Raw genomic sequence first — 55,761 nt, forward strand, 5'->3', positions numbered from 1 at the left:
GGTTTCCATCGCGCGCCGGATCACCACCATCAACTGGTCAATGTTGAATGGCTTTTCGATAAAGTCATAAGCGCCCTGCTTGATGGCTGCCACGGCAATCTCGATATTCCCGTGACCGGAAATAATCACAACGGGCACGTCCGGGTTGTCGCGCTTTACCGCTTTCAGGATGTCGATCCCGTCCATTCGGCTGTCCTTGAGCCAGATGTCGAGGATCAAAAGACCCGGAGGTTCAGCGTTGATCGACGCCATGCAATCGTCCGAATTGCCGGCAAGTCGGGTTGAATAGCCTTCGTCCTCCAGAATGTCGGACACCAGCTCGCGAATATCGCGTTCGTCATCTACGATCAGAATGTCGCTCATCTTTGGCCTGCTTTCAGTTTGTTGGTTTTAATAGCCTGCTTCTGTGGCGCGACTGACGGGGAAACACTGCCCCCGGGTAACCGGATCACGGCCATTGCGCCAAAATGGTCCTGTCCGTCAAATACGGGCGCGTCTTCCAAAGTCAGCGCTCCGCCATGTTCTTCGATGATCTTCTTCACGATGGGCAGGCCAAGGCCGGTGCCCTCGTCGCGGGTGGTCACATAGGGTTCAAACAGACGCGCCCGGTCTTCCGGCAACCCGATCCCGTTGTCCGCGATGGTGATCTGCGTTCCTGCATCATCCGTCGACACCTTAACCTTGATCTGCGGCTTCAGGTTTTCAGGTGCACCTTTTTCCTTCAAGGTTCCAATGGCTTCGCCGGCGTTCTTGATAAGGTTGGTCAGGGCCTGATTCAACATCGTCGCATCCACATCCGCCGGAATCGCGCGGTTGGGCAGATCTGCATCGATCTGCACATCCGGCTGCCCGGCCTGCTGGAGCAGAACAGCCTCGCGCACCAGATCAACGATGTTTTCCTCGCACCGTTCCGGTTCAGGCATGCGAGCGAACTTCGAGAATTCGTCAACAATGCGCCGCAGGTCGTTCGTCTGCCGGACAATGACATCCGTCATCGATTCCAGGCTGCTGCTGTCCTCCTCGTCCAGCTTGCGCGAGAACTTTCGCTTGATCCTCTCGGCGCTCAACTGAATCGGGGTCAGAGGGTTTTTGATCTCATGCGCGATCCGGCGCGCCACGTCGCCCCAGGCTGCCATCCGCTGCGCGCTGACCAGGTCGGTCACGTCGTCAAAGGCAACCACATAACCTTCCAACCCGCCATCCTCACCGCGCCGAGTAGCCATGCGGACCAGAAGGTTCTCCAACTGGCCCTTGCGGGTGACTTTTATCTCTTCCTGAACAGCCTCTTGCCCGCTTTCCTTAAGGTTCTCGAACAAAGGCAGGAACTCGGGTACCGCGATACCGATCGCCAAAAGTTCTTCGCCCCGCGACCAGTCCAGCAGACGCTGGGCGGATCGGTTCACAAATGTAACGCACCCGTCAGGATCAACTCCGACGACCCCTGAGGTTACAGAACTGAGCACTGAATCGAATAGGCGCCGACGGTGTTCGATATGGCGAGTGTTTTCCAACAGCGTGTCCCGCTGGCCTTTCAACTGGCGGGTCATCTGGTTGAAATACCGACCCAGCATCGCGATCTCGTCATCGCTGGCCTCTTCAATAACCTGAACGCTCAGGTCACCCGCGCCAACACGCTGCGCTGCTGTGGTCAGGCGGCCCACCGGGCGAGACAAGCGTTCAGCAAACCACATGCCCAACGACATCGCCGCCAGGATCAGGATCACCGCGAAACCCAGATACAACAAGCCGAATTCAAACAGCACCCTGCCCCGTTCGCTTTCAAGCTGCTGATAGAACTGCGCTGTTTCCTTGGTGTCATCCAAAAGGGTCAGCAATTGCCCGTCCACGTCACGGCTGACATAAAGGTAACGGTCCAGATACGCCCGCAGAGGGACCAGCGCCCTGAATTCGCTGTTTTGCCAGTCCGCGATGATCAGCAGGCCCCGGTGGGTCGCGTTCGCCAGTTGCTCAGCCGTGGGTTCTTCGTAGTTGAACAGGTAAGACCTGTCGCCCCGGGCCCGGATATCGCCGCTACCGTCAATGACATAAGCTTCACGCAGTCCACGCTGAATCTGCGACTGGCCCTGGGCCAGAACCTCGCGCAACTCAGCGTCAGAAATATAATAATCCAGAGACCGAGCATTATCCAAAAACCGGGCCAAAACGGTCGCGTCCTGTGTCAGGCCCTGACGGTGTTCCTGTTCATAGGCTTCGGCCGCACTGAGCGACGACCCGACAACTTCGCGCACACGATCCGAAAACCAACCCTCCAGACCGATATTCACGGTCAGTCCGGCAAAAATCGCCACGGTCACAGTCGGCACCAGCGCCAGCAGCGTGAACGCGCCGATCAGGCGCAAATGCAAACGGGAACCTGCTGACTTGGCGCGTCGGGCCGCGATCAGACTGCCGACCTGACTCAGTACAAGTGCGGCCACGACCAGCACATAGACAAGGTCGGCCAACAGGATCAGGCGCAATGTCGGCGCGGCCGAACCCAGATCGAACGGACCAATGACAAGATAGGTGGCAAGCGCCAGTGCTGGCCCCAGAAGAACCAGCCCCAAGGTGCCGAAATTGCGCAGTTTTCGGGATTTTCGCCATCGATTAATCGATGGTATTGGCCCGCTCTGTGCCCGGGTTGCCACCGCCTGCCCTCATCCTGATGTGCCGCTTGCGCGGCTTACCGCCAAATGTCGTGGTCCTTGTCAGGTAGAAACCCGAATGCCACGGTTTGTGTGGCGATATTACATCAGTTTTCGACGGCGTGTCACCTCAATATCGAGGTCGATGATCTTTTTTCGCAGCGTATTTCGGTTAATCCCTAGTAAATCCGAACATTTTGCCTGATTTCCGCCGGTTGCGTCCAACGCGATTTCGATCAACGGCGCCTCAACTTCGCGCAGGATACGCTGGTACAGTCCCGGAGGTGGCAACATGTTGCCATGAAGGTCGAAATACCGCCGCAGATGCCGCGCGACCGAGGCCGACAGTTTCTCACGCTCTCCGCCCCCCAGAACCGGTTCCGCCTCGGGCTGGCTGCCCAGAACCATTTCGACTTCGGTTTTGGATATCTCGTCCGCCTGACTGGTCAATCCAAGGCGGCGCACCGCGTTTTCCAGTTGCCGCACATTCCCGGGCCACGAATAACGGCGCACCAGTTCAACCGCTTCGGCGCTGAGCCAGCGTTTCGTGCCGGTCTCACGCTCTTCCCGTGCCAGAAAATGATCGGCCAGCAAAGTAATGTCGTCCATTCTTTCGCGCAGGGCCGGAACGTGGATCGTCGCGCCACACAGACGATAATACAAATCCTGGCGCACGCGTCCGCTTTCCATTGCTTCGGTCAGGTCCGACTGGCTGGTTGCCATGAAGCGCGGCAGATGATCGCCCGGGCTGTCCATCATCCGCACGATCCGGGCCTGAATGTCGTCTTCGATATCTGCGATTTCGTCGATCAGCAGGGTGCCACCCCGAACCCGCGCCATGACGCGGGCAGGTCCTTCCAGATCCCGCAACTCAGACGCGGTGACGGAAACAAAAGGCAATGTCCGACGATCCGAGAAGTCATGTATTGCTTTCGCAATCAGAGACTTGCCGGTTCCACTTTCACCGGAAATCATAACCGGCAGATCGGTGTTCATGACCCGCGCCACCAGCCGGTACAGCGCCTGCATAACCGGCGTACGCCCGACCAGAGGCAATTCCTCCGGGCGATCCCGAACCAATTCCGGCGCACCAGACTGCGGGCGTTGCTTCTGATCCAGCGCCCGGGCCGTTCTTTTCATCAGATCGGGCAGATCAAAGGGTTTCGGCAGATAGTCATAAGCGTCGGCCTCAGCCGCCTGAATTGCCGTCATGATCGTGTTCTGGGCCGAGATCACGATAACCGGCAATCCCGGCCTGTCCTGCGCGATCTTCGGCAGCATCTCAAGCCCATTGCCGTCAGGCATGACCACGTCCGAGATGACCACATCGCCTTTGCCCTCTCCGACCCAGCGCATCAGCGTCGTCAAAGAAGAAGTTGCGTGCACCTTGCATCCCGCACGGGTCAGTGCCTGCGTCAGAACCGTCCGGATCGTGCGGTCGTCATCTGCGACCAGAACTGTGCCATCCATCTGCTGTTCTCCTTGCTATGCCATTTGCCGCCGGTTTCAATTTCGTTGCGCGTCCCGTGGCGCCCGCCTGAGTGACAGGCGAAAAACCGTCCGACCCGGAACCGACTCGGCCGAAACCCAGCCGTCGTGGTCGGAGACGATCTTGCTGACCAGCGCCAGACCAAGACCCGTGCCGTTTTCCCTGCCAGAGACAAAGGGATCGAAAATGTCGCTCAGGATGTCTTCGGGCAAGCCGGGGCCGTCATCGATGATTTCGATCTGCAGCGGCAGGGAATGGCCGGACCCATCGTTGCGCCGCAGACGAAATGAATGTTCGAAATAGGTGCGCAGGCGAATGGTCCCGCCTTCCGGTCCGGCCGCCTCGGATGCGTTTTTCAGAAGGTTCAGAATGACCTGCAGGATCTGGTCCTGATCGCCATAAGCCAGCGGCAGCGACGGATCATAATCCTCGACAATCTTCATATGTGCGCCGAACCCCAGCAGCGCCGAACGCCGCGCACGGTCCAGCACGTCATGCAGGTTGACCGGCTGGAAGTCCGGCTGCGACAGGTTTCCGAACTGCTCCACCTGCTCCAACAGCTTTACGATCCTACGGCTTTCTTCGACAATTAAGTCTGTTAACTCAATATCTTGTTGAGAGATATTCATGCTAAGCAACTGGGCAGCTCCAGTGATGCCAGCCAGCGGGTTTTTGATCTCATGCGCCAGCATTTCGGCCATTCCGATAGCCGATTGCGCGGCGGATTTCACCGTGTTCCCGCGAGTCATCCGACCGGCCAGTTCGCGCGGAGAAAGGATCATGATCATTGATCCCGGATGACCCATCAACGGCGCGATCTGTAGCGCACATTGCAGCGGAGCACGGCTGCCCGATCCAACATCCACATCATTGACGAACAACGGCGAACCATTCTGCCGTGCTCTCAGAAACGCCTCCTCCAGGGGGGCGTCGACGGCTATCTGATCCCACACCGGATGCCCGACAACCGAACGGCGCGAGGCGTTCAGGAACCCCTCACCCGCCGAATTGACATCAGCGATCCGATCGTCACCGTCGATGATGAATGCGGGAACCGGCAATGAGGCCCAAATGCTCTGGTCCGAGGTCATGCCGCCGCTTCCCCCTGATGCGGGATTGCATCCGCGATCAAACGCAGAACTTCGGATGTATCACGCGATGTCAGTATCGCGCGGCGCAAGCCGACGGGCGTTCCTGCTTCGTCCATGTACCACCCAAGATGCTTGCGCGCGACGCGCAGACCAAGGTCGGGTCCATAGAAATCCAGCATGGCCTGATAGTGCTCCTGCACCATCGCGCTCAGATCATGCCCTGTCGGAACGTCCGGCGCGTCGGCACCAAACAGGTCGTGACATAACTGCGCCAGCAACCAGGGCTTTCCTTGCGCCCCACGTCCGACCATCACGCCGTCGGCACCCGAGTGATCCAAGGCGGTCCGTGCGGTTTGCGTGTCGACGATGTCGCCGTTTGCTATGACCGGAATGGTCACTGCCTCTTTCACCGCACGGATGGCCTGCCAGTTTGCGTGTCCCTTGTAGAACTGACACCGTGTTCGACCGTGGATCGTGACCATCCGAATACCGGCATCCTGCGCCCTGCGCGCCACATCCGGCGCATTCAGCAGGCTGTCGTCCCAACCCAGCCGGGTCTTCAGCGTCACCGGGACATCCACCGCCTCCACCACCGCCTCGATCAGTGTCAGAGCGTGGTCGGGCGTTTTCAGCAGGGCTGAACCCGAATACCCGTTGGTCACCTTCTTGGCCGGGCAGCCCATGTTGATGTCGATCACCCGCGCGCCGCGATCAGCGACCTGCCGCGCGGCTTCCGCCATCCAGCGTGCTTCACGCCCGGCAAGCTGAACGGCGGTGTTTTCGACATCCGCCGAAAGCTCGGCCCGTTCGCGCACGCCCGGTTTTGCCTGCACCATTTCCTGGCTGGCAACCATTTCGCTGACAACCATGCCCGCGCCAAAGCGCATCACCAGATCGCGATACGGGCGATCGGTGATTCCGGCCATCGGCGCCAGCAAAACCGGCGGGTACAAAGGCTTGTCAGCAAGATGCAGGGTCAAAGTGCTTATTCCTTGGGCAGTTGCGCATTTAATATCGAATTCTGCGCATATGACCAAGAAATCCGCATGTCACAAGCCTGCAAAATCATCACATGCCTAATTTTTTGGCAGATTGACGCGGGCGATTGCCTCTGCATTCACCGCATCCTAAACAATGACCCAACGCAGGAGAGCAGACCTCATGACCACCGCCGCCATTATTGTCGCCGCCGGACGCGGAATGCGCGCGGGTGGCGGGACGCCTAAACAATGGCGCACTCTGTCCGGACGTCGCGTGGCCGACTGGACAATCGACAGGTTCCGGGGACTGGTTGACCATATCGTTCTGGTCCTTTCCCCCGACGACCACGCCGCACGGGCTGAATTTGACGGTACCGATCTGATTTTGGCGACAGGAGGGGCAGACCGCGCCGGGTCTGTCCGCAATGGCCTGCAGGCGCTGGCGGACAAGACCGTGGCGCGCGTCCTCATCCACGATGTCGCCCGGCCTTGTGTCAGCCGCGCCACCATCCTCGACGTACTGGCGGCACTGAACGACAACATCGCCGCGGCACCGGGGGTGGCGGTGACCGACGCGCTCTGGACGGGGGACGGCTTCGCTGTCACGGGCACACAGGATCGCACTGGATTGTATGCGGCCCAGACCCCTCAGGGATTTCACTATGACGCCATCGTTGCAGCCCATGCCGCACACCCCGGCGGTGCCATGGACGACGTTGAAGTCGCCCGCGCGGCAGGTATAGGCGTGGCTATCGTGCCCGGCGACGCAGACAACATCAAAATCACCCGACCCGAGGATTTTGCCCGGGCGGAACGTATCATGGGAACGAACATGGAAGTAAGGCTGGGCAACGGGTACGACGTTCACCGATTTGGCGATGGAGATCATGTGATCCTGTGCGGTGTAAAAGTGCCGCATGATCGCGGGCTTCAGGGACATTCAGATGCCGATGTCGGGATGCACGCCGTAACCGACGCAATCTATGGCGCGCTGGCGCAGGGAGATATCGGTCAGCATTTCCCACCATCGGATCCGCAATGGAAAGGGGCCGCCAGCGCGATATTTCTGCGGCACGCGGTCGAACTGGCCGAACAGATGGGCTACCGCATCTCGAATGTCGACTGCACACTTGTTTGCGAATATCCCAAGATCGGCCCTCACGCGCCCGCGATGCGCGAAGAAATGTCGAACATCATGGGATTGCGGGCCGATCAGGTCTCGGTCAAGGCGACCACGTCCGAACGTCTGGGCTTTACCGGCCGCAGTGAGGGCATCGCGTCACTGGCCACGGCCTGTCTGGTGAAGTCATGAACGCGGCGCGTCTGATTGGAACCGTTGGCGGCGTAGGCTATCTGCGCCCCGCCCCCGGCACCTGGGGGTCACTGGCCGCGCTGCCGATGGTCTGGGTATTGCACACGCTGGGTGGCTTCCCCTTGCTGGCCCTGGCTACTCTGATCGTCTTTGTCGCAGGGCTCTGGGCCACAAAGGTCATGACCGCAGGTCAGGATGACCACGATCCGTCGGAAATCGTGATTGACGAGGTTGCAGGGCAGTTCATCGCCCTCTGGGCAATTTCCTACCCGGCCTGGGCGCACGGGCTGGAAATCACCGCGCTCTGGCCCGGTTGGGTGGCGGGTTTCGTGCTGTTTCGCCTGTTCGACATCACCAAGCCCGGCCCTGTCGGCTGGGCCGACCAGCGTGGCGACCCAATGGGCGTGATGCTGGATGACGTGATCGCCGGTGTGTTTTCAGCCATCTGCGTCGCGCTGCTGGCCGGCTTTTCGCATGGGGTATTGGGCCTGTGAGCGTCACCGACATCCTGAATCGGGCCAAGGCAAAGGGGGTGATGATCGCCACAGCCGAAAGCTGCACTGGCGGCCTTGTTGCCGCCGCGCTGACAGATATTCCCGGCAGTTCTGCCGTGGTGGAACGCGGCTTTGTCACCTACACCAATACCGCCAAACAGCAGATGCTTGGCGTACAGGCTGACACGCTGGAAGCCCACGGAGCGGTATCAGAGCAGGTCGCCCGGGAAATGGCCGAGGGCGCGCTGAAGCATTCGGGCGCTCAGCTGACTGTTTCTGTCACCGGAATTGCCGGTCCGGGTGGGTCTGAATTCAAGCCGGAAGGTCGTGTGTGCTTCGGTCTGGCGGCCGAAGGCCAGGACACCATAACCGAAACCGTCGAGTTTGGTGCCCTGGGCCGGGACAAGGTGCGCATTGCCGCACGGGACCACGCCCTTGATCTGTTGTACCGGCACCTCCAGAAAGGCGCCAAAGCTCAGGGCCTGTGACCTAAGACCACTCAACGCACAATCACGTGATGCCAAGTAACATCATCCGCGGCGCAGGCAGCCGATTCCCCCCTTTTTCTTCTGCCACATTGCTCACAAAGTGCTGAGCTGTAACGTGTTTCCTCAGGTCGGCCCACTTGGCTGCGGGCATACTGTTTCGGCTATCGCACAGGCATGACTGACACTATGCGGTCGGCAATTTGCCGGTTGCACAGCGAAGTCCCTTTCGCGTAAATGCCCTGATCCGGGCAGGCCTAGCCCACCTAGGCCCGTCCAGCAGCCCGCAAGGGCAAAAGCGGACCTTATTCAGGGTCCGCTTTTCTTTTGGGCCAACCCCTCTCGACAGCGCCCCTTTGGACGGGCTATCAGCCCGCAACGTCATTTCAGCCCCGAGGTTCCGCCATGATCCCCAGTTCATTTCCCGACAGCACCGAAATCGCCCGCCTGACCGCGCGGATGCTGCTGGAGATCAAGGCCGTGCATTTCAACGCACGCGAGCCGTTCACTCTAGCCAGCGGCTTGCCCAGCCCGACCTATATCGATTGCCGCAAGCTTATCTCGTACCCTCGCATCCGTTCGACCTTGATGGATTTCCTGACCGTCACCGTGATGCGCGATGCGGGCTTTGAAGCATTCGACAACATTGCCGGCGGCGAGACCGCGGGTATTCCTTTTGCCGCAATGGTGGCCGAGCGTATGGCTCTGCCGATGACCTATGTGCGCAAGAAACCCAAAGGCTATGGCCGCAACGCCCGGATCGAAGGCGCCATGAGCGAAGGCGAACGCGTTCTGTTGGTCGAAGACCTTACCACCGATGGCGGCTCGAAACTGTCCTTCGTCGACGCGATCCGCGAAACCGGCGCGACCTGCGGGCATACTGCCGTTATCTTCTACTACGGCATCTTCCCCGAAACCGAAAAAACCCTGGGTGATCATGGGGTGCGACTGCACAGCCTGTGTACCTGGTGGGATGTTCTGGCCGAGGCCAAGGCGCAAAAAGCGTTTGATCAGGAAACACTTGATGGGGTCGAGGCATTCCTGAACGACCCGCGCGGCTGGCAGGAAGCGAATAAGGGCTGACGTGACGCAAACCGTTTCTCAATCGGAAACATTGCCGAATACGCCCGACACTCCATCCACAACATGTTGACGGATGCCCGCCCCATCCTGCAATATGATGGGGCGGGAAGATATGCACAGGCTATCCCCAGAAAACATACAATTTGCGCCGACTCAGGGCGCTGCGTTATGGCCTCTGTCCAAGGGGCAAGAGAACAGCAATGAACGAGATCAGCAGTATCGAGCAGGCAGCGGCGCAAATTCAGAACGCCGAAACAATGCCGCACTCCATCGAGGCCGAGCAGCAGCTTCTGGGCGCGATCCTGACAAATAACGACCTTTATGACCGGGTAGCCTCGATCATCGGAGCCGAGCATTTCTATGATCCGGTCCACGCCCGCATCTACGAAGTCGCGGCCGCGCGCATCGCCAAGAATGCGCTGGCCTCGCCTGTGACGCTGAAATCTTTCATGGCCGAGGATGAAGGCCTGAAGGAACTTGGCGGGCCGGCCTATCTGGTCAAACTGGCCGGCGCCTCGATCAGCGCCTTCGCGGTGCATGACTACGCGCAGATGATCTATGACCTCGCCATCCGGCGCGAACTGATCCGTCTGGGCCGGGACATCTCGGACAAGGCGGCGCGGGTCGATGTGTCAAGCGAGCCGAAAGAACAGATCGTAGAGGCCGAGCAGCAGCTTTACCAGTTGTCCGAGCAGGGCCAGACCGAACAGGGTTTTCAATCCTTCCTCAAGGCGGTCACAGAAGCCGTCAATGTCACCAACGAGGCGTACCAGCGCGGTGGCGGCATGGCAGGGATTTCCACCGGTCTGGCCGATCTGGACAAGCAACTGGGGGGCCTGCACCCATCGGACCTGATCATTTTGGCGGGCCGCCCGTCGATGGGAAAAACATCGCTGGCGACCAACGTGGCCTTCAATGTGGCCAAAGCGTACAAGCGTGGCTTGAAGTCGGACGGCAGCGAGGGCGCGGTTGACGGTGGAGTGGTCGGCTTCTTCTCTTTGGAGATGAGCGCCGAGCAGCTTGCGGGTCGGGTTCTGGCCGAAGCGTCCGAGATTTCCTCGCACAAGATCCGCCAAGGTGACATGACCGAAGCCGAGTTCCGCCGCTTCGTCGATGCCGCCAAGGAGCTTGAGGCTTGCCCCCTGTTCATCGACGACACGCCCGCCCTGCCGATTTCACAGCTGGCCGCCCGCGCACGGCGGCTGAAACGGACCCATGGGCTGGACCTGCTGGTGATCGACTATCTGCAACTTTGCCGCGGCATGTCCGACAACCGCGTCAACGAGATCGCCGAGATTTCGATGGGCATGAAAGCCATCGCAAAGGAACTGAACATCCCGGTGATCGCGCTGTCTCAGCTTTCCCGTCAGGTCGAAAACCGCGACGACAAGCGCCCGCAACTGTCCGACCTGCGGGAATCGGGATCGATCGAACAGGATGCGGACGTGGTGATGTTCGTGTTCCGCGAGGAATACTACAAGGAACGCGAAAAGCCCGGCGATCACGAGTTGGAAAAGATGGAAGAGTGGAAGCAGGCCATGGAACGCCTGCACGGCAAGGCCGAAGTCATCGTCGGCAAGCAGCGTCACGGCCCCATCGGCACGGTCGAGCTGTCCTTCGAGGCCCAGTTCACCCGTTTCGGAAATCTGGTCAAACCCTGGCAACAGGGCGGACAGATCGAAGGGTATTGATCCCTTGACCCTGGCAAACTGATATGCACGGATCGGGCCATGCTGTTTTGTCTTGTTCATAAACCCCGTCGCGTGGTGCTTGAACGCCACTTCGGGTACCGCCGCAAACGCTTTGCCGGATAGATCGGGGGCATTTTCTGCCCCTGCAATCTTCCTCAACAAAGCGAAAGAACAATGACAGAATTCACTGAAATCCCCGTCATCCGTCTGGGCGTGCGCGCCGAGGATGAAATCGCAGCCGATTTTCGGGCTGCTTATGGAACAACAGGCTTCGGCTATATCGAAGATCACGGCATAGACGCCGATCTGATCAGCGATGTCTTCGAAGCCTCAAGACAGTTTCACGCGCTTCCGCTTGACGAAAAACTTGCGATCGCCGTTGACCGAACCCACCGCGGCTATATCGCCATCGATACGTCAACGGATGTAAACTCGACTCTGGCCGATGTGACCAAACCCAATCAGTCGGCAAGCTTCATGATGATGCGCGAAGACCCGAAGGCCGATCCCGGTATCTACCTGTCAGGCCCGAACCGGTGGCCGGATCTGCCGGGTTTTCGGACCACGCTGGAGGCCTATGTCCGCGTCATGTCCGATCTGGGGCGCAGGTTGATGAGAATTGCCCTAAAGGCCAGTGGCGCCACCGATTTCTCTGCTCTTTCGGCCTTCGACACTCCGACCATCTGGCTGCGGTTGCTGCACTATCCACCGCAATCCAAAGCCAGCCCTGGTGATCTGTTCGGCTCGGCACCCCATACCGATTTTGGTTGCCTGACCTTGCTGGCGCAGGATCAGGTGGGTGGATTGCAGGTCAGAACGCCTGCCGGAAACTGGGTCGATGTCCCCACACGCCCCGGGGCATTTGTCGTCAATGTCGGGGATATGCTGCATCGGATGTCGAATGGCCGCCTGTTGTCCACACCGCATCGCGTTATCAACCGTTCGGGTCGTGAACGATACAGCGTCCCGTTCTTCTTTGACCCGCATGTGAGCACAATTGTCGAACCTCTGCCCGGCACCGGTGCCCCCGGGTTCAAGCCTTTGTTGTTTGCCGATTTCCTGCGATCTGAGCTTGAAGCTGCTTATGAGGCCCATAAACCCGAGGGGAATTGAAGCATTCCCTCTTGACCTGCCGCGATCCAATGTCATGAACAGTTCCATGAGTACTGCACGTTTGACGATCAATCTTCAGGCGCTCGCCAGCAATTGGCGGGCGCTCGACGCAAAAACGGATGTCGAAACCGGCGCCGTGGTCAAGGCGGATGCCTATGGCCTGGGTGCCGGGCCTGTCTCGGCGACTCTGGCCGAAGAAGGCGTCCGGAAGTTCTTTGTCGCCGTCGCCGAAGAAGGCGCCGTTGTCCGGCAGGCGGTCGGCCCCGGTCCGATGATTGGTGTGTTCTCCGGCCATATGGAAGGCGACGCCGATCTGCTGCGGGATCACGATCTGACACCATTGATCAACTCACCCCAGCAGTTTCAGCGCCATCGCGAGGCACTGCCGGATCACGGCTTTGGTATTCAGCTCGACAGCGGCATGAACCGCCTGGGATTGGAACCTTCCGACTGGGCCGCACTGCGCCCGCAGGCTGAAGCCCTGAACCCGGTCGTGGTGATGTCACATCTGGCTTGTTCGGACGAGCCGGATCACCCGATGAACCAACAACAGTTGCGCACCTTCCGCGAGATGACAGACGGCGTTGCCGCTCCCAGATCATTGGCGGCCACCGGCGGCATCTTGCTGGGACCCGAATTCCATTTCGACTTCTGTCGTCCGGGCGTCGGACTATATGGCGGTCTGCCGTTCGCTGCCGCAAAACCCGTCGTGACAGCCGATCTGCCTGTTGTGCAGATCAGGGATCTGGCCGTGGGTGAAACCGTTGGCTATGGCAACAGCTGGACCGCGCGCCGAACGTCACGGATTGCAACCGTCGCGGCTGGCTATGCCGACGGGCTGCACCGCGCCATCGGTGGCGGCATAGACATGTTCTCTGGCAATCAGCCATGCCCCGTGGTCGGCCGCATCTCGATGGATCTCATCACCGTCGATGTCACCGACCTGCCGCATGCGCCCGAGCGTCTGCGCATTCTGAACGGACATCAAACCGTGGATGATCTGGCCGAGGCCGCGGGTACCATTGGCTATGAAATTCTGACCTCACTGGGCAACCGATACTCCAAGGGCTACGTGGAATGAACCCCCTTTCCCTTCTGGGTGGTCTTGGACGCGTCGTCCTGACCATGCTGGCGGCATTCGGCCGTGTCGGACTGTTCGCGTTGGATGCAGTCTCTCATATCTTTCGCCCGCCGTTTTACCCGCGCGAATTCGGCATCGCGCTGCTGAATATCGGCTGGCTGTCGCTGCCCGTTGTCGGCCTGACCGCAATTTTCACCGGCGGCGCGCTGGCGCTGCAGATCTACGCGGGCGGCGCGCGTTTCAATGCCGAAGCCGTCGTGCCCCAGATCGTTGCGATCGGCATGGTGCGCGAGCTTGGTCCGGTGCTGGTTGGCCTGATGATCGCCGCGCGCGTAACTTCGTCCATCGCGGCCGAGATCGCGACGATGAAAGTGACCGAGCAGATCGACGCGCTGGTCACGCTGTCCACGCACCCGATGAAATACCTCACCGCCCCGCGGGTGCTGGCGGCGCTGATCACCGTGCCTGCTCTGGTCGCGGTTGGCGACGTAATCGGCATCATGGGCGGCTATACGGTCGCCACGCAAAACCTGGGCTTCAACCCGGCGGCCTATCTGAAAAACACCGTGGATTTCCTTGAAACCCGCGACATCGTCTCGTCGCTGGTCAAAGGTGCAGCCTTCGGGATGATCGCAGCCATCATGGGATGTTACTACGGCATGAATTCGGGCCGTGGCGCGCAGGGCGTGGGACGCGCCACCAAAGGCTCGGTCGAGGCCGCCGCTGTGCTGATCCTCGCCGCAAATTTCGTTCTGACAGGGGTGTTCTTCTCGCTATGATACGGATGGAGAACGTACAAAAAGCCTTTGGCGACAATCAAGTGCTGCAGGGCATGAACCTTGAGATCCCCAAGGGCACCTCGATGGTCATCATCGGCGGTTCGGGCACCGGCAAGTCCGTGGCGCTGAAGTGCATCCTCGGCCTGATCAAGCCCGACAGCGGCATGATCTATGTCGATGGCAAAGACGCCACTAAAGGTGACCGAGATGCGTTTCTGGCGCGCTTTGGGATGCTGTTTCAGGGGGCTGCTCTGTTCGACTCCCTGCCCGTCTGGCAAAACGTCGCCTTCCGCCTTCTGCGCGGTTCGCTGAAACGCCCGGCGGATGAGGCGCGCGAAATCGCCATCGAGAAACTGCGCCGCGTCGGCTTGAAATCCAACGTCGCCGACCGCTTTCCGGCCGAACTGTCGGGCGGCATGCAAAAACGCGTCGGCCTTGCCCGCGCCATCGCCGCCGAACCCGAGATCATTTTCTTCGACGAGCCCACCACGGGATTGGACCCGATCATGTCCGGCGTCATCAACGACCTGATCCGCGAGATCGTGACCGAGATGGGCGCTACCGCGATGACCATCACCCACGACATGAGCTCCGTCCGCGCAATTGCTGACAACGTGGCCATGCTGCACGGCGGCGTGATCCAGTGGACCGGCCCGGTCGGCCAAATGGACGCCTCGGGAGATCCTTATGTGGAGCAGTTCATAAGTGGCAGTGCCGAGGGGCCGATTGAGGCGGTGCGGTGACAAAGTTCTTAGACGAACGGGAGTCAATGAACCCCCACTTGTTCGCTCAAATTTCTGAGAAATACTTACAAGCAGCGAAGATTATTTGGGAAGCAGAGTTCGCAAATCGGCATCGCTTCTATTGGGACAAACTACTAATTCTACGCCCCCTTTCGTAATTAGTGGGCGTTTCTCTCGAAACTAGCCTCAAGGGGTTGATAGCGTGTCGCGGCATCGATAACAGCAAAACACACAGTATATCTAAGCTCTTTGAAATCCTTGACGACCCTAACCTTGAGGCCGAGATTTCAGCTCTTCTTCAAAACGTCGAACTGCCGGAAGAGCTAGTTGAGGTAAACGAGCACCTAGAAGCGGATGAACTTGCCAAATTGTACCGGACACTGGGAATACACGTAGATCTGCTTGATCGGGTGTACGACCGCCCATACGTTTCTCGGTATCCATACCTCGGAAGCCATGCCGCACCCGACATTGAGGCACTTATGATCGTTATCCAAGCCCTTCAGCTCAGGTTGCGTGAAGAAAAAAAAACGTGGCATCGCGACTAGTGCGATGACCCTCCGCCTCGCCACCCTATCCCTCCTGATCCTCTACCCCATCGCATGGTTCGCCCCGCTGATGCGAGCCGGTCTACTGCCGATCTTCGGCCTCAGCGAAATCAGCGTCATCACCGGCCTGCAATCCCTCTGGAGATCCGACGTCTTCCTCGCTCTGATCGTCACCGTCTTCGCCCTCTTCGCGCCCTACGTCAAAACCATCGGCACCGCGCTGGTCCAATGGGACCTGCTGGATGCCCGCGTTCAGCCCGCGCTCAATATCCTCGGCAAGCTGGCCATGGCCGACATTTTCCTCATCGCGCTTTACATCACGCTGACCAAGGGTATCTCCTACGCGACCATCGAAACGGCGTGGGGTCTTTATCTGTTCACGGGCTGTATTCTGGCGTCAATCGCCGTGGGCCACGTTACGGAAATGACATGCAGTTCACGAAATCCTCAGGTCTAATTGATTGAAATCATTATACTGAGTATCATCTTCCTAATTCGAGCAGTTTTGTTTTTGTACCTTGCCGGTCCATTGCGGATCACGTTGTGTGTTTGACGAACCCCGCCGCCAGGACCCGGCCAGTGCCGGTTTGCGAGAAGGAGTTGGGACGTCATGGACGCCATCCATACTATCACATTGCAATGTCAGAATGCCTTTCTACGACTGACTTTTTTCCTGATCTGCGCGTCGGCCCTCGCAGCGGTTTTGGCCACCACTCTATCGGCCGCCGGTGTCTGGCCCTGGTTGTCGGTGCAGGCCGGAATTGCCGGATCGGGCACAATAGATGCGGGCATGTTTGTCCAGCTCGGCCTGACTACACTGATTCTCATGCTGGCCTTCTACCTGCCCTCAAACGCCAGAATGATGGCGCTGGAAAAGACGCATCGAAAGTTTTCCCTGAACATGCAGGATGTGGTCGATGCCTATCAGGTGGCCCATGCCGCCGACCGCAGCGGAGCCTTCGCGCTTGCCTCCGAGTTCGACGCGGTTAAGGAACGCCTGGCCTTTCTGCGCGATCACCCGGACCTTCAGTCGCTCGAACCCGAGGTTCTGGAACTGGCCGCACAGATGAGCCAGGTCAGCCACGAACTGGCACAGACCTATGGCGCGGACAAAGTGGCCCGCGCCCGCACCTTCCTGAAACAACGTCAGGAAGAGATCGAGCTGTTCCGTCAACGAATCGAAGATGCCCAGACCGTCCAGCACGAGCTGCGCCAGTGGACCCGCGATATCGAGATCGAGGAATCCATCGCCAAATCCCAGCTTGCGCGCCTTCGCGATGAACTGTTCGAGCTTCTGCCTGAACTTTCGACCCAATTGCAAACACCGCCCGACGGAAGTGACCCCAGCGCCGCAAGCGTCATTGCCATGTCACCGCCCCGGGCCGCCGAATAAGCCACCCACCCGGCGCGCCAGCGCCCGCCATGGCCGACGGCCCGCAGGGCCCGAGGTCGTGGCCGCCACCGGCGGTGAAGAAAGCCCCGCAAGGGCTTGAAGAACCGTCCCGGCTCGGGCACGAATTGCGCCATGGCTAAAACGACTTCTTTCTCCTGCAACGCCTGCGGCGCGTCGCATTCCCGCTGGTCCGGACGATGTGACGCCTGCGGTGAATGGAACACCATCACTCAGGAAGCGCCCCTTTCCGCCGGCCCGGCGAAGAAATCGCTGGGCGGCAAGCGTGGACAGGCCGTAGCGCTTTCCGACCTGTCGACCGAGGAAACACCCCCGCCGCGCACCCTGTGCGGCGTCGAGGAACTGGACCGGGTGTTGGGCGGCGGTCTTGTGCCTGCCTCGGCCCTGTTGGTCGGCGGCGACCCCGGCATCGGCAAATCCACCCTGCTGTTGCAGGCAGCGGCCAGATTTGCCCGGGCAGGCGTTAAGACGATCTATGTCTCGGGCGAAGAAGCCAGCGCGCAGGTCCGCATGCGCGCGCGCCGTCTGGGGCTGGAAGACGCCCCCGTGCAACTCGCCGCTGAAACCAACCTGCGCGACATCCTGACGACGCTGGAAACAGAAAAGCCGGGCCTCGCCATCATCGACTCGATCCAGACCATGTGGGCCGACAATGTCGACAGCGCCCCCGGTTCAGTGTCACAGGTCCGCGCCGCGGCCCACGAGCTGACGACCTTTGCAAAGCGCCACGGGGTCTCGATCATCATGGTTGGCCATGTCACCAAGGAAGGCCAGATCGCCGGTCCCCGCGTGGTCGAGCATATGGTCGACACGGTGCTGTATTTCGAAGGCGAGCGTGGCCATCAGTTCCGCATCCTGCGCGCGGTCAAGAACCGCTTTGGCCCCGCCGACGAAATCGGAGTGTTCGAAATGACCGGCAAAGGGCTGGCACAGGTCACGAACCCCTCGGCCCTGTTCCTGTCGGAACGTGGCACACCCAGCCCAGGCTCGGCCGTCTTTGCCGGGATCGAAGGCACCCGGCCCGTGCTGGTGGAATTGCAGGCCCTCGTCGCGCCCTCGCCGCATTCCCAGCCCCGCCGCACTGTCGTCGGGTGGGACAGCGGAAGGCTTGCGATGATCCTCGCCGTGCTTGAAGCCCGATGTGGTATCCCCTTTGCCGGTCTCGATGTTTACCTGAACGTGGCAGGCGGGCTGAAAGTCAGCGAACCCGCCGCCGATCTGGCCGTGGCCGCAGCACTGCTCAGCGCGCGTGAGGACACGGCCCTGCCCGCCGACACGGTCGTTTTCGGAGAAATCTCGCTTTCCGGGGCACTTAGACCGGCCCCGCAGACCGAAAACAGGTTGAAAGAAGCGCAAAAACTTGGTTTCACGGCGGCAATTGCTCCGGCAGGTGGCAAAACCGGCACTGTGGCAGGTCTGACACTCACCCGACCCTCTGATTTGGTCGGGTTTGTTGGCGAAACCTTCGGAGCAGGTTAAAGTCGCGCCCCGAGGGGCAGAAAACGAACAGGCGAGGGCCATGGAAGGTTTTACAATAATTGACGGGGTAGTCGCCCTGATCGTCGTGCTGTCGGGCATACTGGCCTATTCGCGCGGCTTCATGCGCGAGGTTATGGCCATCGCCGGTTGGGTCGCCGCCGCAGTTCTGGCCTTTATCTTCGCACCACAGGCCGTTCCGCTGGTCAAGGAAATCCCGGTCGTCGGAGACTTCCTGCGCGACAGCTGCGAATTGTCAGTGATCACCGGCTTTGCGGGTGTCTTTGCCATCGCACTGATCGTGGTCAGCATCTTCACGCCGCTGTTTTCATCGCTGGTCCAGCGCTCGGCGCTTGGCGGCCTGGATCAGGCGCTCGGTTTTTTCTTCGGCATCGCGCGCGGCATTCTGCTGGTGGCCATCGCCTTCTTTGTCTACGACACGGTGATGACCGGCCAAAGCTATACCATCGTTGACGAAAGCCGCTCGGCCAAAGTCTTCGAACAGTTCAGTGGCAAGATCGAAGAGCAAAACCCCGAGGCGGCCTTAGGTTGGGTTACGACCCAGTATGAAGAACTGGTCGCCAGCTGCACCGCGGGCAACTCGGAAGGTTGATACGCCTTATCAGTTGAGTTTGCAGACAGGCCCGGCAATGCCCGGGCCTTTTTTGTTTGCGGGTCTCAGACAAACCCCTCGCCGCCGCAGACCGTGCATCGGATCGTTTTTAGCCCAAAACATCCGTCGCATCTGCTTGAGATCGGTTTGCCAAGGATATCGCGGCTTTTGACCACTTCTCCGGCACCGTTGCAGATCTGGCATGGCGCGCGTCCCATGCCCCGGCATCGGTGACATCGGCGCTTTGCTGGGGCCGCTTCCTTGGCCTTTGGCTTATGCTGCCACATAGGTAACATCCAGTCCGGTAACAAACCGCCTTAACGGTCGGCATTGTTCGCATGACAGCATAAGTCGGAAAAAATGTCATCTTCCGCGTGAATTCAGACAAATATTGGCCTGCGGCAAATCGCGATTGTGATCGTTAGATGACACACGCGCCGTTAGGTATTATGTGGAACCCAAACCGACATGGAATCGGAGCTGCCGGTCTTGCTGTATCTGTTTTCTTTCGCGCTTGCCCTTTTTGCGATGGCGCGACTTTGCCGTTCTATAAACTGGCGACAACGGGTACAAATACCATCCGGCAAATACTCCGGTTCCGGCCATTGAGAACACTCACCACAAGAACGTCATAGGAATTGGAGCCCGTACATGTGTGGGATTTTGGGGATCGCAAGCAGGACACATGATGTCTTTGCGGAAATCTATGACGGGCTGCTGATGCTGCAGCACCGGGGTCAGGACGCCTCGGGCATCGTCACATATAACGGTGAGTACTTTCGTGAAAAGAAGGCGAACGGGCTGGTCAAGGACGTCTTCAACGCGCAAGACGCCGAAACCCTTCTGGGGAAAACCGGTATTGGTCATGTCCGCTATCCCACGGCAGGTTCGCTCAGCGCGGCCGAGGCGCAACCGTTCTTCGTGAACGCGCCTTACGGCATCTATCTTGTTCATAACGGCAACATCACCAACACCGCAGAACAGCGCGAGAAGGTCACCGGCAAATACAGCCGCCACCTGCGCACCACATCCGACTCGGAAATCCTGCTGAATGTTCTGGCCGACAAGGTGGCCGATGCCATCAAGGTCAACGGCAATGCCGAGCCCATTCGCAATATCTTTGCCGGCGTAAAGATGACGATGGAGCGGGTTCAGGGTGCCTATTCGGTGATCTGTCTGGTAGCCGGCGTCGGCATGCTGGCGTTCCGCGATCCCTATGGAATCCGCCCCTTGTCCGTTGCCAAACGCGATGTGGACGGAGATGGCGACGACTATGCCTTTGCGTCCGAAGACGTGGCATTCGGCATCAACGGCTTTGACAAGCTGCGTGACGTGAAACCCGGTGAGGCGATCCTGATCGATCTGGAAGGAAACATGCACGCGTTCCAGGCGGTTGAGGGCCAACTGACCCCCTGTATCTTCGAATACGTCTACCTTGCACGGCCGGATTCGCTATTGGACGGCGTCTCGGTCTACAAAACACAGATGCGCATGGGCCAAACGCTGGCCCGCCAGATCGAGGCTGCCGGTCTTGAGATTGATCGCATCATCCCCGTGCCGGACAGCGCACGCCCCGTCGCGCTCGAGGCCGCCAAGATCACCGGCATTCCCTATCGCGAAGGTCTGGTCAAAAACCGCTATGTCGGGCGCACATTCATCATGCCTGGCCAGCAGGAACGACAGAAATCCGTGCGCCGCAAGCTAAATGCCATTCCGCTTGAGTTCGAGGACCAGAACGTTCTGCTGATCGACGATTCGATCGTGCGCGGCAACACGATCAAGAAAATCGTCCAGATGTGCCGCGAGGCCGGCGCCAAAAAGGTGTACGTCGCCAGCGCCTCGCCCCCGGTCAAATACCCGAATGTCTACGGCATTGACATGCCGACCAAGCATGAACTGATCGCCAACGGCAAAACCATTGAGGAAATCCGCCAGGAACTGGGCGCAGACGCGCTTTTCTATCAGGAACTGGATGACCTGATCTGGGCCGCGAAAGAAGGCAACCCCGAGATCAAGCAATTCGACTGCTCGTGTTTTGACGGCAATTACCCAACCGGAAGTGTCAGCGAGGAATATCTTGAAAGCCTCGAAAACAGCAGCCGGGTCAGCCAGAAGAAACAGGACATGATGGTTGTCGGCGGGTCGTGGAACGCAGCCAAGCTGGCGTCTGGCTGAACGGCGCCAACTGAAGCGATCCGGCCGCACGATTCGAACCAACCCACCGCCCGAATGCTATGTATGAGTGGGTTTCCGCTCACAACCCGGCGGCGAACGCTGCGTGAATCCAACCAGTTCCTGCCAGCGTGATCACTTGCCCGTATCGCCACGTACGACCGGGCTTTTGTTCGTCGAACGCATTTGGTAGGCGCACGCCAACCACCACCCGATAACAGGGGCCGGGCCCTGCCCGGCCAGAGCTTATGTCGAACTCCAAAGTGAAGGCCGCAGCCACCCAGAAGGGTGCGCTGAAAAAGGGATCTGTTTCCCTCCTTGGGGTCTTTGGCCCCTCTACGAATATGCGCGCATTGATGCGGATGTCTTCGGGCCGCGTAAAAGAAGTCAAGACCGGCAGCCGAGTGGCTTCGGGCACTATTGTTGCGATTGATGAAGACGGCGTCATGCTGCGACAAAGCGGCCAAACGCACCGGATTGCCATTCCCGGCTCGTGATCGCGACTTGACGCCCTGCGCGCACGGGTCCAAACCGCAACCATGACTGATCAGACCAAAATCGCCCTCATCACCGGGGCCTCGCGCGGGCTGGGTGCCGCTCTGGCCGAAGCGTTGGCACCCGAACACCACATTGTTGCCGTTGCCCGCACCACGGGCGGGCTTGAGGAACTGGACGACCGCATCAAGGCCAAGGGCGGCAGCGCCACTCTGGCGCCGATGGATATTGCCGATCCTAACGCCATGGCGACCGTGTGCCGGGGCATTCACGACCGCTGGGGCAAGGTCGATCTTTGGCTGCACACCGCAATCCACACCTCGGCCCTGACACCTGCGCATTTCATCGACCCCAAGGAATGGACCAAGGCGGTGAACACCAACGCCAACGCAACCTCGGTGCTGATCCCATACATCGCGCCGCTACTGGGCGAAGCCGGCCACGCCGTGTTCTTTGACGACCCCAAGGCGGGCGAGAAGTTCTTTGGCATCTACGGCGCAACCAAGGCCGCGCAGATGGCGCTGGCCCGCAGTTGGGCGGCCGAAACCGAACGGACAGGACCGCGAGTTTCCATTGTGGATCCTGCGCCAATGCCAACCGCCGTGCGCGCCCGCTTCCACCCCGGTGAAGACCGCGAAGCCTTGACCAGCACAGCGGACGAGGCCGCGCGTATTCTGGCGCTGCTATAGGAATGGCCCTGACGGGCCATGCCTCCGGCGGGGATATTTTTGGCCAGATGAAGCGAGCGGGTCAGGCGATATGAACGCCGTTGCGCCCGGCCAGATCGACGAAGAACTGCCAGGCCACGCGACCGGACCTTGCGCCACGCGTGGCCTGCCATTCAATGGCTTCGGCCCGAAGGATCTGAGCATCGACCGAAACGCCGTAGGCGGCGCAGTATTGGTCGATCATCGCCAGATACTCATCCTGATCACAGGGATGGAAACCCAGCCACAGGCCGAACCGGTCCGACAGGGAAACCTTTTCCTCGACCGCTTCGGAGGGGTTGATGGCGCTTGAGCGTTCGTTCTCGATCATGTCACGTGGCATCAAATGGCGACGGTTCGAGGTGGCATAGAACACCACGTTCTCGGGGCGGCCCTCGATACCACCATCCAGCACCGCCTTTAGCGACTTGTAGTGTTGGTCATCATGGCTGAACGACAGGTCGTCGCAGAACAGAATGAACCGGTAAGGCGCGGTCCGCAGATGGTTCAGAAGACGCGCGACCGAGCCCATGTCTTCGCGCTGCAATTCCACCAGTTTGAGATCCGGATGCTCATCCTGCAAAGTGCCGTGCACAGCTTTGACGAGGCTGGATTTCCCCATTCCCCGTGCCCCCCACAGCAAAGCGTTGTTGGCCTTGAATCCTGCAGCGAAACGGCGCGTGTTGTCCAGAAGCGTGTCGCGAGAGCGGTTGATCCCCACCAGCAGATCCAGATCGACCCTGTTGACCTGCTCGACCGGCGTCAGGCGATCCGGCTCAACATGCCAGACAAATGCCGATGCCACGGCGAAATCGGGCGCGGCCAGCGGTGCAGGTACCATACGCTCCAGCGCGTCGGCGATACGGTTCAGGGCTTGGTCGTCCATCGGCTCCTCCGGTCATCTCTGCCTGTGTCAAACCATGTTCGCCCGGGCGCAACAAGGGTCGGCAAGAAAAAGGCGCGCCAGAAACCGGCGCGCCTGATCCAATACTTTCAGCAGATTTACCTGGCGTCTTCTTCCTTTACGATCTCTTCGTCTGCTTCTTCTTCGTCGTCATAGTAGCCATCGGCGCGCAATTGCTCTTCGCGCTTTTTCTCGACCCGAGCCACCAGGAAGATCGAAATCTCGTACAACCCGTAGACCACGACGAACAGGATGATCTGAGTGATCACGTCCGGCGGTGTCACGATGGCGGCCAGCACCAGAATGCCAACGACCGCGTATTTGCGTACCGCTCCCAGCCCCTCGGCGCTGACCAGCCCGGCCTTGCCCATCAGGGTCAGCAGAACCGGCAACTGGAAGCACAGGCCAAAGGCCACGATGAACTTGATCGTCAGGTTCAGGTATTCCTGCGCTGAGCCCTGGAACACCACACTCAGCGGCGCTGCGTTTGTTCCGTCGGCCACCGCTTCGCCTTCCGCTCCGAATTGCTGGAAGCCCAGGAAAAAGTCATAGGCCAAAGGCGTGACCACGTAGAAGGCAAAGCTTGCCCCCAGCAGAAACATGAACGGCGACGCCAGCATGAATGGCAGAAAGGCGTTCTTTTCCGACCGATAAAGGCCGGGCGCCACGAACCGCCACATCTGCATCCCGATATAGGGAAAAGCCAGCATGAAACCACCCAGCAACGAGACCTTGATGGCGACAAAGAACCCTTCCTGCGGCGATATGAAAATCAGCCCGCAATCCTGTCCACGCTCGGTCAATACCTCGCACAGTGGCTGCGTCAGAAAGTTGAAGATCGGCGTGGCCACCGTAAAGCAGATGATCATACCGATCAGAAACGCCACCACGCAATGGATCAACCGTGTGCGCAGTTCGGCTAGATGCTCGATCAGTGGGGCCGAGGTATCTTCGATCTCGTCGGTCTTGGTCATGTCTTGCTTTCAGTGTTCAGCGCCGCTTCCGCCTCTTCTGCCTTGGCCAACGCGTCTGCGGCTTCTTTCGCCTTGCGGTCGGCGGCGGCACGGGCCGTTGCGGCCTGGATCTTCTTGGCCTGTTCTGCCCGTTCAGCAGCCAGTTTGCCGGTTTCGCTGTCCGGATCGAACTTGGTCGGATCCATGCTTTTGGCCATATCCTGCGCGGCCTGCTTTACCCCGTCCATGGCGGTGTTGACAGGATTGGCAGCGGCATTCAGACCCTTCTTGATCTCATTCACACCTGCCTGGTCCGCCGCTTCGTTCATGGCGCTGGAAAACTCACGCGCCATACCGCGCGCCTTGCCGACGAATCGACCGACATTGCGAAACAGAACCGGCAGGTCTTTGGGTCCCACCACGATCAGCGCAACGATGCCGATGACAAGAAGCTCGGTCCAGCCCAGATCAAACATCCGCGCTTAGACCTTGTCTTTCTCGGTCTCGGGCGTGACATCCTTGGCCAGCTCGGACGCGTCCTGTTCAATCTCTTCCGTTCCGTCCTTGACGCCTTTCTTGAACGCGGTGATGCCTTTGCCCACTTCGCCCATAAGCGAGCTGATTTTGCCGCGGCCAAACAGCACCAGCACCACGACGGCAATCAGCAGAAGGCCGGGAAGACCGATATTGTTGAGCATGTCTTTTCTCCTCTTACGTCGGCGCCACGCGCCGGAAATGTGAACTGGGTCCGTGTCTACGCCTGCAAAGCGCTCTGCAAAAGTGAGGCAGGTCAATTCCGCGCATAAATGTGAACCGGTGGCGCGTTTTTTGCGGACTCGCAATTCTTAACTGACAGGTTTATGTCAGTTGCAAAGGGCTAGGCAGAGGGCATTGAAACCTGGTCAACGGAGAATCAAATGACCCATGTTGCTGAAATCGTCACCTTTACCCTTGCTAACGGAACCACCCCGGAAGAGTTCGTGAAACTCAGCCAGGCGTCCGAGGCATTTGTCCGCGCGGCCCCCGGATTTGCCCATCGCCAACTGAGCCAGGGTGAGGATGGCCGCTGGACGGATTACGTGATCTGGACAGACATGAAGGCGGCCAAGGATGCCGCAGCGCAGTTCCCGCAGCAGGATTTTTGCGCGGGCCTGATGGCTGCCATCAACCCCGAAAGCATCCAGATGCGCCACGAGAATGTGTTATGGAACATGACCGCCTGAGGCAGGTCAGGACGGTGCGTCATGCGCCGCTCTGACCGCCTGTTCGACATCATCCAGATCCTGCGCGACGGCAAACTGCACCGCGCGCAGGACATTGCGGACCGGCTCGAGGTGTCGGTCCGCACCATTTATCGCGACATGGACACGCTGGTCGCCTCGGGCGTTCCGGTCGAGGGCGAACGCGGCGTCGGCTATATGGTGCGCGAGCAGATCACCCTGCCACCGTTGAACCTGACGCCCGCTGAACTCGAGGCGCTGAACCTCGGCATGGCGATTGTGGCCGAGGCGGCTGATCCCGACCTTAAATCCGCTGCTGAATCACTGGCCGACAAAATCGACGCCGTGCTGCCCACTCAGGTCGTGGCCGAAGCCGACAGCTGGAAGTTCGCCGTCTACCCCTTTGCCGACGCCGCGCGCGGACTGGCGCATATGGCCCCGATCCGCGCCGCAATCAAATCCCGCCAGAAACTGCGCCTGTCCTACCGCCGCATCGACGGCGTCCTGACCGATCGCGTGATCCGCCCGCTGCACATGGAATACTGGGGCCGAGTATGGACCCTCACCGCCTGGTGCGAGCTGCGAGACGGTTTCCGCGTCTTCCGTATCGATCTGATCGAGGCAGTCACACCAATGCCCGAGATCTTCCCCGACGAACCCGGCAAAAGGCTCAGCGACTACGACCCGCACAGCTGACCGGCTTCATCTTTTTCAAAATACTCCCGCCGGAGGCATGGCCCGGAACGGGCCATTTCCGTCACTTGAGGTAAGGCTCGGGATCGACGGCTTCGAACCCCTGCCGCACCTCGAAATGCACATAGGCCTCGTCACCGCCCCGCAGGGCCGCGATTTGCTGTCCTCTCCGGACCCTGTCGCCTTTCTTGACGGCAACGTCGGCAACATTGGCATAAATCGTAACCAGATCATTGCTGTGCTTCACCAGTACGATCGGAACCTGATTTGCGTCCTCCGTCACAGCAGCCACAGTCCCGGCATCAGCTGCCTTGACCGGCGCACCCGCACTCGAGGCGATGTCGATCCCCTTGTTTTTGTTCTTGTCGAACGTGCGGATGATCGTCCCGCTGACCGGCAAGGACAAGGCGGCGGTGCTGGTGTTTGTCGGCGCTTCCGCCGTCACATCAGGCGCTTCGGCCAATGGCGCAACCTCTTCGTCCGGCAAGGGCTGCGTGGCACTGGGGGGTGTTGGCGTCGGAGATCCCTGCCCCGGCTGCGTGACATTCGTTGCAGTAGTGGCCGCTGCCGCGGACCTGCGTGGCGCTGGCTGATCCTTGACCGGGATCAGCAGGTACTGGCCCTCGCGCACAGTGAAATCGGACCCAAGACCGTTCCACTCCGCCAGGGACTCCACCGGCACCTGATACAAACGCGAAATGGTATAGGCCGTTTCCCCACGCTTGACCTTGTGCCGAACCGGTTCGGGCCCCACCGGTGCAGGTGTGGGTGATACAGGCTTTGCCGGCTCCAATGTCGTGGTCTGAACACCCCCGCTCTCGGGAGCCTCATCAATGGCGGACCCGGCCAGGGCTGCAATATCGACGTTGCTGCCGCCGCCGACCGAACGCGGCAGCGCCAGAACTTCGCCATCGCGCAGAGGGTCAGTGACATTCAAACCGTTGAACCGGGCTAGTTCCAACGGAGGCAGCCCAACACGTGCGGCCACGTCATTGACGGTATCGCCGCCGCGGGCCACCGCGACCTGATAGTTGGGATAGGTGATGACCCCACGCGCGTCAGGAGCCGGACGATTGCCCGTGGCCGCCAGCGCCGCATCGGCGGTCGAAAATCCGCCTACATTGCCCCGCAGGTCATAGTCCAATGGCCCCTCGCACCCGGCAAGGATTACCAATGCCGTCGCTCCAAGGGCGCACCGGCGCATTGCTGATTTGGAAACTGCTCTCATCATGCTGTCCTCAACGCCTGCCCCTGTTTTCCGGGGTTCCGGCGCATAGTTCGGAAATATCAACTACGCCCCATCCTTCCCAAGCCCTTCCAGCAAGGGCACAAAACGGACAGGCAACAATTCATCATAGTCCAGCCCGGTTTCGGTTCGCCTGACCCGGATCAGAGTCTGAACCGCATCCGACTGGCCCACCGGCAACACCATAATACCGCCGATTTTAAGCTGCGCCAAGAGCGGCCCGGGCGGGTCTTCCGCAGCGGCGGTCACAATGATCCGATCGAACGGGGCCTGTTCGGGCAAACCATACGATCCATCCGACAGCATGGCCGTCACATTTGTCAGGCCCAGTTCACGAAACAACTCACCGGTTTCGCGCACCAGGCGCTTGTGGCGTTCAACCGTGTAGACCCGGCGCGCCAGCTTTGCCAGGATCGCCGCCTGGTAGCCGGAGCCGGTTCCTATCTCCAGAACCGTGTCCCTTGGTCGAACCTCGAGCGCCTGCGTCATAAGCCCCACGACCGACGGCTGGCTGATCGTCTGACCACATGCAATCGGCAGGGGTGTATCCTCATAGGCGCGTTCCGCGAACAGGCCCTTGACGAAGCGGCCTCGGTCGATCTGTTCCATCGCCGCCAGAACGCGCGCATCCGTCACCCCGCGTTTACGCAGGGCGAACAGGAACTGCATGGTTGTTTCAGGGTTCAGTCCGCTCATTCGATCGCCTTCAGCGCCTCCAGCGTATCATGCGCCGTCAGGTCTGCCCGCATCGGCGTGACCGAGATGTAGCCTTCCAGATTGACCGCCGCGTCGGTCCCCGGAGCAGTCGGGTTATGCTGATACCCGCCCTTGATCCACAAGAACTGCCGCCCCGAGGGCGAGCTGTGCGGTTCTACCGAAAAGCATGTGTCCCGGCGATACCCCTGCGCTGCGACACGGGTGCCCAACACTTCATTCGCAGGCACTGGTGGGAAATTCACGTTGTAGAACAACCGGTAATCGCCCTGCTCTTGCGGTGTGGCATCCAGAATGCGCCGGACAAGATCCGCGCCGAACCGGCCAGCGGCCTCGAACGGATCGTCAAGGCCCAGATTCCTGGGGCCAAAATATTGCGACAGGGCAATCGCAGGCACGCCCTGTAATGCCGCCTCCATCGCGCCGCCGATGGTCCCGGAATACAGCGTGTTCTCGGCCGAGTTGTTGCCCCGGTTGACGCCGGACAAAACCAGTTCGGGCCGCTGGTTCTTCATCACATCATGCAGGCCCGCAAGAACGCAGTCAGCGGGCGAGCCTTCGGCGGCAAAGCGACGCTCGCCCATTTTGGCGATCATCATGGGATGGGTATAGCTGATGCAATGACCAACGCCAGACTGTTCGAAGGCCGGGGCAACGACCCAAACCTCTCCGCCTGGCCCTGCCAGTTCGGCTGCAATCGCCTCAAGCGTGATCAATCCCGGCGCATTGATGCCGTCATCGTTGGTCAGAAGAATACGCATGTGCCCGAATTACCCCCGCGTTTCGCCCTTGATAGACCCAGCCCCACGCTGCGGCAAGCAATGCACGTCCGCAATCTGCGGCTTTCACGCACCACTTGGCAATAAACTGAGCCATAGCCCCTCAGACCGGGAATACGAAACACCGGTTGCGGCGAACCGTCAGCCACATGACCCGACCCGGGCTGGGTACAAAAACATTCGGAACAGTGGCTTTTAGGGTCGAGCCATCATGATCCATCTCAAACTCGACAAGGCTTTCATTGCCCAGAAAGCGCGCGCGCTGCACCACCCCACGCGCAGCAACCCCATCCGTGTGCGTCGGCAGCGGCCCCTTGCCGCCCCGGTCGAAGTCCAGTCGCACATGCTGTGGTCGAAACACTATCTCGACATCGGTGCCATCCGGGACACCCGGCGCCAGAAACTGCCCGAAAGGCGTTTCCGCCAAAGCTCCGTTCACCTGCGAACGCAACACGTTGACATCGCTGAAAAAAGCAACAGCCGCCTTGTCTGCCGGACGCGTATACACGTTATACGGCGCGCCCTGTTGTATGATCTTGCCGCGGCGCATCAGGGCAATCTCATCGGCCATACGCATCGCCTCTTCGGGCTCGTGCGTTACAAGCACCACCGCCGCGTCTTCTTCCTTGAGGATGGCCAGCGTCTCATCTCGGATGCCATCGCGCAAACGATTGTCGAGGCCCGAAAAAGGCTCGTCCATCAACATGATGCGCGGGCGCGGTGCCAGCGCGCGGGCCAGCGCCACGCGTTGCTGCTCACCACCTGACAGGTGATGCGGATACCCATCGATGAACCGCATCAGATCGACCTTGGTCAGCAGTTCCTCGACCCGGGCGCGTTTTTCCTCTTTCCGGCCTTTCAAACCGAACGCAACGTTGTCCGCCACGCTCAGATGGGGAAACAGGGCAAAATCCTGGAACATCAACCCGATCTCGCGCCGTTCCGGCGGGACACGGAAAACCGTGTCGCAGATCAGCTTGCCGTCGACGTAGATCTCGCCCGAGTCCTGCATCTCGACCCCGGCGATCATGCGCAGCGTGGTGGACTTACCACAGCCGGACGGTCCCAGCAGACATGTTACCTGCCCTGCCTGCACCGTCAGCGAGACGTTATCCACCACGACCTGACCGTCATAGCGCGCGACCAGATTGCGAATCTCCAGACGAGGAGGAGGAGCTTTCTCTACTGTCACCGACGAACCCCGTTGCCTTTCCCGATCAAATTCATCGGGCTTGGGCGGGGATAACAATCCCGCCCCTCAGGCGCAAGGGATCAGCAGCATCCACCAGAGGCGGCTTCTCCTGTGGCTTCGAACGGACTTTCGCCCCCGCAACCTTCGAAGATGCCATAGTGGATCGAGAAATCTCCAATGAACTGGAAATGCCGTGCAAAGCGCGTGTCGTTCAGCATCATCCAAGTGTTGCCGCAAACCGGGAAAACCTTGCCGGTTTCTATGGCATGGTGGTCGTCCAACTCAAACAGATGCGGCGAGTTGGGAATCGTGCCCTTGTAGATCACGGCCTGACCGTAATCCTCGCAGGCAGGTTCCAGATCAGGCAGCTTGAACAACCGGTAGGTGGCCGAAAGAAATTTCAGTGGCGCGACGCGCTCTTCCAGAACCGGATTTTCAATGGTCAGCGGACGATGCGTCACCCGGCGCGGATCACCAAACCCGGCCTTGCGCGCCATTGACAGGAAGTCGTTCCAGTACAAAGCCCCGGACAGGCACTCGCCGTACAGAACCTCATCCTCAGCCATGGCGGCAGGAACACGGCGGTCAGCGTACACGTCCGAGAAATACATCTCGCCGCCCTCTTTCAGCAGCCGATGCGCGCCACGCAGAACAGCATCCTTGTCGGTGGCCAGATTAATAACGCAGTTGGACACGATGATGTCGAACGATCCGGGCTCAAGATTCAGTTCGTCCAGCTTTTCGATGTAGCCGTGATGGAATTCCACATTGCTGGCGGCATATCCGAACGCATTCGCGTGATAGTCCTGATGCGCCCGCGCGACGTCCAGCTGTTCCGGCGTCATGTCCACGCCAACGACGCGGCCCTTTTCGCCGACCATGGCGGACAACGCATAAACGTCACGGCCCGCACCGCACCCCAGATCGAGGATCGACATTCCTTCCAGGTCCAGCGGCGCAATCAGGCCGCAGCCGTAGTACCGTGTCAGCACCTCGTCATGCACCCGGGATAGAATCTTCTTCAGATGATCCGGCATGTCATCGGGCGTGCAGCATGCGTTGGTCTGCAAATCCGAACTGCCTTGCAGGACTTCGCCATAATAGTTCTGTACCGCCTCATGCTTCATCACCGGAATCCTTTCCTCAGCCCCTGTTCAGCAGCTAGTGCAAGACCGGCTGGCGCGCAATCAGGCGACCGCCATTCTGACAAAAGCGTGAGAGCTTCTTGCCGTCTCAGCCCAGCAGTTCGAAATCCGCACCGGCGCGTATTTTTCCATTCACCTGAATCTCCAACCGGTGCATGCCCGGCACCAACCGAAAGGTGGTGGCATCGCCCTTCAGCTTGTGTTTCTTGGCCAGCCTCAGTGTGCCATCGCGCAGAACGGACTGTTTCAGCTTGTGAACCTTGGGTGAAATCTTTCCGCCAGGCCTTTGAAAGTGAATGATATAATCAACCAATACTGGCTGATCGCCTGAACCTCTCAGATCAACTGAAAACTCCAGCGCCTTACCAATCCGGGCATCCCCATGCAGGTCAACCGCAACGATCAGTTCGGCATCCGGATCATAACCCAGCATCTTCATTGCCCTTGCATGGCCCGATTTCACCAGCCCGCGCAGGGCATGAGAGGTCATCCAGCTTAGCTCTTCAGCGTTCTGTCGGCCCTCCGCCTGCCAGGTCTGCAATCGATCCAGAGCCAGGTCCGGGTCCGTTTTGGTGATATCGTTCAGATGGTTCGCCACAGACCGCGTGACATATCGTGTGTTGTCGCCGTGCAACCTGTCAAGCAGTGGCACCGGATCGCTCAACTCCAGCCCCACCGCCTGCCCCCAAGGCAATCGAGGCCGCGTGCCTTCACTGACCAGACGACGCACGTGATAACTGGAATGCAAGCACCAATCCTGCATTCTCTCGATCACAAGTTCCGGGTGGGCGTTCAAAAACGGTCTGATCGCCCATTCCATCGAGAACCGCTGCGTCAGTTCCTCAAGTACATCCAGCGCCAGATTGGGGTGGTTCAGCCCTGCCGACACCACCCAATCGCCCAAGGGCGCAAAGATGAAATCTCCGAAATCATCATCGGTCTTGTCCGGATCCAGAGGCGGCGGCAGCGCACGCAGGATCACCGGGGCCACATCAGGCAATTCACCGGGAGCTGCATGTTGCAGGCACTCGGCAATCCAGGCCATCCGCTCTTTCAACTCAAGTTCTGGCAACCGCTGCATGACACGCGCCTGAAAGGCAGGTGCGTCAAAACCAGTATCAGAAGCTGAGAATAAACCCGCAAGATAGCTGGTTTTTTCCGCGTTGAACAATTGGTCCTTAAGTGAAAACCCCTGCGCCATGCTCACATCGTCAGATTGGTGCCGCCGCCATCCAGCAGGATGTTCTGTCCAACGATGAACCCGGCATGTTGCGAGCACAAAAATGCACATGCCGCGCCGAATTCCTGCCGCGTGCCATATCGCCGGGCAGGAATGGTCGCCTCGCGTTCCGCGCGCGCCTCATCCATTGAAATCCCCTTCTGCGTCGCGACGCCGCCGTCCAGCGACACCGCGCGATCCGTGGCATGAATACCCGGCAGCAGATTGTTGATGTTAACCCCGCGCGGGGCCACCTGTCGGGACGTCCCGGCTACATAGCCCGTCAGTCCGGTCCGCGCCGCGTTCGACAAACCCAGCGCCGGGATCGGCGCGCGCACGGATTGCGAGGTAATATTCACCACCCGGCCCCAGCCTTTGTCCATCATTCCCGGCAGCAGTGCCTTCATGAACGCAATCGGCGTCAGCATGTTGCTGTCCAGCGCCTTGATAAAATCATCCCGATCCCAGTCCGACCACAATCCGGGCGGTGGCCCACCGGCATTTGTCACAAGAATATCAACACCCTGCGCGGCGTCTATCACCTGGTTCTGCCCCTCGGCCGAGGTCACGTCGCAGGCCACCGTCAGCACGTCAACGCCATGTTCCGTTCGCAACCGGGCGGCTTCGGTCTCCAAAGCATCTGCCCCGCGCGCGTTCATCACCAGATCGACACCGGCTGCGGCCAGGGCTTCGGCACAGCCAAGACCCAAACCCTTGCTACTGGCACAGACAAGTGCGCGTTTTCCACGTATTCCCAGATCCATCCGATCCTCCCCATCTGTTGTTGACCGCATGTCTAGCACCGGCCAGACAGGGAAGACCAGAAGTCAAAGCGCGTCAGTAAAAGAACTCTTCGCGCACGATCTTTCCATTGGCGACGTGATAGATGCCTACCTCTTTCATGTCGAAGCTTTCACCGCTTTCCTTGACGGTGCCCTGCACTTCAAAGATCACGGCAAAACGGTCGTCGCCGTGCGGGAACGGATCGCTGACGGATGCTCCGGACACCTCGTGCGCACTTTCCCACCATTCATGCTTGCCCCGGATCGCATCGCGGCCATGGGTTTCACGGCCCATGCCTTCCATTTCATGCGCTTCTACCGAAACAGCATCCTGCGCATAGAGTTTCTCCAAATTCTCCTTGGCCCGGTTTTCGCGGCAACCGGCAACCAGTTCGTCGGCAATCTCTTTCAAATTCATCGATCTTCTCCGAAATTTGTTCACTATATGTTCTTATTGCCATAGCGGTATGATTCGAACCAGCCCCTTTGTCTTGCCTCGGCAGGATTCCACGCCTATACGCGCGCTCATGCTTGATACCGCCTCGAACCAACCCGTATTACCGCCCGAGATTGCCCGGCGCCGGACATTTGCCATCATCTCGCACCCGGATGCGGGCAAAACAACGCTGACTGAAAAGTTCCTGTTGTACGGGGGCGCAATTCAGATGGCTGGCCAGGTGCGCGCCAAGGGTGAGGCGCGGCGGACGCGTTCGGACTTCATGCAGATGGAGAAGGATCGCGGTATCTCGGTTTCCGCCTCTGCGATGTCGTTCGATTATGGGAACTTTCGGTTCAATCTGGTGGACACGCCCGGTCACTCGGACTTCTCAGAGGATACCTATCGCACCCTGACAGCCGTGGACGCCGCCGTGATGGTGATCGATGGCGCAAAGGGCGTTGAAAGCCAGACGCAGAAACTGTTCGAGGTCTGTCGCCTGCGCGATCTGCCCATCCTGACCTTCTGCAACAAGATGGACCGCGAAAGCCGCGATACGTTCGAGATTATCGACGAAATCCAGGAAATGCTGGCCATCGACGTCACGCCCGCCGCGTGGCCTATCGGTGTCGGGCGCGACTTTATCGGCTGCTACGACATGCTGCGCGACCGGCTGGAACTGATGGACCGGGCCGACCGCAACAAGGTGGCCGAAAGCATTGAGATCAAAGGGTTGGACGACCCCAAACTGGCCAAGCATGTGCCCGAACACTTGCTGGAAAAGCTGCTGGAAGAGGTCGAAATGGCGCGCGAACTGCTGCCCGCCCTGGACCCGCAGGCGGTACTGGAAGGCCACATGACCCCGATCTGGTTCGGCTCGGCGATCAACTCGTTCGGCGTTAAGGAACTGATGGAGGGTATCGGTGCTTACGGACCGCAGCCGCAGGTTCAGTCCGCTGAACCGCGCCAGATCGCGCCCGACGAAAAGAAGGTCGCCGGGTTTGTATTCAAGGTTCAGGCCAATATGGACCCAAAGCACCGCGACCGTGTGGCGTTCGTGCGCATGGCTTCTGGCCATTTCAAGCGCGGCATGAAGCTGACGCATGTGCGATCGAAAAAACCGATGGCGATCTCGAACCCCGTCCTGTTCCTAGCCTCCGACCGCGAATTGGCGGAAGAAGCCTGGGCTGGGGACATCATCGGCATTCCGAACCACGGCCAACTTCGCATCGGCGACACGCTTACAGAAGGCGAAGCGCTGCGCGTGACCGGCATCCCATCGTTCGCTCCGGAGTTGTTACAAGGTGTTCGCGCAGGCGACCCGATGAAGGCTAAGCACCTTGAAAAGGCTCTGATGCAGTTTGCCGAAGAAGGCGCGGCCAAGGTGTTCAAACCCTCGATCGGCTCGGGTTTCATCGTAGGCGTCGTTGGCGCGCTGCAATTCGAAGTGCTCGCAAGCCGGATCGAGATGGAATATGGCCTGCCCGTGCGTTTCGAAGCGTCGCAGTTCACCAGTGCCCGCTGGGTCAGCGGCGACAAGCCCGAAGTTGAAAAGTTCGTGAATGCCAACAAGCAGCACATCGCCCATGACCACGATGGTGACATTGTCTATCTGACCCGCTTGCAATGGGACATCGACCGGGTCGTCCGCGACTATCCAGCGCTGAACCTGACGGCGACCAAAGAGATGATGACCTGAGCCCTTGCCTGCTCTAACCTGCAGGCAAGAAGGCGAAACCGGGCACGGCATGGCAAGAAAACCAACCTGGGGCATTGTGTCCACAATTCGGGGTCCGGCTCCGGATATCCTCGGATTTGCGGCCTATCACCTCGATCTGGGGCTGGACCGGATGTACCTTTTTCTGGACGAACCCAATCCGCAGGCTTTCGAAGCCCTCCGGGTCCATCCAAAGATAGACGTGTGGGTCTGTGACGCCGCATTCTGGGAAAGGCGAAAGCGGGACCGCCCGGACAAACACCAGGTGCGCCAGACAGCAAACGCCACCTACACGTACCGCAAGACAGACCTGAACTGGCTGGCCCATATCGACCTGGACGAGTTCCTTTGGCCGAAACGCCCGGTTCCAGACCTGCTGGCGCAGGTTCCAGATGACATTCCCGCCGCCCGCACCCGCCCGATCGAGGCGCTGGCGACCGGCAAAGATCTGTACAAGGCCTTTATTCCCAAAGGCCGGGGCCGCGACACGCTGGTGCAAACCCTTTATCCCACCTACGGCGCTTTTGTTCTGGGCGGTTTCCTCAGCCACATCCAGGGCAAGCTGTTCGTTCGTACCGGCATGTCGAAGATCAACTTTCGCATCCACAACCTGTTCCAAAACGGGGAAATTCTGCGCGATTGCGTGGAACTGGATGGCATGAACCTTTGCCACCGCCATGCGCCCGATTGGGAACACTGGCTGGCCCACTATCCGTTCCGGATCGCACGCGGGTCCTATCAACCCGGCATGTCCCCCAACGTCGCGCGCGAGCGTGGCGGCGTGAACATGAATGAGCTTCTGGGCATGATCGAAGCAGAAGATGGCATGGATGGGCTGCGCCGCTTTTTTGACGAGATGAGCGGCGCAGACCCCGCGACACGCACCCGGCTGGAAGATCACGGCATGATCCGGCACCGCCCCCTTGATCTGGACGCAAAAGTCGCGAAACACTTTCCCGGAACCAATTGAATTGTTGCGGAAAACTGAATACACGCCTTTAGCGCCTCCAGATTAACCGCTCTTCATTTGACCTGGTGTTACGATTTTGTTATGTCCCGCCCAAGCCGAAATGCGCATCGGGCGCATGGCCATCCGGGCCCGGCATTTTACAGACGCGCGGGCCAGGTCAAGTGTCCGCATGAACCGGACATATATGACAAAGTTTAACGAACTGAACCTGAACCCGAAGGTCCTCAAGGCTATTGAGGAAGCCGGATACGAAACACCCACTCCGATCCAGGAAGGTGCGATTCCACCTGCGCTTGAGGGCCGCGATGTGTTGGGGATCGCCCAGACCGGTACTGGCAAAACCGCCAGCTTTACCCTGCCGATGATCACCCTGCTGGCCCGTGGCCGCGCGCGTGCACGTATGCCGCGCTCGCTGGTGCTGTGTCCGACCCGGGAACTGGCCGCTCAGGTGGCGGAAAACTTCGACACCTATTCCAAGCATCTGAAACTGACCAAGGCGCTGCTGATCGGCGGTGTCAGCTTCAAGGAGCAGGAAGCGCTGATTGATCGGGGCGTCGATGTTCTGATCGCCACACCGGGGCGCCTGCTGGACCATTTCGAACGCGGCAAGCTGTTGCTGACCGGAGTGCAGATCATGGTGGTAGACGAAGCCGACCGGATGCTGGACATGGGATTCATCCCCGATATCGAACGCATCTTCTCGCTGACGCCGTTCACCCGGCAGACCCTGTTCTTCTCGGCCACCATGGCGTCCGAGATCGAACGGATTACCGACACTTTCCTGTCTGCCCCCGCACGGATTGAGGTTGCCCGTCAGGCCACTGCGTCCGAGACCATCGAGCAGGGCGTGGTCATGTTCAAAGGTGGTCGCCGCGACCGTGAAGCCAGCAACAAACGCAAGGTTCTGCGTGCGCTGATCGACTCCGAAGGCGACAAATGCACCAACGCGATCATCTTCTGCAACCGGAAGACCGACGTGGATATCTGCGCGAAATCGCTGAAGAAATACGGCTACAATGCCGCCGCCATCCATGGCGATCTGGACCAGTCGCAACGGATGAAAACACTGGACGGTTTCCGCGACGGCTCTCTGCGCCTGCTGGTCGCCTCCGACGTGGCGGCACGCGGCTTGGATATTCCATCGGTCAGCCATGTGTTCAATTTCGACGTACCGGGCCATGCCGAGGATTACGTCCACCGCATTGGCCGCACAGGCCGCGCCGGGCGTGAGGGCAAGGCCATCACGATCTGCTCGGGCCGCGATGAAAAGGCACTGGATGCGATTGAAAAACTGATCCAGAAGGATATTCCGCGCATCGACAACCCGGTCAAAGATGAACCCAAACCGGACACCCCGAAGCCCGAGAAGAAATCCAGATCTTCAGAAGGCCGAAAAAGTGAAGGCAAGCGGGAAAAAGAACCCAAACCCCGCGGGCGCAACCGTCACGAGGACAACGGCCCATCAGTCGTGGGCATGGGCGATCACCTGCCAAGCTTCATCGCCCTCAGCTTTGATGAACGCCGCGCGGGCTAGATCGCCAGCACCAACGCCAAAATTGATATTCCAAGCAAAGACATCCCGGCGATCTCACGCCGGGTGATGGTTTCGCGGAAAAACAGCAACGAAGCCAGCAGGCTGAGGATCAATTCCACCTGCCCCAAGGCTTTGACGTAGGCCGCATTTTGCAGCGTGAACGCAAAGAACCAGCAGAACGAACCACACAAGCTGGTCAGCCCGACAAAAACACCGGTTCGCCGGGTGTCCCAAACGGCCCGCAATTCGGCCCGGTCACGCCATAGCAGCCACAGTCCCATGCTGAGGAACTGAAACATGATCACGGCGGCCAGCGTGACCAGCGCGCGGAACCACGCATCCAGATCGCCCAATTGCATCGATGCACCGCGATAACTGACTGACGAAAAGGCAAAAAGCACGCCGGATCCCAACCCCAGTTGGGACGCCTTGTTGGTCAGGTGGCGCCACCACTCTCCGTCGCCGCCCGGTGTTTTGGACAACAAGAACACCGCCGCCAAACCCAGCAGGATGGCAATTAATGCCCCTGATGAAACCTGATCGCCAAGGATCAGGAAACCGACGATAGCCGTCTGAATCACTTCGGTTTTCTTAAAGGTGATACCCACAGCAAAATTGCGCTGTTTAAACAGAGCTACGACGCAGATCGTCGCCAGAATCTGAGTGGTCCCGCCAAGAACCGCAAACATCCAGAACTTCGCGGATAAATGTGGCAGTGCAAAACCGGTCGATTGCATGGCAACGATCAGGCCGATGACGGCCAGCGGCATCGAATAGGCAAACCGCGCGAATGTGGCGCCTGCCGCACTCAGTTGAATGCGGCTCAGTGATTTTTGCAGCATGAACCGCACGGTCTGAAACGCAGCGGCCGCAACGGTGACGGGAATCCATAGGCTCATGGCTTCCCTTTTGTCCTTAAATCAACCCTTTGGCCAGAGAGGATGCGCCACCGGATCTTTGGCGCTCCAGAAATACTGACGGAAGATTTGTCCGTAAGAACGATAGACATAGGCCTCGTTGCAGGCCAGATACCGTTCCTTGTTATTCCGGTAAAGCGCAGGCAGCTGATACCACGGTGTGCCCGGGTTCATATGATGAACGACGTGCAGATTGTTGTTCAGAAACAGAAAAGCCAACGGACCGCGATCTTCGACGATAACGGTTCGGGCCCGCGATTTCTCATGCGCGCGATGCTCCAGAAAAGTGCGGATCTTTACCAGTGCCAGCCCAATATAGGCCGAAATGACAAACGCCCAGACCGGCATGGCAGACGCAGCAGCAATCCACAACACCATGGCCACCCCAGGCAGATGCAATGCCCATGCCAGCAAAATGGCCGGATCGCCACGCAGCGCCCCGCGCAACTCATCGCGAAAGAACGCGGTCTGGCCAATAAGCGGCCCCAGAACCATGCGGCCCAAAAGTGTGTTATTGGCGCTGTAAACCAGCTTTTGCCAGCCGGCCAAAGACTCCCATACCTTGGGGTCCAGATAGTTGGTTTCGGGGTCATCATAGGGGTCGGTCAGTGCCGCATCACGATGATGCGCAAGATGCATATCCCGGAACCGGTTATAGGGAATGAACAATGTCAGCGGCAGCGCCATTAGCGCCTCGTTCACCCACTTGGTTCGAAACGGATGGCCATGCAAAGCCTCGTGAGTCAGGGAAGAATGCAGTGCCGCTATGACCCCCATTGCCGGGATGGCCAGCCAAAGGCTCCAGGACGCCATGAAGAAGACTGTCAGCAACCACGCCCCGTAACAGGCAAGAATCAATGCGAAAGTGCGCCACTCGGGACCGGAACGCTCAGACATCACGCCCCCATGTGATGCCGGCCCAGACACGTTCGTAAATCACATACAGGGTCAGTCCGATGGCTGTGTTGATGATTGCCAGCGTACCGCCAACTGCCGCCGATCCGGTTGCGATCAACCCGACCAGCGTCATCATTGCCAGCCCCATCGCATTCCAAACCACAGCCTTCACGACTGATCTGCGCCGTGTCTCCATTCCGTCACCCATAGTCTTGTTATGTTTCAAGATTTATCGGCAACAGAGGGGCGTGAGAATTCTGAATATGATTAACAAAACTCATCAAACGTGATATTTATTATCATATGCAGGAAAAAATCGACAAACGAGATCGCGCTGCGCAGTTTCGTCTGCGTCTGGCCCGCGCCATGGAAGAGCGCGGTGTCAGTCAAAGCGCACTGGCCCGGGGAATCGGTGTGGACCGATCCACAGTTTCACAGCTTTTGGCCGACGCGGGCGCCCGACTGCCTAACGCGCATGTAGTTGGCAGTTGCGCTTCGGCGCTTGGTGTTTCGGCGGACTGGCTGCTCAGCCTCTCCAACCGCCCTGAAAGCGCGGCAGAGCTGCTGGCCAGTTCCCTGACAATGGCCGAAGCCCCCCGCGCCCTGGTTGATGAGCGTATCTTTGAGTGGCATCAGGAGGCGGCGGGATACAAGATCCGCTATGTCCCGGCCACCCTGCCCGACATGCTGAAAACCCGTGCCGTTCTGGAATGGGAATACGCCCCCCATCTGGGTCGTACGGCCGATCAGGCGATCGGTGCGTCTGCCGACCGACTGGCGTGGATGCGCAGTGCGCAATCGGACTATGAGATCGCGATGCCGCTTTATGAAATCCACAGTTTTGCCCATGGCACGGGCTACTATCAGGATCTGCCTTTGCAGGTCCGGCTGGATCAGATCGATCATCTGCTGGAACTCTGCGAGTTGCTTTATCCACGATTGCGCATCTATCTGTTTGATGCCAAACGGCTCTATTCCGCACCAGTCACGATATTCGGCCCCCTTCTGTGCGTTTTCTACGCCGGCAGCCATTACATGGCTTTCCGCGACCGTGACCGGGTCGAGGTTTTCACCCGCCATTTCGATACCCTGATCCGCGAGGCGGACCTGACCGCCCGCGATTTTCCGGATCATCTGCGGCAATTCAGGTCAGCGATCTCAGATCCGTCTCAGACGCAGTGATGCGGCTTGATAGTTCCTGTGCTATGGTGCCTTCGCGCGAACGTTTGGGACATCCGACCACAAGACGGAGGACTACAAGAATGGACGCACTGAAAACGGCAGAATACGCACGCGCCCTCTATACCGCTCACGGCGACCGAGCCGAGGCGGAAGCCGCTCAGAAAATGCGCGAGTGCGAAGCTTCCGGTAACACACAGGAAGCTCAGGACTGGCAGGCCGTGCGCAGCGCTATTCGTCAGTTGCGTGGCCCAAATCAGGCCTGACGCTTAGACTTTGGGGTCGGGGTTGACGGTGTGACCATCCACGGCAATCACCTGCCCCGACACCAGCCTTGCCGCATCCGAGGCGAGAAAGACCGCCATATTGGCGATATCCTGCGCCTCGACGAATCGGCCCATCGAGGTGCCCGCGGCATAGCCCTGGTAAACCTGGTCGCGCGTCATTCCTTTGGCCGCGGCCTCACGCTGCAAAACGCCCTCCATTCGAGGGCCTTCGACAGCGCCCGGGCAGATTGCATTGGCGCGAATACCATGTGGCCCCAACTCCATCGCCAGCGTCTTCATCAACCCGATAACGGCCCATTTCGCCGCTGAGTAAGGTGCCCGAAACGGATACCCATATTGTCCGGCCGTCGAAGACGTCAGGATTATGCTTCCCGCCCGCGCCGATTTCATCATCGGGACCGCATGTTTGGCTGCCAGAAATGCGCCGTCCAGATTGACCGCGACACAGGACCGCCACGCGGCCAGATCGATATCCTCGATCGCGTCAGTCGGCCCTGCGATCCCCGCATTGGCGCACAGCACGTCCAGACCGCCTGCTGCACCGGCCGCCTGAAAGACGGCGCTCATGTCGTTCTCGCTGGTCACATCCGTCCAATGCGCCGTCCAGTGATCCGGCAAGGCCTGCAGCGCCGCCTGATCGATATCCGTCACCCAGACCTCATAGCCTGCCGCGTCAAACGCATCGGCCATGGCACGACCGACGCCCGCGGCGCCGGCCGTGACCAGAACCCGCCGGGTCATGACGGTTTCCGAATGGCCACACCCGCACCTTCGGGGTATGGCAGATCAGCCTGCGCGGCGGCAATTCGCGCCATCGCATCCTCAATTTCGGCCGAAGGCGCGCTGGGGCGGCGGGTTTCCAGACTGACATGCAGCAAAAAGCTCTCACCCGTTGCCAGCAGCTTGTCGCCCTCGTACATGCTGTGGAAAACGTGCAGCTTCTTGCCCTGACCCAACAGCATCTGCGTGCGCACTTCAATCTTTGCGCCCGCATGGACTTCGTCGATATAGCGAAGGTGGTTCTCAGCGGTGAAATAGCTGCCGCCCGAGGCGATGTAATCCGCGTCACAGCCAATGATCTCCATGAACCGGTCGGTCGCCGCAGCAAAAGCCTCGAGGTATTTGGCCTCGTTCATGTGACCGTTGTAATCGGTCCAGTCCAGCGGCACCGCCCGCGACAGGGTCAGGATCGGCTGGCTGAGATCCGCCTGATCCAGCGTCGGCAGCGCGCCGGGCCGCAGCATTGCGTCATGCTGGTTCAGCACTGCACCAGCCCCGTAATTCTGCAGCTTCAGCGCCCGCATCATCCCGACAAGGTTGTTGTCGCGGATACGCTCCAGTTCTCGGATTGAGTGCATCCCGGATTGCGCATCGGACTGTTCGGCGATCATGTCGACCAGTTCATCGGTAAATTCCGGCACGTCCATCAGCTTGGTCCAGGGCCATTGCAGGGCTGGTCCAAACTGCGCCATGAAATGCCGCATCCCGGCCTCGCCCCCGGCCACGCGATAGGTTTCGAACAGCCCCATCTGCGCCCAGCGGATGCCAAAGCCCATACGGATCGCCTCATCGATCTCTTCCGTGGTCGCAATGCCATCCTTGACCAGCCACAGCGCCTCACGCCAGACGGCCTCGAGAAACCGGTCTGCTATATGCGCGTCGATCTCTTTCTTGACATGCAGCGGGAAGAAGCCGACCGACGTCAGCATTTCCTTGGCCTTTGCAACAAGCTCGGGCGCGTTCTTCTCGGTCGGCACCAGTTCGATCAACGGCAGCAGATACACCGGATTAAACGGGTGCGTCACGACGATCTGCTCGGGGCGCAGTGCGCCTTCCTGCAACTCCGAAGGCTTGAAGCCGCTGGTCGAGGACCCAATGATCGCGCCCGGATCACACGCCTCCTGCAACCCCTTGTAAACCTTCAATTTCAGCTCTAGCCGCTCGGGCACGCTTTCTTGAATCCAGTCCGCACCCCTGACGGCATCGGCCATATCCTCATGAAAGCTCAGCGCCCCTTCGGCCGGCAAAGGCACATCGCTGAGTCCCGGCAACGAGCGACGTGCATTGTCCAGCACTTCGCCAATTTTGCGCTCGGCTTCCGGGTCCGGGTCGAACACCCGAACATCCCAGCCATTCAGCAGAAACCGTGCGGCCCATCCGCCGCCGATTACACCACCACCAATGATCGCCGCTGTTTTCATGTCATCCTGCCAGTTGAACGCGCATATTTCATCTTTTTCAAAATACTCCGGGGGTTTGGGGGCTGGGCCCCCAAGTATCGCTCCGTTCTCACTTCGCTACCGGAGCCCGTTTGACCAGCCCCAGCTTTTCACGCACTTCCTGCGGTCCGATCACCCGTGCACCCATGTTTTCGATGATGTTGCCCGCGCGCTCCACCAACTGCCAGTTCTCGGCAAGCACGCCTTTCTCCAGCCACAGATTGTCTTCCAGCCCGACGCGTACATTGCCGCCCGCCAGAACCGAGGCGGCAACAAAAGGCATCTCGTTCCGTCCCAGCGAGAACGCGCTGAAGGTCCAGTCATCCGGCACATTGTTCACCATCGCCATGAATGTGTTCAGATCGTCCGGCGCGCCCCAGGGGACGCCCATGCACAGCTGGACCAGGGCGTTGGGTTCCAGAATACCTTCCTTGACCAGTTGCTTGGCAAACCACAGATGGCCGGTGTCAAACGCTTCGATTTCCGGCTTCACACCCAGGTCCGTCATCATCTTGCCCATCGCGCGCAACGCGCCGGGCGTGTTTGTCATGACGTAATCGGCTTCGGCAAAGTTCATGGTGCCGCAGTCCAGCGTGCAGATTTCGGGCAGACACTCCGCAACATGCGCCACACGCTCGGACGCACCGATCATGTCCGTTGCGGCTTCATTGACAGGGAACGGGTTCTCAATCCCGCCAAACACGATGTCGCCGCCCATGCCGGCGGTCAGGTTCAGAACCGCATCAACCTCGGCATCGCGAATGCGGTCGGTGACCTCGCGATAGAGGGCCAGGTCACGCGACGGTGCGCCAGTTTCCGGGTCGCGTACGTGGCAATGCACCACCGCTGCGCCAGCCTTGGCCGCGGCAATCGCACTTTCGGCGATCTGCTTCGGCGAGCGCGGCACATGCGGGCTGCGATCCTGCGTCCCGCCCGATCCGGTGACAGCACAGGTGATGAAGACTTCGCGGTTCATTTCCAGAGGCATTGCGTTTTCCCCAAGTTATACCCGGCTTCACCTTGGGTTTTCCCCAGGCTTTTCCCCGGATTCTGATTTGCGTTGCCGCCGACTCTGACGCAGCCTTGGGAAAACACTTGCCAGAATGCGAATCGAACTTGATGAAATCCGCAAAAAACATACTTCAGCCCGAACAACGCGCCCTGAAAACGGCGGTACTGGTGCTGGACGAATGCAACACGCTCAGCTTCGCTTCGGCCGTTGATCCAATGCGCGCGGCCAACCGTCTGGCAGACCGCCCGGCCTTTGACTGGGATTACGTCACCGCAACGGCTGAACCTGCAATGCTGACCAGCGCCCTGCAGGTGCCCGGGATCCCCCTGGCCCGGCTGCAAAGCTGCGAGTTGATGATTGTCGTCGCCGGGTTCCAACTCGCCCGCCATGCCACGCCCAGCCTGCTGGCGGGCCTGCGCCGCATTGCCGGCACCGGCGCCACTATGGCCGGTATCGATGGCGGACCGTGGCTGCTGGCCGAAGCCGGTCTGCTAAACGGCCACCCTGCCACAACGCACTGGGAAGACCTCAGCAGTTTCGCCGCGCGGTTCCCCGAAGTCGACGTCCGCCCGGACCGTTTCACCGTATCGGATGGCCGCCTGACATCGGGTGGTGCGATTCCCGCGGTCGAGATGATGCTTCACATCATCGCCGCCCGCCATGGCGCCGGCTTCGCCGCGCGGGTTTCGGGCCTGTTCCTCTACGAAGGCGCGCCGCAACCTTCGAAACCCCAAAGCCGCACCGGCGCACCGCATCGCCATTCTGCCCTGACCGCCCGCGCCAATTCGCTGATGGAATCCTCGCTCGACGAACCACTGCCGCTGGCCTATATCGCCGACCGTCTGGGCACCAGTCCCCGTACCCTGCAACAACAATTCCGGCTGCGCCTGAACACCACGCCGCAGGACCACTACCTGCAATTGCGCCTGGCCGAGGCGCGCCGCCTTGTCACCGACACGGACATGCCACTGATGGATGTGGCCCTTGCCACCGGATTCGCCTCACAATCCAGCTTTGCCCGCGCCTTCCGTACGGCCCACGGCCTCTCGGCCCGTGACCTGAGGCAAGACCGGACCCAGCCCACGCATCACTGACCAAACCGGTCAATTGTTCAGAAAGACCTCGGGGAAGACACTGCTGGCGACGGGGACTGCGCCCCTAGAACGGCATCGGATGGGCCCGGTGCGCTTGATTTATCTCGGCCAGAACGTCCGTCGACAATTCAAGATCGGCACCGCGCAGAATATGCTCCAACTGCAAGACGCTCGTGGCCCCGAAGATGGCTGACATCATGAAAGGTCGGGTCCGGCACCAGGCCAGCGCCATGTGAACCGGGTCCAACCCGTGGCGGTCCGCGATCTCGAGGTAGGCCGCCACGGCATCAAAGACACGCGCGGACCTGCGCCCCCCCATTGCCGGCACCAGCGACATGCGCGATCCGGCCGGCACTGCCCCATTTTGGTATTTGCCGGTCAGGAACCCTGCGGCCAAAGGGGAAAAGGCCATCAGCCCCACATCCTCGTGTACGCTCAGCTCACCCAGATCGGTGTCGAAGTGGCGGCAGAGCAGCGAATACTCGTTCTGTACGGACGCCACCCGTGGCGCGCCCATCTGTTCGGCCAGCCGCAGCCACTGTGCCGTCCCCCACGCACTTTCGTTCGATAGGCCGAATGCGCGGATATTGCCCTTGTCCACCTGCGCCTGCAGCGCCGTAAGGCACTCCTGCATGTTCTCCAGAACTTCTACGGTATTCTGCCCCGATGGCGCATAATCCCAGTTCTGCCGAAACATGTAGCTGCCGCGATTGGGCCAGTGAAACTGGTAGAGATCGATGCAATCCGTCTGCAACCGCCGCAGCGAGCCTTCGATGGCCTCGGGGATGGTCTGCCCGGTGATTGGAGCGCCGTCGCGGGCGTGGGCAAACCCCGCGCCGGAATGCTTGGTGGCCAACACATAGTCGCCCCGTCGTGACCGGTTTGCGGCATTCCAGTTGCCCAGAATTTCCTCGGTCCGCCCGACCGTTTCCCTCGAGACCGGGTTCACCGGGTACATCTCGGCCGCATCCACAAAGTTGACCCCGGCATCCAACGCCAGGTCGATCTGCGCATGCGCCTCGGGTTCTGAAGTTTGCGTGCCAAACGTCATCGTGCCCAGACACAGGTCCGACACCATGATGCCCGTACGGCCCAGAGGCTTGGTTTTCATCCGTCACTCTCCTGACTTGTTTTCGAAAATCAGGCCTCAGCCTTCTTTTCCCACCGCCCCGACGCCTCGGACCAGTATTGCGCCGAGCATCCTGCTGCGGTCAGCGCTTTCCACTGCCCCCGTGCGTGCTGAACGGCCTGTTCGTCGTTGCCATCGAACAGGATGCACACCCGTTCCAACGCGGCAACCTCGTCGGCCTCGACCGGCGCGCCATCCACCGCCATCACACAGGATGGGTCATTTGCGGCATCCGCCGTGGTGGTCAGCAGGATGGGCTGTGCCACATCATGCGGCCCGCCTTCCCGACCATGCGGCAGGAACCCCTCCTCGGGACCCAGCCACAGTTTTTCATCCAGCCAGTCCATCCGCGCGGGATCGGTCCCCCGCACGGCAATCCGCCACCCGGCCTGCCGCGCCTTGTCAAGCAGCACCGACAGGGTCTGCTCCAAAGGCTGCCGGGTCAGGTGATAGAAATAGACGGCCCCCATCCGATTACTCGAAATTATCCTGCACGAACCGGCTCAGTGCGCGCACGCCCCAGCCCGTGGCCCCCTTGGGAGCGTAAGACGTCTCGGTTGAAACCGAGGCAACACCGGCAATGTCCAGATGAATCCACGGCGTCTCTTCCTTGACAAACCGTTGCAGGAACTGCGCCGCAGTGATTGAACCCGCAGGCCGTCCGCCCACGTTTTTCATATCCGCAATGCGTGATTTCAACTGTTTGTCATAGGCCTCGCCCAGCGGCAGCCGCCACGCGCCCTCATCTTCGGCCCCGGCAGATTTCAGGAACGCATCGCAGAACGTGTCGTTGTTCGAGAATACACCGGCATTTTCATGTCCAAGACCGATGATGATCGCACCTGTCAACGTGGCCAGATCGACCATGCCAACGGGCCGGAACCGTTCCTGCGCATACCACATGACATCACACAGAACCAACCGCCCCTCGGCGTCTGTGTTGATGATCTCGACCGTATCGCCCTTCATCGAGGTGATCACGTCACCGGGCCGCGTGGCATTGCCCGAGGGCATGTTTTCGACCAGCCCCACCAGCCCGACGACATTGGCCTTTGCCTTGCGTTTTGCCAGCGCCCGCATGGTGCCCGCCACAACGCCCGCGCCGCCCATGTCCATCGTCATGTCTTCCATGCCACCGGCGGGCTTCAACGAAATGCCGCCGGTGTCGAACACGACGCCCTTGCCGACCAGCGCCAGCGGCGCATCGTCCTTGTCGCCCCCGTTCCACTGCATCACCACCACTTTTGAGGGGCTATCGGACCCCTGTCCGACGCTCAGCAATGTGCGCATTCCCAACTCGGCCAGCTTGTCTTCTTCCAGAACCTCGACCTCGAGCCCCAGCGCCTCCATCTCTTTCAGACGATCGGCGAACTCGTTTGTGGTCAATACGTTGGCAGGTTCGTTGGTCAGGTCACGGGTCATCCGCACGCCGTCGGCCACGGCATAAAGCGGCGCAAAGGCGGCCTCGACCTCGTCATGCTTGCCGTGGCTGATGGTGACGGTGCCAGGTTCCTCCGCGTCCTTGGTCTTGTGCGCGTCGAAATCGTAACTGCGCAACGCGATACCCATGGCCAGATCTTCGCACCGCAGCTGATTGGCCGCCATCACCAGCAGATCCTTGCCCCCTGCCAGCTTGGCCAGTGCTGCACCCCCCTTGCGCGCCTCGGCCCGCTCAGGCCGGCGCGGCAGCACCAGAACATCCAGCGCTTCCGCTGCCATCCCACCCGGCCAGCCCAGCGAGATGACATCCCCGGTTTTGACCTTGCCGAACTTCTCGCTTTCAACCAGTCGCGCAACCGCGCCGCGTGTCAGGCGATTGGCGCGGCGGGCGGCTGGGCCCATTTTCCCCTCTGACGTGATGATGATCGCCACGCGCCCCTCGGCCTGCGCCATTGCATCCACATCGAAGGCCTGAAAACGGACCGGAACCAGACTGCTCATTGCAAACTCCTCAAAATCTGTTCCCCAAGACCTAGCCCGCACCGCGCGGCTTGACCAGATAGCAGTTTTCCCCAGCCGTCATTTGCATTAAAGTCCCGCAAAAAGAACCGACAGGCATCGGGGGACAAGACTTGGCACCAAACGGCAGGCACAAGCCGTCGCGCAGAAAATCACGTTCCGGCAAATACGGCCCGGCCCCTTGCTTTTTCGGGCTGATGAGGGCGTTGTTGTGATCCTCGACCGTTATTTTGCCCGCAGATTCCTGCAAAGTTTTCTGGTCATTGGCGGCATTTTTCTGACACTGATGATTCTGATCGATCTGATCGAACAGATCCGCCGTTTTGACGATTCCAACCTGTCTTTTGGGCGCCTGCTACAGCTGACTTTGCTGAACACGCCTGCGGCCATCAGCGAGATGTTGCCTTTGCTGATTATTCTGTCGACCATTGCCCTGTTCATTGGCCTGGCCCGCAGTTCAGAACTGGTTGTGACCCGTGCAACCGGGCGATCCGGCATCCGCGCTCTGGCTGCACCGGTTGTTCTGGCGCTGATCATCGGTGCGTTGGCCGTGGCCTTGTTGAACCCGATCGCTGCGGCAACGTCCGAAGAATACCGGCGTCTGGCGGACAGCTACCGCAACGACGGCCGTTCTACCCTGTCCATCAGCCGTGATGGCCTGTGGCTGCGGCAAGGGGCGGAGGACGGGCAATCGGTCATTCATGCGCAGGGCACCGAGAATGACGACATCCTGCATCTGACTGGTGTCACGATCATCACCTTTGGTCAAAACGGCAAACCGACACAACAGATCATTGCAGACGAAGCCCGGCTGGAAGATGGCAGATGGGTCCTGCAGGACGCCAAGATCTGGTCCCTGAAAGATGACGAAAACCCCGAATTGAATGCGGTGACGCATGACCGGCTGGACCTGCCCACGTCTCTGACCCGGCAACGCATCCTGGATTCGCTGGGTCAGCAGGACTCGGTCTCAGTCTATGATCTGCCGCAACTGATCAACGATCTGGGAGAGGCCGGGTTTTCGACAAAGCAATATGAGGTCTGGCTGCAATCCGAGCTCGCGCGGCCCTTCTTTCTGGTCTCGATGGTCCTCATCGGCGCCGCCTTTACCATGCGCCACGTGCGTTTCGGCGGCACAGGCATCGCTGTGCTGACCGCCGTACTACTGGGCTTTGCCATGTATTTCATCCGTAATTTTGCACAAATCCTGGGGGAAAACGGACAATTGCCGGTCTACGTCTCGGCCTGGGCGCCACCCTTTGCGGCGCTGCTTTTGTCGCTGGGCCTGTTGCTGCACGCGGAGGACGGCTGATGCGGCACTTGCTACCCTTGTTGCTGTCCGGTGCGCTGATCCACAGCGCGCCAGCTATCGCCACAGCGCAGTCCGCGCCTGTACCAGATGCCGGACAAGCGGCTGAATCGCAGGACCTTCCGGCCCTTCTGGTCGCAGACAAGATCTTTATCACTCCGGATCGCAAGCTGATCGCCGAAGGCAATGTCGAGGCGTTTCAGGGCGACATCAAACTGACGGCCAGCAGCATCATCTATGATCGTGAAACCGGTTCGCTCGAACTGCAGGGACCGATCCGGATCGATCAGGAGGGCCGCACCACGATTCTGGCCGATTCGGCAGAACTGGACAACGGTATCCAGAATGGTCTTTTGATCGGCGCACGTATGGTGTTCGACCAACAGACCCAGATCGCCTCGGTCGAGGCGCGTCGCGCCGCTGGTCGATACACGCAGCTCAGCAAGGTTTCGGCCACGTCCTGCCATGTTTGTGCCGACGGTCGTGCGCCACTGTGGCAGATTCGCGCCCGCAAGGTCACGCACGACCAGTTGGAGCGGCAGTTGTATTTCGAAGGCGCACAGTTCCGTGTGCTGGATTTCCCTGTCTTCTACTTTCCGTATTTGCGCCTGCCGGATCCAACACTGGAACGCGCGACAGGGTTTCTTGTACCGTCCATTCGAACCACCTCGCAGCTTGGGACCGGCGTTCAGGTGCCGTATTTCTTCAAGCTCGGTGACCACAAGGACCTGACCCTGACTCCGTACCTGTCTTCGGGCACACGAACGCTGGGCTACCGGTACCGGCAAGCGTTCAAAACAGGCCGCATCAACATCGAAGGGGCCTACACACGCGACGACATACAGCCGAACCAGGATCGCGGCTATCTGTTCGCAAATGGCTTTTTTCTCTTGAAGAACGACTTCCGGTTCCTGTTCAGCATCAACACCACGTCTGACGACGGCTATCTGGCGGATTACGGCCTGCCCAATTATGACCGCCTGCGCAGCGAAGTCGCGCTTGAGCGGATCAAACGGGATACGGCCTTCAGGACCAGCCTGATCCACTATAAAACGCTGCGTGACAGCGAAGATCAGGATGAAATCCCGTCGCGGATTTTCGACTTGAACTACCAGAAACGATACTTCCCCCAAAGTGTTGGAGGCGAAGTCCGCCTGTCTTTTCTCAGCCATGCATACGAGCGTACCAGCGATGCCGATGTCACCGGGCGCGATGTGGCGCGCGCCACCGTTGACGCCGAGTGGCTGCGCAGCTGGATATTCGCCACCGGATTACGGGCTGACGCTCAGTTCGGTGCATCGGTGGACAGGTTCAACATCCGGCACGACAGCAATTTCGCAGATAACGTCAACCGGCTCACTCCTCGTGCGGCAATGACGCTGCGCTATCCGATGCAGCGCCGCGAAGCATCCGGTGCCTCGCAGGTGCTGGAACCCATCGCTCAGGTCGGGTGGACCCATGTGTCGACCAATGACGTGCCGATTGACGAAAGTACATTTCAGGAATTCGATCAGGGTGATCTGCTTTCCCTGTCCCGCTTTCCCGCAGTCGATCGCCGTGAAGACGGACCGACCGGCGTTGTGGGCGTCAACTGGGCGCGGTACGGCATCAATGGCTCACGTGCATTGGCAACGATAGGTCAGGTTTTCCGCGCCGATGCCGACCCGGCCTTCAACCTGACATCCGGTCTTCAGGGCACGTCTTCCGATTTGCTGATTGCCGGGCAGGTAGACACGGTCAAGGGCTGGTCCATTGGCGGGCGCGGCCTGATCAACGGCGATTTCAGCTTTGCAAAAGCCGAACTGCGTGGCCAATGGGCGCGCGGTGACGATGCAATCGTCGGCAGCTATGTCTGGCAGGAGCCGGACCCGGACGAGAACGTGGATGACGAAATCTCAGAATTCTGGGTGAACGGGCGCTACAGAATAGACGAGAACTGGTTGACCCGCGCCGAGGCGCGCTATGACCTCAGCGAAGACGAACCGATCCGGTACGGGTTTGGGCTGACCTATCAGAACGAATGTGTTCAGGTTAACATGAGCGTCAGCCGACGCTTCACATCAACATCAAGTATTGAGCCTTCGACGGAATTCGGGTTTACCGTTGCCCTGACAGGTTACGCCATCGACGGCGGCGGTAAGAAGTACAAAAGATCATGCAGCTGATATCAGGTTTCTCAAGGTTTATTCTTTCCGGCTGGATCAGGCGGGCCATTCCGGCGCTTGCTGCCGCGGTCATCACGCTCGCAGCCGGGCAGATCTCGGCCCAAAGCCTGTTCTCGCCGGCGATCCGCGTCAACCAAGACATCATCACCTGGTACGAGTTGCAGCAACGCCAGCAATTGCTGACCGTTCTGGGCGTTCCCGGCAGTTCAGACCAAGAGGTGCGCGAAGCCTTGATCGAAGACAGCCTGCGCAACCAGGCCTTGCGGGATGCCGGCATCACGGCAACACCCGAAGACATTGAGGTCGGTATCGACGAATTCGCATCCCGCGGTCAGCTGTCGTCCGACGAATTCCTCAATGCCCTCAAAAATGAAGGGGTCGATCGCGAAACCGTGCGGGATCTGGTCGCCAACCAGCTGGCTTGGCGCGAGTTCATCAGCACACGCTTTCTTTCCCAATCCCGCCCTTCGGAAGACGAGATCAACCGCGCACTGGGACAAGGCGGCAATGGCGGCCTGCAGGTTCTGCTGTCTGAAATCATCATCCCGGTGACCCCGCAAACTCTGCCTCAGGCCCAGGTCCTGGCTGACGAAATCTCGAAACTCGAAGGCTATGACGCCTTCTCCGCCGCCGCCACACAGTACTCAGCCGCCGCTACCCGTGATAATGGCGGCAGGCTGGAATGGCTGGGCCTGACCGACCTGCCCCCGGCCCTGCAACCGGTGCTTCTGGGCCTCAAGAACGGCGAAATCACCGCGCCGCTGTCGCTGCCCAATGCTGTCGCCCTGTTCCAGATGCGCGGCGTTCGCGAGGTTTCGACCGCCGCGCCCCGTTATTCCGAGATCGACTATGCCGCGTATTACCTGCCCGGCGGGCGCAGCGCGGAAACCCTGGCTCGGGCCAACAGGCTGAAGGAAGAGATCGACACCTGCGACGACCTTTATGGCATCGCGAAGGATCAGCCGGCTGCAGCACTGGATCGTGTCTCTGCGGCCCCGTCGGAAATCCCGCGCGATGTTGCGCTGGAACTGGCCAAGCTGGACAACAACGAGGTGTCGACAACGCTCACCCGCAACAACGGGCAGACCCTGATGTTCCTGATGCTGTGCACCCGCACTCTGGACAGGGGCGAGGACACGACGCGCCAGGACATTGCGAATGCCCTGACCCAGCAGCGCCTGCAAGCCTTTGCCGACAGTCTTCTGGAACAGATGAAGGCCGATGCCACCATCATCTCGCAATGACCGCCCCTATTGCGCTCAGTTGCGGGGAACCGGCCGGGATCAGCCCTGAAATCGCCGCTGGCGCATGGTCCCAATTGCGCGGCGCCTGCCCGTTTTTCTATATCGGCGACGCTGCACACCTGCCCAAAGGCACCCCGATCCGAAAAATAAGCGCACCATCGCAGGCGCAAGCCGTCAGCGCCGAGGCCCTGCCTGTGCTGCACATGGAATTTCCCGCGCCCAACCGACCGGGCCATCCCGATCCGGACAATGCGCCGTCGATCATCGATGCCATTGAACTGGGCGTCAACCTCGTGCGCTCGGGCGAGGCTTCGGCCCTGTGCACCGCGCCCATTCACAAAAAGGCCCTGATCGACGGGGCCGGGTTTTCCTTCCCCGGTCATACCGAGTTTCTGGCGGCCCTCGCCGGTCAGGAACGCGCGGTGATGATGCTGGCCAGTTCCAATCTGCGCGTCGTGCCCGCCACGATCCACATCCCGCTGTCCCGCGTGCCGTCCGAACTGACGCCAGATTTGTTGCGCGACACCATTGCCATCACGGCTGACGGTCTGCGCCGTCAATTCGGCATCGCACACCCCCGTATCGCGGTGGCGGGCCTCAATCCACATGCTGGCGAAGGCGGCAAAATGGGAATGGAAGAACTGGACTGGATCGCGCCGCTTCTGAAAGACCTGCCAACCAACGGCTACACCGTCACCGGCCCCCATCCGGCCGACACGATGTTCCACGCCGCCGCCCGCGCCCGATACGATGCCGCAATCGCCATGTATCACGATCAGGCCCTGATCCCGATCAAGACACTGGATTTTGACAAGGGCGTAAACGTAACGCTGGGCCTGCCCTTCATACGCACGTCGCCTGACCACGGCACCGCACTGGACATCGCCGGAAAAGGAATCGCCAATCCCACAAGCCTGATCGAGGCCCTGAAACTTGCCCAACAGATGGCACAAACCCCTTGATCCTTCACCTGGTCGAAAATATCCCCGCCGGAGGCAAAAAATCTCTGGCGCTTACCCACCAACCCGCGCCACGGTAGTCGGATCATGAGCGCAATCGACACCCTCCCCCCTCTGCGCGAGGTCATCGCGACACATCAGCTCTCGGCCCGTAAGTCGCTGGGTCAGAACTTTCTGCTCGACCTGAACCTGACCGCGAAGATCGCCCGTCAGGCCGGGGATCTGGCCCAATGCGATGTGCTGGAAATCGGCCCGGGCCCCGGCGGACTGACCCGTGGACTGCTGTCCGAAGGCGCGCGCAAGGTCGTCGCGGTCGAAAAAGATACGCGCTGTATCGCCGCCCTGAACGACATCGCTGCCGCCTATCCCGGCAAGCTTGAGGTGATCAATGGCGACGCTCTGGAAATCGACCCTCTGGCCCATCTGACCCCGCCGATTCGCATCGCGGCCAACCTGCCCTACAATGTCGGCACCGAACTGCTGGTGCGGTGGCTCACACCGCCCGAATGGCCGCCGTTCTGGCAAAGCCTGACCCTTATGTTCCAGCGCGAAGTGGCCGAGCGTATCGTCGCCCAACCCGGAAGCAAGGCCTATGGCCGCCTCGCTATCCTGGCCCAGTGGCGGGCCGAGGCGCGTATCGCCATGTCCCTGCCGCCCGGCGCGTTTACTCCGCCGCCCAAGGTTTCAAGCGCAGTGGTCCACCTGACCGCCCTGCCCGAGCCGCGTTTCCCGGCAAATGCCGCAACACTGTCCCGCGTGGTCGCCGCCGCCTTCAACCAGCGCCGCAAGATGCTGCGCGCCTCGCTGAAAGGCGTGGCCCCGGATATCGAGGACCGTCTGCTGGCTGCTGGTATCCAGCCCACGGAACGGGCCGAACAGGTCCCTCTGGAAGCCTTCTGCGCGCTGGCGCGTGAAGTTTCCAAAGGCTGAAACAAAAAACCCCGGGCGTAACCCGGGGCTTCTTCTCAACCGATACGAGCGCTTACTCAGCCGCTTCCGGCGCGTCGCCTTCACTTGAAGGCGCTTCTTCAGCAGGTGCAGGCGCGGCCTTGGGCTTACGGCCCCGGGGCTTGCGCGCGGGTTTTTCCTTTTTCTCGGGCGTTTCGGCGACCGGCGCATCCTCTTTGCTTTCCGGCGTCTCGACCAGACCCGATTCCGGCGTTGCCTCCTCAGAACCGAAATCCATCACGTCGGGCTGCGGTGCCTCGGCCGGGTCTGCCTGGCGGGCAGCTTCACGTTCCTGACGTTCGGCGCGTTCGCGATCGCGTTCGGCCTGGCGCTCGCGATTCTGGCGCTCCTGCTCTTCGCGGCGCGCATCAATCTCGCGCTGCGCTTCGCTCAGCATGCGCAGATAATGCTCGGCGTGCTGCTGGAAATTTTCGGCCGCCACGCGGTCGTTGGACAACTGAGCGTCACGCGCCAGCTGATTGTACTTATCAATGATTTGTTGCGGCGTGCCACGCACCTTGCCCTCGGGGC

General features: G+C 60.0%; 56 protein-coding genes (2 of these 56 only partly in view). 29 read left to right on the plus strand and 27 right to left on the minus strand.

The window, feature by feature from the left end; genetic code table 11:
- The 5 genes from ntrX to dusB all read right to left on the minus strand — a co-directional run.
- A protein-coding gene (gene ntrX / locus ACR3EQ_RS05810) for a nitrogen assimilation response regulator NtrX (RefSeq protein ID WP_170610749.1) crosses the window boundary here: on the minus strand, positions 1–363 show its start. 1,047 nt of this gene lie to the left of the window's left edge; 363 of the gene's 1,410 nt are visible here — the first part of the coding sequence; its start codon is at positions 361–363; its stop codon lies off the left edge, out of view.
- Complete coding sequence (locus ACR3EQ_RS05815) at positions 360–2,648, minus strand: sensor histidine kinase NtrY-like (RefSeq protein WP_480490066.1); 2,289 nt, start codon at positions 2,646–2,648, stop codon at positions 360–362. The genes ntrX and ACR3EQ_RS05815 overlap by 4 nt, the downstream gene beginning before the upstream one ends.
- A 99-nt stretch (positions 2,649–2,747) precedes the next feature.
- Positions 2,748–4,115: a response regulator gene (locus tag ACR3EQ_RS05820; protein ID WP_170610742.1), complete on the minus strand. Its 1,368-nt coding sequence runs from the start codon at positions 4,113–4,115 to the stop codon at positions 2,748–2,750.
- A gap of 36 nt (positions 4,116–4,151) precedes the next feature.
- Positions 4,152–5,225: a two-component system sensor histidine kinase NtrB gene (locus tag ACR3EQ_RS05825; RefSeq protein ID WP_480490069.1), complete on the minus strand. Its 1,074-nt coding sequence runs from the start codon at positions 5,223–5,225 to the stop codon at positions 4,152–4,154.
- Positions 5,222–6,205, minus strand: a complete 984-nt coding sequence (gene dusB, locus ACR3EQ_RS05830) for a tRNA dihydrouridine synthase DusB (RefSeq protein ID WP_480490071.1) — start codon at positions 6,203–6,205, stop codon at positions 5,222–5,224. Before dusB ends, ACR3EQ_RS05825 begins: the two co-directional genes overlap by 4 nt.
- A gap of 181 nt (positions 6,206–6,386) precedes the next feature.
- Between dusB and ACR3EQ_RS05835 the strand changes: the two genes are divergently transcribed.
- From ACR3EQ_RS05835 to ACR3EQ_RS05910, 16 genes are all read left to right on the plus strand, one after another.
- The gene (locus tag ACR3EQ_RS05835) at positions 6,387–7,517 is read left to right on the plus strand and encodes a bifunctional 2-C-methyl-D-erythritol 4-phosphate cytidylyltransferase/2-C-methyl-D-erythritol 2,4-cyclodiphosphate synthase (protein ID WP_170610733.1); all 1,131 of its coding nucleotides are present in this window, start codon (positions 6,387–6,389) and stop codon (positions 7,515–7,517) included.
- Positions 7,514–8,011, plus strand: coding sequence for a phosphatidylglycerophosphatase A family protein (locus ACR3EQ_RS05840; RefSeq protein ID WP_170610730.1), 498 nt, complete (start codon positions 7,514–7,516; stop codon positions 8,009–8,011). Before ACR3EQ_RS05835 ends, ACR3EQ_RS05840 begins: the two co-directional genes overlap by 4 nt.
- The gene (locus ACR3EQ_RS05845) at positions 8,008–8,499 is read left to right on the plus strand and encodes a CinA family protein (protein ID WP_170610727.1); all 492 of its coding nucleotides are present in this window, start codon (positions 8,008–8,010) and stop codon (positions 8,497–8,499) included. Before ACR3EQ_RS05840 ends, ACR3EQ_RS05845 begins: the two co-directional genes overlap by 4 nt.
- 402 nt (positions 8,500–8,901) lie before the next feature.
- A complete protein-coding gene (locus ACR3EQ_RS05850) occupies positions 8,902–9,579 on the plus strand; it encodes an orotate phosphoribosyltransferase (protein WP_170610725.1) in 678 nt (225 codons plus the stop codon).
- 200 nt (positions 9,580–9,779) lie between these two features.
- Entirely contained in the window at positions 9,780–11,270 is a 1,491-nt protein-coding gene (locus ACR3EQ_RS05855) for a replicative DNA helicase (protein ID WP_170610722.1), read from the plus strand.
- A 174-nt stretch (positions 11,271–11,444) separates the two neighbouring features.
- A complete protein-coding gene (locus tag ACR3EQ_RS05860; RefSeq protein WP_170610719.1) occupies positions 11,445–12,383 on the plus strand; it encodes an isopenicillin N synthase family oxygenase in 939 nt (312 codons plus the stop codon).
- Positions 12,384–12,429: 46 nt separating this feature from the next.
- Positions 12,430–13,464, plus strand: coding sequence for an alanine racemase (gene alr, locus ACR3EQ_RS05865; protein WP_480490074.1), 1,035 nt, complete (start codon positions 12,430–12,432; stop codon positions 13,462–13,464).
- Positions 13,461–14,243, plus strand: a complete 783-nt coding sequence (locus tag ACR3EQ_RS05870; RefSeq protein ID WP_170610714.1) for an MlaE family ABC transporter permease — start codon at positions 13,461–13,463, stop codon at positions 14,241–14,243. The genes alr and ACR3EQ_RS05870 overlap by 4 nt, the downstream gene beginning before the upstream one ends.
- On the plus strand, positions 14,240–14,986 hold the full coding sequence (locus tag ACR3EQ_RS05875) for an ABC transporter ATP-binding protein (protein ID WP_170610710.1): 747 nt from the start codon (positions 14,240–14,242) through the stop codon (positions 14,984–14,986). Before ACR3EQ_RS05870 ends, ACR3EQ_RS05875 begins: the two co-directional genes overlap by 4 nt.
- A gap of 552 nt (positions 14,987–15,538) precedes the next feature.
- Positions 15,539–15,991, plus strand: coding sequence for a paraquat-inducible protein A (locus ACR3EQ_RS05880; RefSeq protein WP_170610704.1), 453 nt, complete (start codon positions 15,539–15,541; stop codon positions 15,989–15,991).
- A 153-nt stretch (positions 15,992–16,144) separates the two neighbouring features.
- Entirely contained in the window at positions 16,145–16,927 is a 783-nt protein-coding gene (locus ACR3EQ_RS05885; protein ID WP_170610702.1) for a kinetochore Spc7 family protein, read from the plus strand.
- Between the two features lie 132 nt (positions 16,928–17,059).
- Positions 17,060–18,424 (plus strand): DNA repair protein RadA, encoded by a 1,365-nt coding sequence (radA, locus tag ACR3EQ_RS05890; RefSeq protein WP_170610699.1) that lies wholly within the window; start codon positions 17,060–17,062, stop codon positions 18,422–18,424.
- A gap of 40 nt (positions 18,425–18,464) precedes the next feature.
- A complete protein-coding gene (locus tag ACR3EQ_RS05895; RefSeq protein ID WP_170610697.1) occupies positions 18,465–19,034 on the plus strand; it encodes a CvpA family protein in 570 nt (189 codons plus the stop codon).
- Between the two features lie 651 nt (positions 19,035–19,685).
- Positions 19,686–21,209: an amidophosphoribosyltransferase gene (gene purF, locus ACR3EQ_RS05900; RefSeq protein WP_170610695.1), complete on the plus strand. Its 1,524-nt coding sequence runs from the start codon at positions 19,686–19,688 to the stop codon at positions 21,207–21,209.
- A gap of 245 nt (positions 21,210–21,454) precedes the next feature.
- Positions 21,455–21,703: a hypothetical protein gene (locus tag ACR3EQ_RS05905; protein ID WP_170610692.1), complete on the plus strand. Its 249-nt coding sequence runs from the start codon at positions 21,455–21,457 to the stop codon at positions 21,701–21,703.
- Positions 21,704–21,745: 42 nt separating this feature from the next.
- The gene (locus ACR3EQ_RS05910; RefSeq protein ID WP_480490077.1) at positions 21,746–22,390 is read left to right on the plus strand and encodes an SDR family NAD(P)-dependent oxidoreductase; all 645 of its coding nucleotides are present in this window, start codon (positions 21,746–21,748) and stop codon (positions 22,388–22,390) included.
- A 61-nt stretch (positions 22,391–22,451) separates the two neighbouring features.
- On the opposite strand, the gene ACR3EQ_RS05915 is transcribed toward ACR3EQ_RS05910, so the two are convergent.
- From ACR3EQ_RS05915 to ACR3EQ_RS05930, 4 genes are all read right to left on the minus strand, one after another.
- A complete protein-coding gene (locus tag ACR3EQ_RS05915; RefSeq protein WP_170619161.1) occupies positions 22,452–23,294 on the minus strand; it encodes an ATP-binding protein in 843 nt (280 codons plus the stop codon).
- Between the two features lie 116 nt (positions 23,295–23,410).
- A complete protein-coding gene (gene tatC / locus ACR3EQ_RS05920) occupies positions 23,411–24,286 on the minus strand; it encodes a twin-arginine translocase subunit TatC (RefSeq protein WP_170610684.1) in 876 nt (291 codons plus the stop codon).
- Positions 24,283–24,741: a Sec-independent protein translocase protein TatB gene (gene tatB, locus ACR3EQ_RS05925; protein ID WP_170610681.1), complete on the minus strand. Its 459-nt coding sequence runs from the start codon at positions 24,739–24,741 to the stop codon at positions 24,283–24,285. The genes tatC and tatB overlap by 4 nt, the downstream gene beginning before the upstream one ends.
- A 6-nt stretch (positions 24,742–24,747) precedes the next feature.
- Positions 24,748–24,963 carry a twin-arginine translocase TatA/TatE family subunit gene (locus tag ACR3EQ_RS05930; protein WP_170610679.1) on the minus strand — a complete coding sequence of 72 codons (216 nt, stop codon included), beginning with the start codon at positions 24,961–24,963 and terminating at the stop codon, positions 24,748–24,750.
- A 219-nt stretch (positions 24,964–25,182) separates the two neighbouring features.
- Here ACR3EQ_RS05930 and ACR3EQ_RS05935 point away from each other — a divergent pair, with 219 nt between their 5' ends.
- Positions 25,183–25,488: a hypothetical protein gene (locus ACR3EQ_RS05935; protein ID WP_170610676.1), complete on the plus strand. Its 306-nt coding sequence runs from the start codon at positions 25,183–25,185 to the stop codon at positions 25,486–25,488.
- 21 nt (positions 25,489–25,509) lie between these two features.
- A complete protein-coding gene (locus ACR3EQ_RS05940) occupies positions 25,510–26,181 on the plus strand; it encodes a helix-turn-helix transcriptional regulator (protein ID WP_480490080.1) in 672 nt (223 codons plus the stop codon).
- A 61-nt stretch (positions 26,182–26,242) separates the two neighbouring features.
- On the opposite strand, the gene ACR3EQ_RS05945 is transcribed toward ACR3EQ_RS05940, so the two are convergent.
- The 8 genes from ACR3EQ_RS05945 to ACR3EQ_RS05980 all read right to left on the minus strand — a co-directional run bounded on the left by ACR3EQ_RS05945 (position 26,243) and on the right by ACR3EQ_RS05980 (position 33,673).
- Complete coding sequence (locus ACR3EQ_RS05945; protein ID WP_170610969.1) at positions 26,243–27,406, minus strand: M23 family metallopeptidase; 1,164 nt, start codon at positions 27,404–27,406, stop codon at positions 26,243–26,245.
- Between the two features lie 63 nt (positions 27,407–27,469).
- Positions 27,470–28,120, minus strand: coding sequence for a protein-L-isoaspartate(D-aspartate) O-methyltransferase (locus tag ACR3EQ_RS05950; RefSeq protein WP_170610670.1), 651 nt, complete (start codon positions 28,118–28,120; stop codon positions 27,470–27,472).
- On the minus strand, positions 28,117–28,899 hold the full coding sequence (gene surE / locus ACR3EQ_RS05955) for a 5'/3'-nucleotidase SurE (protein ID WP_480490081.1): 783 nt from the start codon (positions 28,897–28,899) through the stop codon (positions 28,117–28,119). The genes ACR3EQ_RS05950 and surE overlap by 4 nt, the downstream gene beginning before the upstream one ends.
- 121 nt (positions 28,900–29,020) lie before the next feature.
- Positions 29,021–30,109 carry an ABC transporter ATP-binding protein gene (locus ACR3EQ_RS05960; protein ID WP_170610664.1) on the minus strand — a complete coding sequence of 363 codons (1,089 nt, stop codon included), beginning with the start codon at positions 30,107–30,109 and terminating at the stop codon, positions 29,021–29,023.
- Between the two features lie 80 nt (positions 30,110–30,189).
- A complete protein-coding gene (locus ACR3EQ_RS05965; protein WP_170610661.1) occupies positions 30,190–31,236 on the minus strand; it encodes a methyltransferase domain-containing protein in 1,047 nt (348 codons plus the stop codon).
- Positions 31,237–31,342: 106 nt separating this feature from the next.
- Positions 31,343–32,455: a hypothetical protein gene (locus tag ACR3EQ_RS05970; protein WP_170610658.1), complete on the minus strand. Its 1,113-nt coding sequence runs from the start codon at positions 32,453–32,455 to the stop codon at positions 31,343–31,345.
- A 2-nt stretch (positions 32,456–32,457) separates the two neighbouring features.
- Positions 32,458–33,237 carry an SDR family oxidoreductase gene (locus ACR3EQ_RS05975; protein WP_170610654.1) on the minus strand — a complete coding sequence of 260 codons (780 nt, stop codon included), beginning with the start codon at positions 33,235–33,237 and terminating at the stop codon, positions 32,458–32,460.
- A gap of 73 nt (positions 33,238–33,310) precedes the next feature.
- Positions 33,311–33,673: a nuclear transport factor 2 family protein gene (locus ACR3EQ_RS05980; protein ID WP_170610651.1), complete on the minus strand. Its 363-nt coding sequence runs from the start codon at positions 33,671–33,673 to the stop codon at positions 33,311–33,313.
- A 109-nt stretch (positions 33,674–33,782) separates the two neighbouring features.
- On the opposite strand from ACR3EQ_RS05980, the gene ACR3EQ_RS05985 reads away from it, so the two are divergent.
- The 3 genes from ACR3EQ_RS05985 (at position 33,783) to ACR3EQ_RS05995 (ending at position 37,912) form a co-directional block, all read left to right on the plus strand.
- Complete coding sequence (locus ACR3EQ_RS05985) at positions 33,783–35,390, plus strand: peptide chain release factor 3 (RefSeq protein ID WP_170824489.1); 1,608 nt, start codon at positions 33,783–33,785, stop codon at positions 35,388–35,390.
- Between the two features lie 49 nt (positions 35,391–35,439).
- Positions 35,440–36,378 (plus strand): glycosyltransferase family 2 protein, encoded by a 939-nt coding sequence (locus tag ACR3EQ_RS05990; protein WP_480490083.1) that lies wholly within the window; start codon positions 35,440–35,442, stop codon positions 36,376–36,378.
- A 184-nt stretch (positions 36,379–36,562) separates the two neighbouring features.
- Positions 36,563–37,912: a DEAD/DEAH box helicase gene (locus tag ACR3EQ_RS05995; RefSeq protein WP_170619159.1), complete on the plus strand. Its 1,350-nt coding sequence runs from the start codon at positions 36,563–36,565 to the stop codon at positions 37,910–37,912.
- Here the strand turns inward: ACR3EQ_RS05995 and ACR3EQ_RS06000 are convergent.
- From ACR3EQ_RS06000 to ACR3EQ_RS06010, 3 genes are read right to left on the minus strand one after another with little or no spacing between them, the layout of a single operon-like run.
- A complete protein-coding gene (locus tag ACR3EQ_RS06000; protein WP_170619158.1) occupies positions 37,909–38,811 on the minus strand; it encodes an EamA family transporter in 903 nt (300 codons plus the stop codon). The two genes, ACR3EQ_RS05995 and ACR3EQ_RS06000, sit on opposite strands and share 4 nt — an antisense overlap.
- A gap of 21 nt (positions 38,812–38,832) precedes the next feature.
- Positions 38,833–39,726 (minus strand): fatty acid desaturase, encoded by an 894-nt coding sequence (locus ACR3EQ_RS06005; protein WP_170610637.1) that lies wholly within the window; start codon positions 39,724–39,726, stop codon positions 38,833–38,835.
- Positions 39,719–39,922: a DUF2061 domain-containing protein gene (locus ACR3EQ_RS06010; RefSeq protein WP_170610965.1), complete on the minus strand. Its 204-nt coding sequence runs from the start codon at positions 39,920–39,922 to the stop codon at positions 39,719–39,721. Before ACR3EQ_RS06010 ends, ACR3EQ_RS06005 begins: the two co-directional genes overlap by 8 nt.
- Before the next feature lie 107 nt (positions 39,923–40,029).
- On the opposite strand from ACR3EQ_RS06010, the gene ACR3EQ_RS06015 reads away from it, so the two are divergent.
- Complete coding sequence (locus tag ACR3EQ_RS06015; protein WP_170610635.1) at positions 40,030–40,908, plus strand: helix-turn-helix domain-containing protein; 879 nt, start codon at positions 40,030–40,032, stop codon at positions 40,906–40,908.
- A gap of 80 nt (positions 40,909–40,988) precedes the next feature.
- The gene (locus ACR3EQ_RS06020) at positions 40,989–41,171 is read left to right on the plus strand and encodes a hypothetical protein (RefSeq protein WP_170610632.1); all 183 of its coding nucleotides are present in this window, start codon (positions 40,989–40,991) and stop codon (positions 41,169–41,171) included.
- Between the two features lie 3 nt (positions 41,172–41,174).
- Here ACR3EQ_RS06020 and ACR3EQ_RS06025 read toward each other — a convergent pair whose 3' ends face one another.
- The 3 genes from ACR3EQ_RS06025 to bcoG all read right to left on the minus strand — a co-directional run bounded on the left by ACR3EQ_RS06025 (position 41,175) and on the right by bcoG (position 44,399).
- Positions 41,175–41,933: an SDR family oxidoreductase gene (locus tag ACR3EQ_RS06025; protein WP_170610629.1), complete on the minus strand. Its 759-nt coding sequence runs from the start codon at positions 41,931–41,933 to the stop codon at positions 41,175–41,177.
- Entirely contained in the window at positions 41,930–43,393 is a 1,464-nt protein-coding gene (locus ACR3EQ_RS06030) for a carnitine 3-dehydrogenase (protein ID WP_170610626.1), read from the minus strand. Before ACR3EQ_RS06030 ends, ACR3EQ_RS06025 begins: the two co-directional genes overlap by 4 nt.
- Positions 43,394–43,481: 88 nt before the next feature.
- Positions 43,482–44,399: a 3-dehydrocarnitine:acetyl-CoA trimethylamine transferase BcoG gene (gene bcoG / locus ACR3EQ_RS06035; RefSeq protein WP_170619157.1), complete on the minus strand. Its 918-nt coding sequence runs from the start codon at positions 44,397–44,399 to the stop codon at positions 43,482–43,484.
- A gap of 131 nt (positions 44,400–44,530) precedes the next feature.
- Here bcoG and ACR3EQ_RS06040 point away from each other — a divergent pair, with 131 nt between their 5' ends.
- Positions 44,531–45,517, plus strand: coding sequence for a GlxA family transcriptional regulator (locus ACR3EQ_RS06040; protein WP_170610620.1), 987 nt, complete (start codon positions 44,531–44,533; stop codon positions 45,515–45,517).
- Between the two features lie 64 nt (positions 45,518–45,581).
- On the opposite strand, the gene ACR3EQ_RS06045 is transcribed toward ACR3EQ_RS06040, so the two are convergent.
- The 3 genes from ACR3EQ_RS06045 to ACR3EQ_RS06055 are packed head-to-tail and all read right to left on the minus strand — an operon-like array spanning position 45,582 to position 48,587.
- Positions 45,582–46,628 carry an aldo/keto reductase gene (locus ACR3EQ_RS06045; RefSeq protein ID WP_170610618.1) on the minus strand — a complete coding sequence of 349 codons (1,047 nt, stop codon included), beginning with the start codon at positions 46,626–46,628 and terminating at the stop codon, positions 45,582–45,584.
- Between the two features lie 29 nt (positions 46,629–46,657).
- The gene (locus ACR3EQ_RS06050) at positions 46,658–47,116 is read right to left on the minus strand and encodes a DNA polymerase III subunit chi (protein WP_170677428.1); all 459 of its coding nucleotides are present in this window, start codon (positions 47,114–47,116) and stop codon (positions 46,658–46,660) included.
- A 4-nt stretch (positions 47,117–47,120) separates the two neighbouring features.
- On the minus strand, positions 47,121–48,587 hold the full coding sequence (locus tag ACR3EQ_RS06055) for a leucyl aminopeptidase (protein WP_170610612.1): 1,467 nt from the start codon (positions 48,585–48,587) through the stop codon (positions 47,121–47,123).
- Positions 48,588–48,816: 229 nt separating this feature from the next.
- On the opposite strand from ACR3EQ_RS06055, the gene lptG reads away from it, so the two are divergent.
- The 5 genes from lptG to rsmA all read left to right on the plus strand — a co-directional run bounded on the left by lptG (position 48,817) and on the right by rsmA (position 55,212).
- Positions 48,817–49,917, plus strand: coding sequence for an LPS export ABC transporter permease LptG (gene lptG, locus ACR3EQ_RS06060; protein ID WP_170610609.1), 1,101 nt, complete (start codon positions 48,817–48,819; stop codon positions 49,915–49,917).
- Entirely contained in the window at positions 49,917–52,079 is a 2,163-nt protein-coding gene (locus tag ACR3EQ_RS06065; protein ID WP_170610606.1) for an LPS assembly protein LptD, read from the plus strand. Before lptG ends, ACR3EQ_RS06065 begins: the two co-directional genes overlap by 1 nt.
- Positions 52,070–53,323 carry a peptidylprolyl isomerase gene (locus ACR3EQ_RS06070; RefSeq protein ID WP_170610603.1) on the plus strand — a complete coding sequence of 418 codons (1,254 nt, stop codon included), beginning with the start codon at positions 52,070–52,072 and terminating at the stop codon, positions 53,321–53,323. The genes ACR3EQ_RS06065 and ACR3EQ_RS06070 overlap by 10 nt, the downstream gene beginning before the upstream one ends.
- A complete protein-coding gene (gene pdxA, locus ACR3EQ_RS06075) occupies positions 53,320–54,285 on the plus strand; it encodes a 4-hydroxythreonine-4-phosphate dehydrogenase PdxA (RefSeq protein WP_170610600.1) in 966 nt (321 codons plus the stop codon). Before ACR3EQ_RS06070 ends, pdxA begins: the two co-directional genes overlap by 4 nt.
- 84 nt (positions 54,286–54,369) lie before the next feature.
- Positions 54,370–55,212 (plus strand): 16S rRNA (adenine(1518)-N(6)/adenine(1519)-N(6))-dimethyltransferase RsmA, encoded by an 843-nt coding sequence (rsmA, locus tag ACR3EQ_RS06080; RefSeq protein ID WP_170610598.1) that lies wholly within the window; start codon positions 54,370–54,372, stop codon positions 55,210–55,212.
- Between the two features lie 52 nt (positions 55,213–55,264).
- Here rsmA and ACR3EQ_RS06085 read toward each other — a convergent pair whose 3' ends face one another.
- A protein-coding gene (locus ACR3EQ_RS06085; protein ID WP_170610596.1) for a DUF4167 domain-containing protein crosses the window boundary here: on the minus strand, positions 55,265–55,761 show its 3' portion. It continues 91 nt past the right edge of the window; only the last 497 of its 588 coding nucleotides appear in the window; its start codon lies beyond the right edge, outside the window; it ends in the stop codon at positions 55,265–55,267.

This window comes from Ruegeria sp. AN11 (genome assembly GCF_056536005.1).

What these genes read in the sequence shown, in the direction of transcription:
- ACR3EQ_RS05935 (WP_170610676.1), top strand. Translation starts at nt 25,183, where the DNA reads ATGACCCATGTTGCTGAAATCGTCACCTTTACCCTTGCTAACGGAACC.
- ACR3EQ_RS05910 (WP_480490077.1), top strand. Translation starts at nt 21,746, where the DNA reads ATGACTGATCAGACCAAAATCGCCCTCATCACCGGGGCCTCGCGCGGG.
- ACR3EQ_RS06055 (WP_170610612.1), bottom strand. Translation starts at nt 48,587, where the DNA reads ATGAGCAGTCTGGTTCCGGTCCGTTTTCAGGCCTTCGATGTGGATGCA.
- ACR3EQ_RS06070 (WP_170610603.1), top strand. Translation starts at nt 52,070, where the DNA reads ATGCAGCTGATATCAGGTTTCTCAAGGTTTATTCTTTCCGGCTGGATC.
- ACR3EQ_RS06065 (WP_170610606.1), top strand. Translation starts at nt 49,917, where the DNA reads ATGCGGCACTTGCTACCCTTGTTGCTGTCCGGTGCGCTGATCCACAGC.
- ACR3EQ_RS06045 (WP_170610618.1), bottom strand. Translation starts at nt 46,628, where the DNA reads ATGAAAACCAAGCCTCTGGGCCGTACGGGCATCATGGTGTCGGACCTG.
- purF (WP_170610695.1), top strand. Translation starts at nt 19,686, where the DNA reads ATGTGTGGGATTTTGGGGATCGCAAGCAGGACACATGATGTCTTTGCG.
- ACR3EQ_RS05965 (WP_170610661.1), bottom strand. Translation starts at nt 31,236, where the DNA reads ATGAAGCATGAGGCGGTACAGAACTATTATGGCGAAGTCCTGCAAGGC.
- pdxA (WP_170610600.1), top strand. Translation starts at nt 53,320, where the DNA reads ATGACCGCCCCTATTGCGCTCAGTTGCGGGGAACCGGCCGGGATCAGC.
- ACR3EQ_RS06020 (WP_170610632.1), top strand. Translation starts at nt 40,989, where the DNA reads ATGGACGCACTGAAAACGGCAGAATACGCACGCGCCCTCTATACCGCT.
- ACR3EQ_RS05880 (WP_170610704.1), top strand. Translation starts at nt 15,539, where the DNA reads ATGACCCTCCGCCTCGCCACCCTATCCCTCCTGATCCTCTACCCCATC.
- ACR3EQ_RS05970 (WP_170610658.1), bottom strand. Translation starts at nt 32,455, where the DNA reads ATGGCGCAGGGGTTTTCACTTAAGGACCAATTGTTCAACGCGGAAAAA.
- ACR3EQ_RS05850 (WP_170610725.1), top strand. Translation starts at nt 8,902, where the DNA reads ATGATCCCCAGTTCATTTCCCGACAGCACCGAAATCGCCCGCCTGACC.
- ACR3EQ_RS05895 (WP_170610697.1), top strand. Translation starts at nt 18,465, where the DNA reads ATGGAAGGTTTTACAATAATTGACGGGGTAGTCGCCCTGATCGTCGTG.
- ACR3EQ_RS06015 (WP_170610635.1), top strand. Translation starts at nt 40,030, where the DNA reads ATGCAGGAAAAAATCGACAAACGAGATCGCGCTGCGCAGTTTCGTCTG.
- rsmA (WP_170610598.1), top strand. Translation starts at nt 54,370, where the DNA reads ATGAGCGCAATCGACACCCTCCCCCCTCTGCGCGAGGTCATCGCGACA.
- bcoG (WP_170619157.1), bottom strand. Translation starts at nt 44,399, where the DNA reads ATGCCTCTGGAAATGAACCGCGAAGTCTTCATCACCTGTGCTGTCACC.
- ACR3EQ_RS06025 (WP_170610629.1), bottom strand. Translation starts at nt 41,933, where the DNA reads ATGACCCGGCGGGTTCTGGTCACGGCCGGCGCCGCGGGCGTCGGTCGT.
- ACR3EQ_RS05825 (WP_480490069.1), bottom strand. Translation starts at nt 5,225, where the DNA reads ATGACCTCGGACCAGAGCATTTGGGCCTCATTGCCGGTTCCCGCATTC.
- ACR3EQ_RS05990 (WP_480490083.1), top strand. Translation starts at nt 35,440, where the DNA reads ATGGCAAGAAAACCAACCTGGGGCATTGTGTCCACAATTCGGGGTCCG.
- ACR3EQ_RS05940 (WP_480490080.1), top strand. Translation starts at nt 25,510, where the DNA reads ATGCGCCGCTCTGACCGCCTGTTCGACATCATCCAGATCCTGCGCGAC.
- ACR3EQ_RS05950 (WP_170610670.1), bottom strand. Translation starts at nt 28,120, where the DNA reads ATGAGCGGACTGAACCCTGAAACAACCATGCAGTTCCTGTTCGCCCTG.
- ACR3EQ_RS05885 (WP_170610702.1), top strand. Translation starts at nt 16,145, where the DNA reads ATGGACGCCATCCATACTATCACATTGCAATGTCAGAATGCCTTTCTA.
- tatB (WP_170610681.1), bottom strand. Translation starts at nt 24,741, where the DNA reads ATGTTTGATCTGGGCTGGACCGAGCTTCTTGTCATCGGCATCGTTGCG.
- ACR3EQ_RS05980 (WP_170610651.1), bottom strand. Translation starts at nt 33,673, where the DNA reads ATGAATTTGAAAGAGATTGCCGACGAACTGGTTGCCGGTTGCCGCGAA.
- ACR3EQ_RS05835 (WP_170610733.1), top strand. Translation starts at nt 6,387, where the DNA reads ATGACCACCGCCGCCATTATTGTCGCCGCCGGACGCGGAATGCGCGCG.
- ACR3EQ_RS05905 (WP_170610692.1), top strand. Translation starts at nt 21,455, where the DNA reads ATGTCGAACTCCAAAGTGAAGGCCGCAGCCACCCAGAAGGGTGCGCTG.
- ACR3EQ_RS05860 (WP_170610719.1), top strand. Translation starts at nt 11,445, where the DNA reads ATGACAGAATTCACTGAAATCCCCGTCATCCGTCTGGGCGTGCGCGCC.
- tatC (WP_170610684.1), bottom strand. Translation starts at nt 24,286, where the DNA reads ATGACCAAGACCGACGAGATCGAAGATACCTCGGCCCCACTGATCGAG.
- ACR3EQ_RS06050 (WP_170677428.1), bottom strand. Translation starts at nt 47,116, where the DNA reads ATGGGGGCCGTCTATTTCTATCACCTGACCCGGCAGCCTTTGGAGCAG.
- ACR3EQ_RS05975 (WP_170610654.1), bottom strand. Translation starts at nt 33,237, where the DNA reads ATGGATCTGGGAATACGTGGAAAACGCGCACTTGTCTGTGCCAGTAGC.
- ACR3EQ_RS05930 (WP_170610679.1), bottom strand. Translation starts at nt 24,963, where the DNA reads ATGCTCAACAATATCGGTCTTCCCGGCCTTCTGCTGATTGCCGTCGTG.
- surE (WP_480490081.1), bottom strand. Translation starts at nt 28,899, where the DNA reads ATGCGTATTCTTCTGACCAACGATGACGGCATCAATGCGCCGGGATTG.
- ACR3EQ_RS05985 (WP_170824489.1), top strand. Translation starts at nt 33,783, where the DNA reads ATGCTTGATACCGCCTCGAACCAACCCGTATTACCGCCCGAGATTGCC.
- alr (WP_480490074.1), top strand. Translation starts at nt 12,430, where the DNA reads ATGAGTACTGCACGTTTGACGATCAATCTTCAGGCGCTCGCCAGCAAT.
- ACR3EQ_RS06040 (WP_170610620.1), top strand. Translation starts at nt 44,531, where the DNA reads ATGAAATCCGCAAAAAACATACTTCAGCCCGAACAACGCGCCCTGAAA.
- ACR3EQ_RS05915 (WP_170619161.1), bottom strand. Translation starts at nt 23,294, where the DNA reads ATGGACGACCAAGCCCTGAACCGTATCGCCGACGCGCTGGAGCGTATG.
- ACR3EQ_RS05995 (WP_170619159.1), top strand. Translation starts at nt 36,563, where the DNA reads ATGACAAAGTTTAACGAACTGAACCTGAACCCGAAGGTCCTCAAGGCT.
- ACR3EQ_RS06000 (WP_170619158.1), bottom strand. Translation starts at nt 38,811, where the DNA reads ATGAGCCTATGGATTCCCGTCACCGTTGCGGCCGCTGCGTTTCAGACC.
- ACR3EQ_RS05875 (WP_170610710.1), top strand. Translation starts at nt 14,240, where the DNA reads ATGATACGGATGGAGAACGTACAAAAAGCCTTTGGCGACAATCAAGTG.
- ACR3EQ_RS06005 (WP_170610637.1), bottom strand. Translation starts at nt 39,726, where the DNA reads ATGTCTGAGCGTTCCGGTCCCGAGTGGCGCACTTTCGCATTGATTCTT.
- ACR3EQ_RS05820 (WP_170610742.1), bottom strand. Translation starts at nt 4,115, where the DNA reads ATGGATGGCACAGTTCTGGTCGCAGATGACGACCGCACGATCCGGACG.
- ACR3EQ_RS05840 (WP_170610730.1), top strand. Translation starts at nt 7,514, where the DNA reads ATGAACGCGGCGCGTCTGATTGGAACCGTTGGCGGCGTAGGCTATCTG.
- ACR3EQ_RS06030 (WP_170610626.1), bottom strand. Translation starts at nt 43,393, where the DNA reads ATGAAAACAGCGGCGATCATTGGTGGTGGTGTAATCGGCGGCGGATGG.
- ACR3EQ_RS05945 (WP_170610969.1), bottom strand. Translation starts at nt 27,406, where the DNA reads ATGAGAGCAGTTTCCAAATCAGCAATGCGCCGGTGCGCCCTTGGAGCG.
- ACR3EQ_RS06010 (WP_170610965.1), bottom strand. Translation starts at nt 39,922, where the DNA reads ATGGAGACACGGCGCAGATCAGTCGTGAAGGCTGTGGTTTGGAATGCG.
- radA (WP_170610699.1), top strand. Translation starts at nt 17,060, where the DNA reads ATGGCTAAAACGACTTCTTTCTCCTGCAACGCCTGCGGCGCGTCGCAT.
- ACR3EQ_RS05870 (WP_170610714.1), top strand. Translation starts at nt 13,461, where the DNA reads ATGAACCCCCTTTCCCTTCTGGGTGGTCTTGGACGCGTCGTCCTGACC.
- ACR3EQ_RS05855 (WP_170610722.1), top strand. Translation starts at nt 9,780, where the DNA reads ATGAACGAGATCAGCAGTATCGAGCAGGCAGCGGCGCAAATTCAGAAC.